General features: G+C 42.6%; 38 protein-coding genes and 1 pseudogene. 21 read left to right on the top strand and 18 right to left on the bottom strand.

The features are described 5' to 3' along the window. The first annotated feature begins 614 nt into the window (after nucleotides 1–614). The 9 genes and pseudogenes from F7D47_RS05430 (at nucleotide 615) to F7D47_RS05390 (ending at nucleotide 14,244) form a co-directional block, all read left to right on the top strand. Nucleotides 615–2,063: an AAA family ATPase gene (locus F7D47_RS05430; protein ID WP_153083577.1), complete on the top strand. Its 1,449-nt coding sequence runs from the start codon at nucleotides 615–617 to the stop codon at nucleotides 2,061–2,063. Between the two features lie 353 nt (nucleotides 2,064–2,416). Next, nucleotides 2,417–2,575: pseudogene (locus tag F7D47_RS05425) on the top strand (aldo/keto reductase); the annotation flags it as partial. A 110-nt stretch (nucleotides 2,576–2,685) separates the two neighbouring features. Continuing rightward, the gene (leuS, locus tag F7D47_RS05420) at nucleotides 2,686–5,544 is read left to right on the top strand and encodes a leucine--tRNA ligase (RefSeq protein WP_153084931.1); all 2,859 of its coding nucleotides are present in this window, start codon (nucleotides 2,686–2,688) and stop codon (nucleotides 5,542–5,544) included. Between the two features lie 78 nt (nucleotides 5,545–5,622). Next, entirely contained in the window at nucleotides 5,623–6,579 is a 957-nt protein-coding gene (locus F7D47_RS05415; protein WP_117695498.1) for a YitT family protein, read from the top strand. A gap of 82 nt (nucleotides 6,580–6,661) precedes the next feature. Then, nucleotides 6,662–7,276, top strand: coding sequence for a non-canonical purine NTP diphosphatase (locus tag F7D47_RS05410; RefSeq protein WP_153084930.1), 615 nt, complete (start codon nucleotides 6,662–6,664; stop codon nucleotides 7,274–7,276). Between the two features lie 55 nt (nucleotides 7,277–7,331). Next, a complete protein-coding gene (locus F7D47_RS05405) occupies nucleotides 7,332–8,396 on the top strand; it encodes an acyltransferase family protein (RefSeq protein ID WP_153084929.1) in 1,065 nt (354 codons plus the stop codon). Nucleotides 8,397–8,423: 27 nt separating this feature from the next. Further along, complete coding sequence (locus F7D47_RS05400; protein WP_022120496.1) at nucleotides 8,424–10,106, top strand: CotH kinase family protein; 1,683 nt, start codon at nucleotides 8,424–8,426, stop codon at nucleotides 10,104–10,106. Nucleotides 10,107–10,155: 49 nt separating this feature from the next. Beyond that, nucleotides 10,156–12,225 (top strand): two-component regulator propeller domain-containing protein, encoded by a 2,070-nt coding sequence (locus F7D47_RS05395; RefSeq protein WP_153084928.1) that lies wholly within the window; start codon nucleotides 10,156–10,158, stop codon nucleotides 12,223–12,225. Nucleotides 12,226–12,234: 9 nt separating this feature from the next. Next, on the top strand, nucleotides 12,235–14,244 hold the full coding sequence (locus F7D47_RS05390) for an acyltransferase family protein (protein ID WP_153084927.1): 2,010 nt from the start codon (nucleotides 12,235–12,237) through the stop codon (nucleotides 14,242–14,244). On the opposite strand, the gene F7D47_RS05385 is transcribed toward F7D47_RS05390, so the two are convergent. Next, the gene (locus F7D47_RS05385; protein WP_153084926.1) at nucleotides 14,234–15,136 is read right to left on the bottom strand and encodes a glycosyltransferase family 2 protein; all 903 of its coding nucleotides are present in this window, start codon (nucleotides 15,134–15,136) and stop codon (nucleotides 14,234–14,236) included. The genes F7D47_RS05390 and F7D47_RS05385 overlap by 11 nt on opposite strands. Nucleotides 15,137–15,280: 144 nt before the next feature. Here F7D47_RS05385 and F7D47_RS05380 point away from each other — a divergent pair, with 144 nt between their 5' ends. Continuing rightward, nucleotides 15,281–16,381 carry a glycosyltransferase family 4 protein gene (locus F7D47_RS05380; RefSeq protein ID WP_153084925.1) on the top strand — a complete coding sequence of 367 codons (1,101 nt, stop codon included), beginning with the start codon at nucleotides 15,281–15,283 and terminating at the stop codon, nucleotides 16,379–16,381. Here the strand turns inward: F7D47_RS05380 and F7D47_RS05375 are convergent. Then, on the bottom strand, nucleotides 16,374–17,489 hold the full coding sequence (locus F7D47_RS05375) for a glycosyltransferase (protein ID WP_153084924.1): 1,116 nt from the start codon (nucleotides 17,487–17,489) through the stop codon (nucleotides 16,374–16,376). The genes F7D47_RS05380 and F7D47_RS05375 overlap by 8 nt on opposite strands. Nucleotides 17,490–17,535: 46 nt before the next feature. Beyond that, the gene (locus F7D47_RS05370; protein ID WP_153084923.1) at nucleotides 17,536–18,558 is read right to left on the bottom strand and encodes a glycosyltransferase family 8 protein; all 1,023 of its coding nucleotides are present in this window, start codon (nucleotides 18,556–18,558) and stop codon (nucleotides 17,536–17,538) included. A gap of 15 nt (nucleotides 18,559–18,573) precedes the next feature. Between F7D47_RS05370 and F7D47_RS05365 the strand changes: the two genes are divergently transcribed. Further along, nucleotides 18,574–19,545 (top strand): glycosyltransferase family 2 protein, encoded by a 972-nt coding sequence (locus F7D47_RS05365; protein ID WP_153084922.1) that lies wholly within the window; start codon nucleotides 18,574–18,576, stop codon nucleotides 19,543–19,545. A 321-nt stretch (nucleotides 19,546–19,866) separates the two neighbouring features. Here the strand turns inward: F7D47_RS05365 and nadA are convergent, their stop codons facing one another. The 3 genes from nadA to F7D47_RS05350 form a co-directional block, all read right to left on the bottom strand. Then, complete coding sequence (gene nadA, locus F7D47_RS05360) at nucleotides 19,867–20,859, bottom strand: quinolinate synthase NadA (RefSeq protein ID WP_153084921.1); 993 nt, start codon at nucleotides 20,857–20,859, stop codon at nucleotides 19,867–19,869. 550 nt (nucleotides 20,860–21,409) lie between these two features. Next, entirely contained in the window at nucleotides 21,410–22,495 is a 1,086-nt protein-coding gene (locus tag F7D47_RS05355) for a glycosyltransferase family 9 protein (protein ID WP_022120505.1), read from the bottom strand. Nucleotides 22,496–22,588: 93 nt separating this feature from the next. Further along, nucleotides 22,589–23,191 (bottom strand): DUF4254 domain-containing protein, encoded by a 603-nt coding sequence (locus F7D47_RS05350; protein WP_006848239.1) that lies wholly within the window; start codon nucleotides 23,189–23,191, stop codon nucleotides 22,589–22,591. Between the two features lie 225 nt (nucleotides 23,192–23,416). Here F7D47_RS05350 and F7D47_RS05345 point away from each other — a divergent pair, with 225 nt between their 5' ends. The 6 genes from F7D47_RS05345 to F7D47_RS05320 all read left to right on the top strand — a co-directional run bounded on the left by F7D47_RS05345 (nucleotide 23,417) and on the right by F7D47_RS05320 (nucleotide 30,578). Further along, nucleotides 23,417–23,653 (top strand): acyl carrier protein, encoded by a 237-nt coding sequence (locus F7D47_RS05345; protein WP_006848240.1) that lies wholly within the window; start codon nucleotides 23,417–23,419, stop codon nucleotides 23,651–23,653. Between the two features lie 22 nt (nucleotides 23,654–23,675). Continuing rightward, nucleotides 23,676–24,938 carry a beta-ketoacyl-ACP synthase II gene (gene fabF / locus F7D47_RS05340; RefSeq protein ID WP_006848241.1) on the top strand — a complete coding sequence of 421 codons (1,263 nt, stop codon included), beginning with the start codon at nucleotides 23,676–23,678 and terminating at the stop codon, nucleotides 24,936–24,938. Beyond that, entirely contained in the window at nucleotides 24,928–26,010 is a 1,083-nt protein-coding gene (gene rnc, locus F7D47_RS05335) for a ribonuclease III (protein ID WP_153084920.1), read from the top strand. The genes fabF and rnc overlap by 11 nt, the downstream gene beginning before the upstream one ends. Before the next feature lie 207 nt (nucleotides 26,011–26,217). Beyond that, nucleotides 26,218–27,726 carry a GH3 auxin-responsive promoter family protein gene (locus F7D47_RS05330; protein WP_153084919.1) on the top strand — a complete coding sequence of 503 codons (1,509 nt, stop codon included), beginning with the start codon at nucleotides 26,218–26,220 and terminating at the stop codon, nucleotides 27,724–27,726. A 65-nt stretch (nucleotides 27,727–27,791) separates the two neighbouring features. Continuing rightward, nucleotides 27,792–29,759: an Ig-like domain-containing domain gene (locus F7D47_RS05325; RefSeq protein WP_118254461.1), complete on the top strand. Its 1,968-nt coding sequence runs from the start codon at nucleotides 27,792–27,794 to the stop codon at nucleotides 29,757–29,759. A gap of 6 nt (nucleotides 29,760–29,765) precedes the next feature. Then, nucleotides 29,766–30,578, top strand: a complete 813-nt coding sequence (locus tag F7D47_RS05320; RefSeq protein ID WP_022120510.1) for a DUF3108 domain-containing protein — start codon at nucleotides 29,766–29,768, stop codon at nucleotides 30,576–30,578. Nucleotides 30,579–30,645: 67 nt separating this feature from the next. Here the strand turns inward: F7D47_RS05320 and F7D47_RS05315 are convergent, their stop codons facing one another. From F7D47_RS05315 to F7D47_RS05270, 10 genes are all read right to left on the bottom strand, one after another. After that, nucleotides 30,646–31,602: a sensor histidine kinase gene (locus tag F7D47_RS05315; RefSeq protein ID WP_153084918.1), complete on the bottom strand. Its 957-nt coding sequence runs from the start codon at nucleotides 31,600–31,602 to the stop codon at nucleotides 30,646–30,648. Nucleotides 31,603–31,614: 12 nt separating this feature from the next. After that, complete coding sequence (locus tag F7D47_RS05310; protein WP_153084917.1) at nucleotides 31,615–32,421, bottom strand: hypothetical protein; 807 nt, start codon at nucleotides 32,419–32,421, stop codon at nucleotides 31,615–31,617. 89 nt (nucleotides 32,422–32,510) lie between these two features. Then, entirely contained in the window at nucleotides 32,511–33,218 is a 708-nt protein-coding gene (locus F7D47_RS05305; protein WP_153084916.1) for a response regulator transcription factor, read from the bottom strand. Between the two features lie 267 nt (nucleotides 33,219–33,485). Further along, entirely contained in the window at nucleotides 33,486–35,354 is a 1,869-nt protein-coding gene (locus tag F7D47_RS05300) for a 4-hydroxy-3-methylbut-2-en-1-yl diphosphate synthase (RefSeq protein WP_118190459.1), read from the bottom strand. Nucleotides 35,355–35,406: 52 nt separating this feature from the next. Further along, the gene (gene purE, locus F7D47_RS05295; RefSeq protein WP_006848250.1) at nucleotides 35,407–35,913 is read right to left on the bottom strand and encodes a 5-(carboxyamino)imidazole ribonucleotide mutase; all 507 of its coding nucleotides are present in this window, start codon (nucleotides 35,911–35,913) and stop codon (nucleotides 35,407–35,409) included. 25 nt (nucleotides 35,914–35,938) lie between these two features. Then, on the bottom strand, nucleotides 35,939–36,547 hold the full coding sequence (locus tag F7D47_RS05290) for a phosphatase PAP2 family protein (protein ID WP_006848251.1): 609 nt from the start codon (nucleotides 36,545–36,547) through the stop codon (nucleotides 35,939–35,941). Nucleotides 36,548–36,629: 82 nt separating this feature from the next. Beyond that, nucleotides 36,630–38,153: an RNA polymerase factor sigma-54 gene (gene rpoN, locus F7D47_RS05285; RefSeq protein WP_006848252.1), complete on the bottom strand. Its 1,524-nt coding sequence runs from the start codon at nucleotides 38,151–38,153 to the stop codon at nucleotides 36,630–36,632. A 2-nt stretch (nucleotides 38,154–38,155) separates the two neighbouring features. Continuing rightward, nucleotides 38,156–38,800: a hypothetical protein gene (locus F7D47_RS05280; protein ID WP_119229500.1), complete on the bottom strand. Its 645-nt coding sequence runs from the start codon at nucleotides 38,798–38,800 to the stop codon at nucleotides 38,156–38,158. Between the two features lie 718 nt (nucleotides 38,801–39,518). Beyond that, nucleotides 39,519–40,601, bottom strand: a complete 1,083-nt coding sequence (locus F7D47_RS05275; RefSeq protein ID WP_153084915.1) for a C1 family peptidase — start codon at nucleotides 40,599–40,601, stop codon at nucleotides 39,519–39,521. A 64-nt stretch (nucleotides 40,602–40,665) separates the two neighbouring features. After that, nucleotides 40,666–41,613 carry a FimB/Mfa2 family fimbrial subunit gene (locus F7D47_RS05270; protein WP_153084914.1) on the bottom strand — a complete coding sequence of 316 codons (948 nt, stop codon included), beginning with the start codon at nucleotides 41,611–41,613 and terminating at the stop codon, nucleotides 40,666–40,668. A gap of 222 nt (nucleotides 41,614–41,835) precedes the next feature. Here F7D47_RS05270 and F7D47_RS05265 point away from each other — a divergent pair, with 222 nt between their 5' ends. The 4 genes from F7D47_RS05265 (at nucleotide 41,836) to F7D47_RS05250 (ending at nucleotide 45,488) form a co-directional block, all read left to right on the top strand. Beyond that, nucleotides 41,836–43,101, top strand: coding sequence for a peptidase U32 family protein (locus tag F7D47_RS05265; protein ID WP_006848256.1), 1,266 nt, complete (start codon nucleotides 41,836–41,838; stop codon nucleotides 43,099–43,101). Further along, nucleotides 43,101–43,532 carry a SufE family protein gene (locus F7D47_RS05260; protein ID WP_006848257.1) on the top strand — a complete coding sequence of 144 codons (432 nt, stop codon included), beginning with the start codon at nucleotides 43,101–43,103 and terminating at the stop codon, nucleotides 43,530–43,532. The genes F7D47_RS05265 and F7D47_RS05260 overlap by 1 nt, the downstream gene beginning before the upstream one ends. 39 nt (nucleotides 43,533–43,571) lie before the next feature. Continuing rightward, nucleotides 43,572–44,111, top strand: a complete 540-nt coding sequence (locus tag F7D47_RS05255; RefSeq protein ID WP_022120523.1) for an RNA methyltransferase — start codon at nucleotides 43,572–43,574, stop codon at nucleotides 44,109–44,111. A gap of 207 nt (nucleotides 44,112–44,318) precedes the next feature. Then, nucleotides 44,319–45,488, top strand: coding sequence for an ATP-binding protein (locus F7D47_RS05250; RefSeq protein WP_153084913.1), 1,170 nt, complete (start codon nucleotides 44,319–44,321; stop codon nucleotides 45,486–45,488). Nucleotides 45,489–45,571: 83 nt separating this feature from the next. On the opposite strand, the gene F7D47_RS05245 is transcribed toward F7D47_RS05250, so the two are convergent. Both F7D47_RS05245 and F7D47_RS05240 read right to left on the bottom strand, forming a co-directional pair. Further along, the gene (locus F7D47_RS05245) at nucleotides 45,572–45,667 is read right to left on the bottom strand and encodes a smalltalk protein (RefSeq protein WP_153083965.1); all 96 of its coding nucleotides are present in this window, start codon (nucleotides 45,665–45,667) and stop codon (nucleotides 45,572–45,574) included. Nucleotides 45,668–45,797: 130 nt separating this feature from the next. After that, nucleotides 45,798–46,361, bottom strand: a complete 564-nt coding sequence (locus F7D47_RS05240; protein WP_118080665.1) for an HU family DNA-binding protein — start codon at nucleotides 46,359–46,361, stop codon at nucleotides 45,798–45,800. Between the last annotated feature and the right edge of the window lie 163 nt (nucleotides 46,362–46,524).

The raw sequence follows: 46,524 nt of genomic DNA, 5'->3' as shown, positions 1-46,524 counted from the left end.
CAACTTTAATCCATTCAAAAGTAGATGTAAAGATTATCGGCTATGGCTACAATAACAAATCAATTTTAATGAAGTAACCTCTTCATAACTATCTGATTATTTGATGTTTCTGAATGCAAAAATACATTTTTTATTTCAAAGAGCACAAAAAGTCGTCCTTAAAAATGTATAAAACCACAAAAAGTCGTCCTTAAAAGTGTAGAAAGTCACAAAAAGTCGTCCTTAAAAATGTATTTGTATCATACATCTAACAAAATCAAAGCGGACAAACTGGAGAATTACTTCTTTCTGATTGAAGCAGAACAAACATAGCGACACCGTACAGAAACAGATTACGATGAACGATTTGTTTAAAAGAAAGTCTCCCGACAGGTGTCAATAGAAAGTCTCCCGACAGGCGTCCCGGCGGATTTGAAATCGCCGAACGCCTAACGAGATAATCTGCGCTAATATGCTTTTTTCATACCATTAGCGCAGATTATCCACGAATAATTTGCGCTAATGGGGATTTTTTTATATCTTTGCGCAGAAAATAAGCTGCACTCGCAATTTGAAAGCAAGCTTTCATTGCGCTCGCTTGCATTATTCTTTGCCAAAAGAAAATAACGAAAGATATGGAACAGAGACTGATAGGAAGAGAAGCAGAACTCAAACTGCTCAATGAATATATAAACTCCGATAAATCAGAGTTTATCGCCGTCTATGGAAGACGACGTGTAGGCAAGACTTTTCTCATCAGAAAAGCCGTAGAGGACCATTTTGCCTTCTTTATGACAGGAATGAACGGAGTTGCCAAAGGCGAACAGCTTGTCAACTTCAGCATTGCCCTGCAAAAATATACCCACTCCACCACTCTGCAGACATTCAAGAGCTGGCTGCTGGCATTCTATGCCCTGTCACAATACATAGAAACACTTCCGGAAGGCAAGAAAGTAATATTCATCGATGAATTGCCATGGATGGATACCGCCAAATCGGGATTCATACCAGCACTGGAAAACTTCTGGAACAGCTGGGCTGTACTGCGCAACGACATCAAACTCATCGTTTGCGGATCCGCCACCTCCTGGATGATCAACAACCTGATTCGCAACCGTGGTGGCTTGCACAACCGACTGACCCATCATCTGATTGTAAAACCATTCACCCTGCACGAATGCGAAGAATACTTCAAGGCTTACCACTTCGGCTACAGCCGAAAACAGATAGCAGAATGCTATATGGTTATGGGAGGAATACCTTATTATCTGTCTATGATGGATAAATCGAAAAGTCTGGCACAGAACATCGACCAGCTGTTTTTCGCAGACAATGCAGAATTGAAAGATGAGTTCAACGACTTATACAGAGCTTTGTTTAAGAAATCAGCCGACCATATCGCCGTGGTTACTGCCCTTGCTACCAAAGGAATGGGTATGACCCGACAGGAACTGGTCAAGGCATCGGGAGGAAAAGATAATGGAGCCTTCTCTACTGTACTGGAAGAATTGGAACAATGCGGATTCATCCGTCTGTATGAACCATTCAGTACAGCCAATAAGATGACTTCCGACATTCGCCAAAAGCGAAACACCTTATTCCAGTTAGTAGATTTCTATACGCTCTTCTACTTCCGGTTCATCAAGCACAACAAGTATCAGGATTCCAGTTTCTGGTCATCCTCCCAGAACAGTCAGCTATACCATACTTGGGCTGGCTTGTCTTTCGAGATGCTTTGTCTAAACCATATAGACAAAATCAAGCACGCCCTGGGAATTTCGGGAGTACAGACCTTGGTTTGCTCATGGCGAAGCAGCAACACAGAAAAGGGAACTCAAATAGACTTGCTGATAGACCGGAAAGATGAAACCATCAATATCTGTGAGATGAAATTCTACAAGAGCGAATTCGAAATCAGCAAGGAATATGAGGAGAAGTTGCTGGAGAAACTGCGTATCTTCACAGAAGAGACTAAGACTTCCAAATCGCTTCTCCTCACATTGATTACTTCTTTCGGATTGAAGCAGAACAAACATAGCGACATCGTACAGAAACAGATTACGATGGATGAATTGTTTATTTAATTGGCAAGCCAATGAATGTTTTTCCATAACCAATCGACCTTTACTACATCCCCACTTATCTATATCGAAAAAAATATAATTTTTATTCAATACAACGATTATATTGAATATTTTTATTACCTTTGCGATGTAGAAAAGGAAGAGCCGGCAGGCTCCTAACCACATACCGATGAAGAGTGGTGAAGAGTGGGTGAAGAGTGAACAAAAACTCTTCACCACGCCAAAAGCCTTGTTTATAGGCATTTACAAAGGAAAGGTGAAGAGTGAAGAGTTTCTGGCTCTTCGCTGTAATAAAAAAATAAGGAATGATGGACATTAAAGGTATTTATCATGCTGACGCCAATCGCTATAGCGATGCAGAAGCAGAAGAACGAGGCGAAACACTCGCTGAAATGGCACTTGCCTGGATATTGCAGCAGAAAGGTGTAACCAGCGTATTGGTAGGAGCCAGCTCTACCGCCCAGTTGGAAAAGAACATGAAGTGTGTGCATGCTAAGACATTAAATTCATAAAAAACTTGCATTTTATTTTGTTATGTGCCAAAATAAATGTAATTTTGCACCTTGAATGGGGTTTTACCTTATTATATTTAAGAAAAGAAACATAATTATTAGATAAAACAATGGAATACAACTTCAGAGAAATCGAGAAGAAATGGCACCAGAAATGGGTCGAGAACAAGACCTACAAGGTGACAGAGGATGAAAACAAGAAGAAATTCTATGTGCTCAACATGTTCCCTTATCCATCAGGAGCTGGTTTGCACGTAGGTCACCCACTTGGTTATATCGCTAGCGATATCTATGCACGCTACAAGCGTTTGAACGGATTTAACGTACTGAACCCTATGGGTTACGATGCTTACGGATTGCCTGCTGAGCAGTATGCTATCCAGACCGGTCAGCACCCAGAGGTTACTACCGTGGCTAACATCAACCGCTACCGCGAGCAGCTCGACAAGATTGGCTTCTGCTTCGATTGGGACCGTGAGGTTCGTACCTGCGACCCTAAGTATTACCATTGGACTCAGTGGGCTTTCCAGAAGATGTTCAACTCATTCTTCTGCAACAGCTGCCAGAAGGCTCAGCCTATCGAGAAGCTCATCAAGCGCTTCGAGGAGAAGGGTTCTGCTGACTTGAACGTGGCTCAGAACGAGCAGATTGACTTCACTGCCGAGGAGTGGAACAGCTACGACGACGTGAAGAAGCAGCAGATTCTGATGAACTACCGCATCGCTTACCTCGGTGAAACAATGGTTAACTGGTGTCCAGGCTTGGGTACTGTGCTTGCCAACGACGAGGTAGTAAACGGCGTAAGTGAGCGTGGCGGTTATCCTGTTATCCAGAAGAAGATGCAGCAGTGGTGCTTGAGAACATCTGCTTACTCTCAGCGTCTGCTCGATGGTTTGGAGACCATCCAGTGGAGCGACAGTATCAAGGAAACCCAGAAGAACTGGATTGGCCGTTCTGAGGGTACAGAGGTTGAATTCTCTGTAAAGGACAGCGACGTGAAGTTTACCATCTTCACCACACGTGCCGATACCATGTTTGGCGTAACCTTCATGGTTCTGGCTCCAGAGAGCGAGTATGTTCAGCAGGTAACTACTGCCGAGCAGAAGGAAGAGGTGGAGAAATATCTCGACTACGTGAAGAAGCGTACCGAGTTGGACCGTATGGCTAACCACAGCGTAACCGGTGTATTCTCAGGAAGTTATGCCATCAATCCATTTACTGGCGAGGCAATCCCAGTATGGATTTCAGAATATGTATTGGCAGGATATGGTACAGGTGCCATCATGGCTGTGCCTGCTCACGATAGCCGTGACTATGCCTTTGCCAAGCACTTCAACCTGCCTATCATTCCTCTTATCGAGGGTGCTGATGTTTCAGAGGAGAGCTTCGATGCCAAGGAAGGTATCGTAACCAACTCACCTGTAGCAGGCAAGAGCAGCATGGATGGTTTCTCTCTGAACGGACTCACCGTGAAGGAGGCTATCGCAGCTACCAAGAAGTTTGTTACTGAGAAGGGCATCGGCCGAGTAAAGGTAAACTATCGTCTCCGCGATGCCATCTTCTCACGCCAGCGCTACTGGGGTGAGCCATTCCCAGTATATTACAAGGACGGAATGCCACAGATGGTTCCTGAGGAGTGCCTGCCACTCGAATTGCCTGAGATTGAGACCTATAAGCCAACAGAAACTGGCGAGCCACCATTGGGCAGAGCCAAGAAGTGGGCTTGGGATGCCGAGAAGAAAGAGGTGGTTGACAAGAGCCTCGTAGATAACAAGACCGTATTCCCACTGGAGCTCAACACCATGCCAGGTTTCGCAGGTTCATCTGCTTACTACCTGCGCTACATGGATCCTCACAACGATGAGGCACTCGTAAGCAAGGAGGCTGATGAGTATTGGCAGAATGTAGACCTCTACGTAGGTGGTTGCGAGCATGCTACCGGTCACTTGATTTACTCTCGTTTCTGGAACAAGTTCCTGTTCGACCTCGGCGTAAGCTGCAAGGAAGAGCCATTCCAGAAGCTGGTGAACCAGGGTATGATTCAGGGCCGCTCTAACTTCGTTTACCGCATCAACAGCGATGACCACGACAAGGCTCCTGTATTCGTAAGTTTGAATCTGAAGAAGGATTACGACGTAACTCCTATCCACGTAGATGTAAACATCGTAAGCAACGATGTATTGGATATTGAGGCATTCAAGGCTTGGCGCCCTGAGTATCAGAACGCTGAGTTCATCCTGGAAGATGGTAAGTACATCTGCGGATGGGCCATCGAGAAGATGTCTAAGAGTATGTTCAACGTGGTGAATCCAGATATGATTGTTGAGAAGTATGGTGCTGATACCCTGCGTCTCTACGAAATGTTCCTGGGTCCTGTAGAGGCCAGCAAGCCTTGGGATACCAACGGTATCGATGGTTGCCACCGCTTCCTGAAGAAGTTCTGGGGTCTGTTCTACGAGAACCGTACCGACAACTTCCTGCCATGCGACGAGGCAGCTAAGCCAGAGAGCCTGAAGAGCGTTCACAAGCTCATCAAGAAGGTAAGCGAGGATATCGAGAAGTTCTCTTACAACACTTCTATCTCAGCCTTCATGATTGCCGTGAACGAACTCGGTCAGCAGAAGTGCCGCAACAAGGAACTCCTGACAGATCTCGTCATCCTCATCACTCCATTCGCTCCACACATCGCAGAAGAGTTGTGGGCAGCACTTGGCGAGCAGGGCAGCGTTTGCGATGCAACATGGCCAAAGTATGATGAGCAGTATCTGAAGGAGAACGATATGCAGCTCACTATTTCCTTCAATGGTAAAGCTCGTTTCCAGATGACTTTCCCTGTGGATACTCCTAACGAGGAAATCCAGAAGCAGGTATTGGAAGACGAGAAGAGCCAGAAGTACTTGGAAGGATTCAACGTATTGAAGGTAATCATCGTACCAAAGAAGATTGTCAACGTAGTGTTGAAAAAGTAATTTATTGATAATATACAGAAGGTCGTCTCATCTAAAAATGGGCGACCTTCTGTGCTTTAAAAATACGAGGAAAATATTATGCAAATAGCAATCAGTCAAACAATTAAGAATGAGTGCAAGGATTATTTCTACATCACCCTTGGACTCTTGCTTTACACATTTGGATGGACCATTTTCCTGCTTCCATACCAGATAGTAACGGGTGGCGTAACGGGTATCGCAGCCGTGATTTACTACGGCACGGGGATACCTATCTATTTGTCTTATTTTCTCATTAATGCCGCCTTGCTGCTTGCCGCGCTGAAGATACTGGGATTCAAGTTCATGGTGAAGACCATCTACGCTATCATCATGCTCTCCGTGTTCCTGGCGCTGGCGCAAGACTGGATGATAGGTGAAGATGGCAAGATGGTACAGATATTGGGAGAGGGACAGGACTTCATGTCGCTCATCATCGGCTGTCTGTTTACGGGTTTATCACTCGCCATCGTCTTTCTGCATAATGGAAGTACAGGTGGAACGGATATCATTGCTGCCATCGTCAACAAATATCACAACATCTCGCTGGGCCGTGTGCTCATCTTCGTGGATCTCCTTATCGTGGGCAGTTCATTCTTCGTCTTCAATGCAAAACCAGAGTTTACCGCGATAGACGCTGTTAGAAAGGTAGTATTCGGTCTCTGTACGATGGTGATAGAAAACCTGGTACTCGACTATGTGATGAATGCCAAGCGAGAAAGTGTGCAGTTTATGATATTCAGCAAGAAATATCAGGAGATAGCCAATGCCATCGGTATGCAGATGGATCATGGCGTAACCATTCTCGATGGGCATGGCTGGTACACGGGCAACGAGATGAAGGTGCTCTGTATTCTGGCAAAGAAGAACGAGAGCGTCACCATCTTCCGTATCGTCAAGATCATCGACCCAAATGCCTTTGTAAGTCAAAGTTCCGTAATCGGTGTGTATGGCGAGGGATTTGATGAGATGAAGGTGAAAATCAAAGATAAAGACATTAAAACAATTAAAAGTTAAAAGTTTATAGCGGTTTCGCCGTATAGCAAGAAGCACTCTTGCAAGAATGCCCTATAAACTATTAACTATAAATTATAAACTTATGAAAAGGATAGTTTTTGCAACAAATAACCAGCATAAGCTCCAGGAGATTCGCGACATCCTGGGCAGCGACTACGAGGTAGTATCGCTGAAGGAGATAGGATGCGATGTGGATATTCCTGAAACAGGCAACACATTGGAAGAGAATGCCTTGCAGAAGGCGCAGTATGTTTATGACCATTACCACGTAAGTTGCTTTGCCGATGATACCGGTCTGGAGGTAGAGGCACTTGATGGTGCCCCTGGCGTTCACAGTGCCCGCTATGCTGAGGGTACCGACCACGACAGTGAGGCTAACATGGCTAAGCTGTTGAGAGAACTGGATGGTAAGGAAAACCGCCAGGCCCGTTTCCGCACCGTCATCTGCTACATCGAAAAGCAGGATGTATGTCCTTGCGGCTGCACCAGCATCAAGAAAATCCACCAGTTCGAGGGTATCGTAAACGGCTCCATCGCCACCGAGAAGCATGGCACCGAAGGCTTCGGCTACGACCCAGTCTTCGTTCCGGAAGGATATGACCAGAGTTTTGCTGAGCTGGGTGAGGAAATCAAGAACGGCATCAGCCACAGAGCCAGAGCCGTGGCTAAATTGGTAGAGTATTTGAAAAAGAAATAAGATTCATTCTTGTTCAATACAGAATAGAATAACATTATAACAAAGAAAAGGCATCATGATCAGGACACTCAATTCCCTGCGATTCATTCTTATCCTAATGATTGTGATTTCGCATTCCACCCTACCCATATCCCAAGATTTAATCAATTACTTGGGCGAGTTTCCTGTTGCCATTTTCTTTGTTATCAGTGGTTTTGTACTCTCTTTAAGCAAAGGAGAAAAACTACAGAAAGAAGTATTGGGAAACAGAAATTTTTTCCTTTCCCGTATCATCAAACTCTATCCTCTTCATATTCTGATTCTCGCCATTCTCATATTAATGGATTGGCGATTAGGGCGTATATTACCATGGTATCAGATTCTATCCCATTCGCTGTTGATACAAACCTGGTATCCGGCACATGACTTTATGGCTCATCTCAATGCAGCTACATGGTTTATTTCTGATCTTATCTTCTTCTATCTTATATTTAAGTATTTATACGCTTGGATTATGCGACATTCCTGGTTATACTTATTAGCAACAATAAGTATATATATGGCAGTTTATATCAGTATCTCGCTCTGTGCACAAGCAGATTATTCAGCCGGCTACATTTATGCCCACCCATTATTCAGAATGATAGATTTCATGATAGGTATCCTTTTATATAAAGTATGCAGATCAGAAAAAGGTAAAAAAATAGCAGATAAGATAACAAACTCAACTTCTTTCTGGCAAGTAAACCTATCGGATATGGGAGTGGTATTGCTGTTTATCGCAATGTATTTCCTATCAATCCATTGCAATCCGAACATTCGCTGTGCCATTATTTATTGGATACCATCAGCCATAACCGTGTTCTATTTTACAGCAAGAGATCAAGGTAAAGGTTGTTTTATTAGGATATTCCATAATAAACTCTTGCTATGGCTAGGCAGCATCAGTTTTGAAATATTTCTCTGTCATAATCTCTGCTTTCGCATCATACAGAGTATATTTCTTAAACGATATGGAGAAGGAAATCCACATCAAGAATTCCAATTCATCCTATCCCTCGCTTTTATTATCCTCACAGCATGGATAGCAAAGAAAGCCATCGTTTTACCCATCCAGCATCAACTTCAAAAATATCTATAAGTATCTGTTTATAAAAACAATAAATATATGAAAAAGATCAATCAATTTAGCATTTTATTAATAGCTTGCTTAACAGCAAGTATGACATCTTATGCACAATTCAAAATCAATGGTAAGTCTGTTGTATATGATAAATTATCCAATAGCTATATGACTAGTATTCCAGAAGAAACGTTTGGAAAGGATTATACTGCCATCATCACACTGGATACAGACTCAGCATGGAATAATCTGAGTATAGAAAATACAAAAATAGAAAACACTTTTGTATTCAAAGAGATAGAAGGTAACAAGGAATATACCCTGAAAGCAAAAAAAGGACAACAAGATATTAATACTAAAATTACCTTTACATTCTTGCCTATTATCGACTTAAAGGGAACATTTGATTATAACTATTCAAATGGAAAACTCTCTTTGTTAGCCCCAGAAGAAACTGAACCTGTAACAACATTTCTCAAGGCCAAATGGAGAGGAGGCTCTACCAATACTGCTGATAAACATAAGAGAAACTATAAAATTAAAACCCTTAATGAAAAGGGGAAAAAACAGGAAATTTCTTTATTAGGAATGCGAGAAGATAACAACTGGATATTAGACGCAGGACAAGTGGATTTGTTTCGCTTAAGAAATCGTATCGCTACTGAAATTTGGAATGAGTTTGCCAGTAAACCATACTATACATCAAAAGAACCAAAAGCCAAGAGTGGAGTAGCAGGAAAAGTTGTAGAAGTAATTCTTAACAACGAATACCGAGGAATTTATTCATTGACAGAAACAATGGATAGAAAGGAACTTAAGTTAAAGAAATATGATGATATCAATCAGGAGTTTCATGGTCAGCTATGGAAGGTAAGCAGTTGGGATAAAGCGCAATTTTGGAATATAGATAAAGACTATGACAATACAAAAGAAACTTGGCATGCTTTCGAAACCAAATATCCAGATTTTGAAGATGTCAATCCTACAGATTATACTCATCTTTATAATGCTATCAACTTTGTAGCAAACAGCAATGACGAAATATTTAAAAAAGAAGTGTCAGAATACTTTGATATTCCAGTACTCATTGATTATCAGATATTTCTTGAGGTTCTTAAGCCTATAGACAATTGTGGAAAAAATATGTACTGGGGGATATATGATGTAGCGAGAGACAAAAAGTTAACACTTGCCATCTGGGACTTAGATGCTAGTGTTGGACAAGATTGGCATTGCTCTACCCCACTCCATCCTGACTATGTTTCACCTGATACTGAACTAGGAATAAAAGAAGCTTTCAACTTATATACAAGGCTTTCCACACTAAATGTGGATAACTATAACCAGAAAGTAGCTGACAGATACCACGAATTAAGAAAAACTTATTTCAGCGAGGAAAATCTTATAGCCAAATATCAGAATCATTATGATATGTTGGCAAAATGTGGTGCTGCCAACAGAGAAGAGAGAAAATGGTCAGAAGATTCAGACATAGGAGGTTATCCGCTTAATTTTAAAAAAGAAATAGAATATATAAAAAATTGGATTATCCAAAGACTCAATTATCTTGATACAACTCAATTTCCGAGTACAAATGGAATTCAAAAAGTCCTATCTTTCAAAAAAACAAAGAGCACAGAAACCTATAATATGCTAGGTTTGAAGGTAAATACTTCGTATAAAGGGATAAAAATTATTAATGGAAAGAAATATTATATTTCACAATAAATAGTTATATTTGCAGTTAATATAGTATTAGGCTTTAAAATAACAGAAAATGAAGACAATAACATTATTAATTACAATACTATTCATGACACTTCCCTTATCGGCCATAGATAAGGGAAGTTGGGAAATATACACCAGTTATAACGATATAACAGAAATCGAACCAGCAGGAAACCAAGTGTTTGCCTTAGCGTCTAACGGACTTTTCTCTTATCATATAAAAAATGGTTCAGTTACTACATACGACAAAGCAAACACTCTTTCTGACTTTGATATTAATCATATTGCTTGGAATAAAAATACAAAAAAGTTGGTAATCACATATACCAATGGAAATATTGACTTATTGGATGCCAATGGAAATGTAGTTAATGTGCCTGATTTGTATCTGAAAAGTATGACAGATAATAAACAGATAAACCATATAAATATAAGTGGGACAAATGCTTATTTATCTCTCCCTTTTGGAATTATTAAATTAGATACAAAAGAAGGAAAAATACTCGATACATACAAGTTGGGCTTTAATGTTAACTATAGTTATATAGAAGACAACTGCCTTTATGCTGCTTCGAAAGAAGCTGGCTTATACAGAGGAGTTTTAAAGAATAACTTGATAGATAAGAATAATTGGGAAAAAACTGGAAATTTCAAAGAACAAACAAAAAATTCAACTACCGTATATGATACAACTAATAAGTATTGGTGGACGGTAAAAGAAGGTAAATTGACTTACTATACCCTGAATACAGATAAGGAAAAAATATATCAAACAGAAGGTATTATTCCTGATGGGCCTGCATCTAACAAATTCTACCGTTTATATATTAATAAAAATAAATTATATGCAGTAGCAGGTGCTTGGTCACAAGAAAAAGACTGTAATAACATGGGAGAAGTACATGTCTGGAATGGAGAAAAATGGGAAGAATTTGAGCAACCTTCAGATGCTTCATTAGGACATCGATACAGAGACCTGCTCTGTCTTGACTTTGATCCATCAAAAGAAGGACATATCATGGTAGGTTCAAAGGCTGGATTATATGAATTTCAAGATGGAAAATTCATTAAGTGTTACAATAAAGACAATACAAGCGTTATTACATCACCTTTGAGTAAAAGTTATACTATTATTTCATCTGTAAAATATGATACAACAGGAAAATTATGGCTTTTAAATAGCTTAGGAGATAATTCAATCCTGTCATTTGATCAATCTACTCAAGAATGGAAAAACTATCCTCATACAGAAATAGGTTCTAATGACAGATATAATTTGACAGGATTAATTATCGATGAGAATAATGGGAATATGTGGTTTGTAAACAATTCTTATGAAAAGAATAGACTATATAAATATAACTATAATACAGATGAATTAACAATGTATGGAGCTACATTTGCCAATGAAGATGGAAAAAATATTACCCCAATTTACGTACATTGTTTGGCAGAAGACAGAAATGGTAATATTTGGATAGGAACAACATCTGGTCCTCTTTATCTTTCACTATCTGATATAAAAAATGGTACTGACATATTTACACAGCATAAAGTACCTCGTAATGATAATACCAATTATGCAGACTATCTATTAGATAATAGTAATATACGTTGTATAGCAGTAGATGGAGCAAACCAGAAATGGTTCGGTACCGATAATGGAGTATATCTGATTAGTGATGATTGCAATACCCAAATTTATCATTTCAATACGGAAAACTCTCCATTGATATCAAACACAATACATAGTATTGCTATTAATAATAATGCAGGAAAGGTGTATTTTGCTACAGATAAAGGACTTTGTTCTTTCAATAATGGAATTGTCAGTCCTAACGCAGAAATGACTAAAGACAATGTCTATGCATATCCAAACCCGGTGAAACCAGATTATACAGGCAAAATAAACATCGTTGGATTATCGTTCAATGCAGATATAAAAATTGTATCAACAAATGGAACTTTAATAAACGAAGGTAGAAGTGCAGGAGGCAGTTATACCTGGGACGGTTGTGACCAAAATGGTAAAAAAGTGGCAAGCGGTATCTACATGGTAGAAACAGCTACTGAAAGTGGCGAAAAAGGAGTGGTTTGCAAAATAGCAATTATTCGATAAATACAAACAATGACAGAAAATAACATATTATCACGTCAAAACACATTATGGATGCAAGGTGTATCAGCATTGTTAATCATGCTGATGCACTTTGTTATGCAGTTAGAGGACTATCCTCGCTTTTTTAATATTTTTGGTAGCGTAGCTGTTGCTGTTTTCCTATTTATTTCAGGATTTGGCATTAATGAAAGCCATAAAATAAATGGCATCAATAACTTTTGGAAAAAGAGATTTCTTCGTGTAATCATCCCATGCTGGACTATTTTTTTATTTCAACTACCATTCGTTGAACATTTTAATTCAGTACAACTTCTAAAGAATTTGACTTTTTACGCTTCAGATCTCTGGTTCGTCGATTATATCATACGATGGTATCTTGTATATTGGATAAGCAGAAGATTTTTTACGAAAAATACGAAATACATTCTTTTTGTCTTTGGAATATATAATGTATTCCAGCAACAACTATATAGTGAACAAGCTTTCTCCTTTTTCTGTGGATACTTAGCATCAGAATATATTGGGAAACTGAATAGACTAAACAAAAAACATGTATTGAAATATACTTGCATAAGTATGATATACGGAATTATATTTCTTTTAATCAAAGAAATATCCACTATTCAACAAATAAAAGGATCGTTACTATTTAATGTTATACTGCTAAACATTAAACTGCCATTAGCTATGTCTATCATTACCGCTCCTTTCCTTTTTCCGCTATTTAAAAAGATTGGTATATTCAATAAATTAGGTAAAATCAGTTACGAATTATATATAGTTCATTACAACTTTATACCAGCCATCACTGGCATAATATCCATATTCATCTATTCTGCATTTTCTATTATCATAAGTGTTATATTCAGAAGAATCAATCAGTTTCTAAGTAAAAAAAGCTATTTCATTTATAGCTTAACAGGCATTCTCTATATAGGGATATGCTATACGCTCATGTGCAAATATAGTATGAGAGTTACAGAACACTATGGATACATCTGTATTGGATACGCTTTAGTTTTGGCTTTAGGAATTCTCTTCTTTGCACCAAAAGAAGAAGAGAAAAAAACAAACAGATATTTACCTTATCTGTTTGGAATAACAACTACAGTTCTTGTGATAGGACTATTGATAGCACAATACCACTTTGACCCATTAACCAACAAAGTTGATCGATGGTCGGCCTTAGCTTATCCTATCCAAAATCTTTTTCATGGACAATTTCCGTATTCCGCCAAGACACATCTAGGCGGAAATGCATCACCATTTCCTATATGGCTGGTATTCCATATACCATTCTATCTATTACAGAACGTAGGATTATCAGAAATATTCACTTGCATGATATTTATCTACAGTATTAAGTTATTATCAGGTTACAAAGCAGCCATCAAGGCTACACTTTTATTGTTCCTTTCTATTAACCTTTGGTATGAAGTAGCTGTAAGAAGCGACCTCATATCAAACTTCTTTCTGCTAGCAGCTTTTATCAATATACTGCAAGTCTATCAAATTAATTTTAAACAGCACCCATGGATTCTGTCTGTGTGTGTAGGTTTATGGTTATCTACCAGACTGAGCGTAGCATTTCCTCTGTTCATTCTATTTTTTCCATACTATATAAAATTAAAAGTAAAGAAGCAGATTCTTATCCCACTTCTTATTGTGGGAGTATTTGCAATGACATTTCTACCATTAATATTATGGGATGCCAAGGAGTTATTTGGAGCTGAAAATAATCCTTTTTCCTTACAGTTTAGACAAGGTAGCCCTATTGCAACAATATTCCTTGTTACAATAGCTCTTACCATGTCACTAACCTGGAAAGGTAGTTACCAATTTCAGGTTCTATATTCTGTTATAATACTACTGCTCATCCCAATAATCTCCTATGGATATTCTATGTATATTTATGGGAATTGGACAGATATATTTAATTCAAACTACGACATAACCTATATAGATGCAGCCATTCCATTTGCAATAACAATTCTATCTCTTCCTAAACTTAAAGGCTGACGTAATAGCCTAGTTTATAGAGTTTAAATATGAAAAGAGAAGGCATATTGCTACAAAGATTCATAAGCTCCCAACCTTTACAGAGAGCATGAAACTTTCGGAAAGCGCCCAGAATATGAAACTTTCTCAAGATATTTCTTGCATGCAATAATGGAGAGTAATCATTCAACTCTCCTTCAAATGCATGCAAAGTACGTAATGCTTCTTCTATTTTTCGAAGATAAACCAGATTTTCCTCAAACTCAGTATAGGCAACGGGATTATCAATATGGGTTACTTTTATCTTCTTTTCACTTAATGCCTTTCCCAGCAAAACATCCTCATAACCATACCCCTTAACCTGTTCATTATAAGGAACTTGTTCCAATACAGACTTATGATAAAAGAAATTGGTTGTACGAAAGGATTTATAAGGTTCAGACTTTCTCACTATATATGAATGTTTAGATTCTTCATGCTTTTCGTATCTAAAACGCAAATTCTCACGATATAATTGAACAGTAAGAGAACCACCATCCACACAAACTCCTCCACAGGCAACTTCTCCAACCCGAACACCACAACTAAGATAACGTATCAAAAAATCATTATTCACTAATATCAACCTAGCATCTATCATTAAATGCCACTCATACTTTGCCTGTCTAACTAATGAATTCCGCATCGCAGCACGACAATCATGATGTTCTGAACATATATAACGACAATTTGGCAAAAGAGTCAATGAATAATTATTTTCAATAGTTTTTTTGTTAGTACTACCATCATCAAAAACAATAATTTCATAACACAAACCAGAAACAGCTTGTGCTTGTTTATGAAGAGATTTTACCAGCGAAGTGGCTTCATCATTATAAACAGGAATAAGTATAGACAGCTCTTGTATAATCATACTATTTAAACGAAAATAATCCTGTTTTATTGCTAATAGCAAGGAGTATATGATAAGAATTATTAAATATAACAAGTATTTTTGGTAGATAAATTGAAATATCGTATTTTTGTGAATAAATAAATCTCATTATTATTATATAAAATGGAAATCGTATATGTTATAGAAGATTTTTCAATAAAAGGTGGAGCAGAACGAATTATTGCTGAAAAGGCTAATTATTTAGCCTCAAGATTTCAACATCATGTTACTATTGTTTCCATATATCATGATGAGCGTCCTATAAGCTACCATCTAGAGGAAAGCGTGGATTTCATCTCTCTTGAAATTCCGTTCACTCCCAAAAATAATTCTATTCTATTAAAAACTCTTTTTAGAATAATAACAATAGGAAAAATTATCTTTAAATTTCAAACTATTATCAATCGTATCCAACCTAAACTCATATTCTATACTATGAGTTTGGGAGCTATCTTATTACCCTTAATCAAAACAAAAGCAAAAAAAGTATACGAGTCGCATTCTGCTCGTTCATTTACTCCTTATCATAAATTATTTTTTCTTATGGAAAAAGCGGCCGATCAAGTAGTTTGCTTAACTAAAGGTGACGCTAAAGAATATAAACATACAAAAAAAATAAGTATTATACCCAATTTTATCAACACACCCCATAAACTAGTGGAAAACTATGACACCAAAAGAGTAATAGCTGTTGGTAGACTAGAATATGCTAAAGGATTTGATGTTCTTATAGAATGCTGGAAAAAAGTTGCAAAAAAATATCCAAACTGGCAACTCCATATCTATGGAGAAGGTAGTTGCTATGAACAATTACAACAACAAATCAATTTTCTCAATCTAAAAGAACAAATTATACTTTGTGGCAGAACCGATAATATATGGGATATCTATCCTAATTATAGTATTCAAGTTATACCATCAAGATATGAAGGTCAACCCATAACTCTTATCGAAGGGCAAGCCTGCGGAATACCAACTGTAGCATTTGACTTTAAATATGGTGCAAAAGATATTATAACCAATGGATATAATGGTTTTTTAATACCACAAGGGGATAAAAATAAGTTTTCTGAAGCAATCATACAAATGATAAGTTCAGAAAACCTGAGACAAAAATTTGGAATCCATGCTATAAAAGTAGGAAAACAATACTATCGTGAACAGATATTTCCTAAATGGGTAAAACTTATAGAACAATTATATAACACTTATGTTTCTACATGAGTGAAATAAATAATAGTTCATATTCTTTTGCCACCTTCCGATAATCATGATATTTCATAACGAAAGCAATGCTTTGACGCGAGAGATATGATAAATGTCCAGAAGTAAAAAAAGCCTGCTCGATGATTGCTACATTCTGAGATTCAGTATACTCAGGACTCACATTGATGATAGGGCGTAATTCTGTTTCGCCAATGAACTCATAATATTCTTCCTCTCCTCCACCGATAACCACAGTACCACGTGCCATGGCTGCCAACGAATTCATAGATGGAGTATAACTGTAAAACTGATCTACCAGAACATCAGCTTCATCCAGCATCCGGCAATATTCATCATAGGCTACTCCTTCTACATATTTGAGTTCTATCTTACCAGGATATTTCTTTGCCAGAATTTCCACAAAATGAGCTATCTTTAAAGCACCTTTCAGATACTCGCGCTTAGGTTGTAAACCTACAAGCACTTTGATAACCTCACCATTCCCTTTCTGCCTGTTTTCATCTATAGCAGGAATTATCATCGGGAGAGGAATATAGTAGAGTTTTTTATGAAATTCAGAAACATCGTAACAGAGATAATACTCATAAAGACAGGCTATCAAAGCATCAGAATGATAAGATACAGTATGCCAGCACTTATCAAACTGAGGCATGAAATGAAAAGCCATACGCTCTTTATTCTCCTCGATATTCTGTAATTTACCATTCCAAAAAGTATCAGAATAGGCAGGAATACCCTTGGTCTGTTGTCTGAACAGATGTGGGTCATCGGCAAAACAGCCTTTAATGATTCGCTTATTGGTAAGCTTAAGAAACCAGAATATCAGCATGTTCCACCAACCCATCAAAGGCACAAACTGATAGTTATGCACCTGAACAATATCATTTCCACATATCTTATGAAGATTGCAGACAATTTTCCACAATACCATAAGCCCGCTCCATCTTCCATAACGCTCCATATTACGGCGCAAGTCGATGTCACGAGGAGAGTTGTGCCAATCATTGCCGTCGGACATCAGCGTTACCTGATGTCCAAGTTCTACTAATCCCTTTTTGAGAGTATTATGTAGCAAACTAGACTCACCTACCAACAGAATCTTCATAACTTTATATGATACTTATTTATAAGATACTTGAATATCAGAAATTTTAAGACAATTCAATATACCTATTTTCTACAATATAATCAGACTTGCGCAGTCCCATGCTTACCACCAGTTTTATGGCCATTTTCTCCAGGCAGAACTTCAATGGCATCCAGCGCTTTTCTTTTTCATCACGCCAAGGACTCATCGCTTTATACTTATCAAATTCTTTTTTCCATGGATGCTGACAGTTCTTATACCATGGTTTAGGAATACCCGTAAAATGGATGATGGCCGGATGAGCCTGAGCTTCCAATATCTGTTCATCAAATTCCCAGGAGATAAGAGAATAACGCAAATCAAACCAATACTCATTCAGTACATTATATCTGATAGGTAATATCAACTTAGAATCCTTGAACAGATAGTTCAGTACATCCTGATCATGACATCTCAACCTTTCCGTATTAGATTTCACATAATCAAAGAATTTGAGAAGGACCTGCTTTTCACGCCAATATTTCAGATTGACAACTAACATACCAGCATTAAAATATCCCAAAGTTTGGGGATAACGCAGGCGATTATAGTGTTCAATATTATTATTATAACTATCTGGAACAGCGGCAATTGCATAGTTTTCAACAGAAGTATTCCACAATTTAACAAGTTTATCCACAACCAGAATATCGCCATCCAGATAGATAACTTTATCAATATCAGCAGGCAGAATTTCCGCAAGATACAAACGATAATAAGTAGCAAACGAAGTTCCTACATGATCTAGTTGGAAATCCAAACCTATAGGAAAATGTTCGAAGATATCATCATTAATTAGATAGAAATGGATATTTTGCTGATAACGGGCAGCTATAGTTCTGATAGGATTCAATAATGCAGCAGAATTCTGATCATGCAAGAGATGTACATTGACAACTTCTCCTCTGTTGCTCTCAAACAAAGAGGTCAACATGATACCGGTCGGCATGATATATTTACTATCAGTAGAACAAACTATTTCCATTTTTATGTTTTTTGTACTACTATTAATACGTAAATTAAATCTTTTTATTATCTTTGCAGTCATAAAAAAGAATAACTTATGCAGAAAGAATTAATATCAGAGATATCTTCACCATTGGTGAGTTTCATCATTACTACAAGCAACCATCAGAAGGAACATCTTGTAGAATGCATCAATAGTATCCTTCAGCTTTCGCTCAATGCCAAAGAGAGGGAAATAATTCTCGTTGATGATGGTAGCGATGAACTGGTAGCCAGCCAGATAAAAGAGTTGCTGGATAACCTGCTCTATTTAAGAATACCCGGCTTAGGCAGCAGTATGGCACGCAACTATGGCATGTACTTAGCCAAAGGGAAATACATCCAGTTTATAGAAGGAGATGATTATCTTCTTCAGCCAACCTATGAACATTGCCTTGACATCGTGAGATTCCATAATCCAGATATCGTTACATTCTGTTTCAGCAAGGATGATACAGGAGAACCGTCTTACGAACTCCCTACCCCAATCAGCGGCACAGAATACCTCAACAACAATACCCTTTTAGGCTCAGCCTGTTCCTATATATTCCGCCGCACCATTGTGGGTAGCCTACTGTTCTCACCTAACATCAGTTTCGGCGAGGACGAGGAATTCACACCACAACTCTTCTTACGGGCAGAACGAATATTCAAGACTCAGACCTCACCTTATTATAATAGAGTGGATAAATACGCGCCTGGCGAATTAGAAAATAAGGATAAGATAGATATCCACATGGACAATAAACTGGAGGTGATTCTACATCTTCAGAAGTTGCTCGATACGGTTCCTGTAGCAGAGCGCCAGGCACTCAACCGCCGTATAGCCCAGCTCTCGATGGATTATCTGGTTAACAATATCCGTTTGAAGCATTCATTGATATCCTTGAATCATGCCATCAGAAAATTAAGGAAACATGGGTTATATCCTCTTCCGAACAAAGAATATACCAAGAAATATATGATGTTCAGAAAGATGATAGGTACATACGTAGGACGAATTGCACTTCTCTTTCTTATCAAGAAATAAATGAATGAAGGCATAAAGATTTCTCCTATCCGGATAAGTATGCAGAGAGATAAGAGAAAATCCTATATAAACAAAAATAGAGCATTCAAATCACTTGAACGCTCTATCTTTATAATTAGATTAAATTTTCTAATATTATTTGTATAAGTAAAAGATGATGAAATGACGTTTCACAACGTCCGTTTGTTTTAACTGATGCAAAGATACGACGATTTTTGTCTATAAAGTCGTAAATTATACATTTTATGGTAGCGAAATATGATTTTTTCACCCATAAAAAACAATTTTTACCACCAATCTTATAATTTTCACCACATTATTCTACGATAGTGACAACATCTTTTCTATTGGTTTGACCGCTTTTTTCGCTATTTCAGAAGCCACTTCAACTGTTGGCCAACCAAATTTCAATGCATTGTATATCTTCTTGAGCGTATTCATCTTCATATACTCACACTCGTTGCAGCTGCAACCTACTCCACCCTCGCTTACCTCTGGAGGTACGGGATAGAAAATTACGTTAGGACAATTACGCTCCAGCTCATGCAGGATACCAGCCTCTGTAGCGATAATATACTCCTTGATTTCAGGATGCTCTTGGGCATAATGCAACATGGTGGCTGTAGAGCCCTTTACATCGGCTACAGCAAGTACTGGTGCCTTACACTCCAGGTGAGCCATCACAACAGCCTCAGGATGCTTCTGCTTCAGTTTAACTATAGCCTCTACAGAGAATTTCTCATGTACATGGCAACCACCGTTCCAAAGCAACATATTGCGGCCTGTAACGCTGTTTATATAGTTACCGAGATTATAGTCTGGACCAAAGATGATTTTTTCGTCCTGTGGGAAACTGTCAATCACCTTCTTGGCATTACCGCTTGTCACTACACAATCAGTCAGCGCCTTCACTGCAGCCGTGGTGTTTACATAACTCACAACCTTATATCCTGGATGCTCTTCCTTGTACTTTTTCAAATCCTCAGCCTTACAGCTGTCAGCAAGCGAGCAACCAGCATTCAAGTCAGGACAGATCACGGTTTTGTCAGGACTCAAGAGTTTGCATGTCTCAGCCATGAAGTGCACGCCACACATAACCATTACCTGGGCATCGGTTTCTGCAGCTTTACGAGCCAAAGCCAGAGAGTCGCCAACAAAGTCGGCGATGTCCTGAATCTCACCTACCGTATAGTAGTGGGCGAGGATAATAGCATCTTTCTCCTTGCAAAGCTTTCTGATTTCAGCTTTCAAGTCCAAGGCTTCGTCAACGGGTTCGTCAACGTATCCTTTCTCAATCCATTCTTTTTTCACCATAACATTCATATTATATTTCTTATTTTTTATTTTTTAAAAAGAGAATATAGAGATGATGATATGCCGTGGATAAGTGGATAACATTCTGCATAAAAACTTGCGTATTTCGTTATCCAAGTCTTATTCCAGTTTATCCGCAGAGGCCTTTGAAATCTTTTTCTTGTCTCTTAATGCATTAACCGGTTTATCAACATTTCCCCAATTCGGTGCAAAGTTAATAAGTTTATATCTTTTTTCGGTCAAAAACTGCGAAAAAGTTTCTAAAAACTTAATAATATCTATGTGGATATCCTCTTTTCGTTGGTTTGAGATAGGTATGTGTGGATATTTACAAACTTATTAAAAAGTTATTATTGGGGTTTTCCGTACACTTATCCACGCTTTTGTAGAAAACAAAAAAGAGCAGAAATCCATCAGGATATTCTGCTCTCTGGTCTGAGTTATTTATATGATTGGTTTTGGTTATAGGATTTTCATCTGTTTCTTTCTATTCTATACCTATTTATATATAGGTTTCTGATATTTTATTATATATAGAAGTTCTGATTCCCTATCTTTTGTTCAAAACAGAATCAATTTTTTCTGTTACCAGTTCAGGAGAGATATTCTTCATACATGCGAAGTCTCCCCTAGCGCAAGGCTTGTTACCATAGATACTGCAAGGGCGGCAAGGTAAGTCAAGCTGTACGGCATTGGCAGGATCCTGATGCCAGCCCATGAAACCTGCGTATGGATGGGTAGCTCCCCAGATGCTTACTACAGGAGTGTTAACAAGCGATGCCAAGTGCATATTGGCACTATCCATACTCACCATAACGTGCAGATGACTCATCAGGATGAGTTCCTGTTTCAATCCGTTAAGATGAGAAGAAGCGTTAATGAGTTGTGGATACTTCTCAGCCCAGTCGTTCATCACTGGTGTTTCGTCTTTGCCTCCACCGAAAAGGAAGATATGAGCGTGTGGATGATTGTGGATAAGTCGCTGGATAACTTTTTCCATCAGTTGTATCGGATATATTTTTCCCTCGTGTGCAGCGAAGGGAGCAATACCAATCCACGGCTCTGTTATGTGCTTGTCTTCTAGTGAGATAGCGTTCTCTCCTACTCCGAATACCTCCTGTGGTAAGATACTTAAATCTCCTTGTTTTCCATCCCCATAGATAGATGTGAAATCCATGTGGATAGGATATCCAAGTTGTGCAAAAACATCAGCATAGTTTTGGAACGATGTAGGTTGCTGCACAAGTTTTTTACCATTAGAAGCTACCAGCTTGCGTTTTCCCTTGCGATGTTTGTCAATATGTGCAACCTTGAAGTTATCCAGGTTGAAGCGCATACGCAGATAATCGGAACGCAGCACGCTATGTAAATCGGCAATTGCTGTAAACTGTTTGGCTATCAATCGGCGATAGAGTGCGTTGAGTCCTTTCACCCCTTTGTATTCCTCCTTGATATCAGCTTCCATAAAGCCAACGTTAGGAGCCAAGTCTTCAAAGAAAGGACGGGCAAAGGGACGACTGAGCACAGTAATTCTAACTTTCGGGTATTGTTTGGCCAAAGATTGAATTACAGGTACGGTCATGGCAACATCGCCCATGGCTGAAAATCTAATTACCAGGATATGCTCAGTTTTCATCGTTTTTTTCTTCTATATATAATATAAGGTGAAAAAAGAGAGCCATATCTCTTATTATATAATAAGGTATATGCGCTCTCCTATTCTGTTTTTTTATTTCTTGTAGAGTACAGGATTGGTTGAAGGATCGTTGTACATCTTCATCTGTCGGTAAACCTTCATGTATTTGCGTCCAGCCTCGATATCTTCCAAGAGTTGGTCGATAGCTGTAGAAAGGTCTACCTGCTGTTCCAGGAGTACATCCAGTTTGGCTTGGCATTTCGCTTTGTGCTCAGCCGAAGCTTCCGGGCGTTCCACCTGCTCCTTCATGTGATAAATCTTGAGGGCAAGAATACTCAAGCGGTCAACAGCCCATGCAGGACTCTCAGTGTTGATGCGTGCATCATCCTGAACCTTCACATCTTTGTATGTTTCGCGGAAGTAAGTATCGATTTGCTCAACGAGGTCTGTTCTGTCCTGGTTGCTCTTGTCGATTCTGCGTTTCAATACGAGTGCTTCAGCCGGGTCTATCTGAGGATCACGGATAATATCCTCGAAATGCCACTGTACTGTGTCAATCCAACACTTCAGATAAAGGCAGTTCTCAATGCTACCTTCCTGGTATGGATTATTGATTGGTGTATCAATGTTGTCTTTGATATGATAATCGGCTATCGCCTGATTAAATATCTTATTGGCTTTTTCTGTAAATGTCATAATGGATTTAAATGTTTAATTAATACCGTACAAAAGTAACAAAATAATCTGAAACGACCAACAAAAAAGGAAAAAAATGCCAAAAATATGCACAATTAGGGGGTGTTTGTGCACAATAATGCACTTTTTTCGCCAAAATATTTGTTTATCTCAAAAAAAAAGTGTTCCTTTGCACCCAGATTTTTAATTAGAAATTGATTTATAAACATTTTAAAAGTTACAATTATGTCAGAAATTGAAAGCAAAGTAAAGGCAATTATCGTTGATAAACTCGGTGTTGATGAGGCTGAAGTTAAGCCAGAGGCAAGCTTCACAAATGATCTTGGTGCAGATTCTTTGGATACTGTAGAGTTGATCATGGAGTTCGAGAAGGAGTTCTCTATCTCTATCCCAGACGATAAGGCTGAGAAGATTGCTACTGTAGGTGACGCTATCTCTTACATTGAGGAGAACGCTAAGTAATTTAGCAGCTAAATTATACTAAATGGAATTAAAGAGAGTTGTTGTAACAGGTCTCGGTGCTGTGACTCCAGTTGGTAATACTCCTGAGGAAACTTGGGAGAGCCTCCTTGCTGGAAAGAGCGGTGCTGCGCCTATTACTCATTTTGATACAACCCTTTTCAAGACCAAGTTCGCTTGCGAGGTTAAAGGCCTGAACATCAATGATTGGATTGATCGTAAGGAAGCTCGCAAGCTTGACCGTTATACCCAGTTGGCTATGATTGCTGCCATGCAGGGTGTAAAGGATGCTAATATCGATCTTGAGAAGGAAGACTTGAACAACGTTGGCGTTGTATTCGGTGTAGGTATCGGTGGTATCAAGACTTTCGAGGATGAGGTGAAGTACTATGGTACTCACGAGGAGAATGGTCCTAAGTTTAACCCATTCTTCATCCCTAAGATGATTGCAGATATCGCTTCAGGTCAGATTTCCATCCATTTTGGATTCCACGGACCAAACTACACTACTACATCTGCATGTGCTTCTTCAAGCAATGCATTGGCTGATGCCTTCAACCTGATTCGTTTGGGTAAGGCAAACATCATCGTTAGCGGTGGTGCAGAGGCTGCTATCTGCGCTTGTGGCGTAGGTGGTTTCAATGCTATGCATGCATTGTCAACACGTAATGATGACCCAGAGCATGCTTCACGTCCGTTCAGCGCAAGCCGTGATGGATTTATCATGGGCGAGGGTGCAGGTTGCTTGATTCTCGAGGAACTTGAGCACGCTAAGGCTCGTGGTGCGAAGATTTATGCTGAGATGGTAGGTGAGGGCGAGAGTGCCGATGCTTATCACATCACAGCATCTCATCCTGAGGGTCTTGGTGCTAAGCTTGTTATGGAGCGTGCACTTGCTGATGCCAATCTGAAACCAGAGGATATTGACTATATCAATGTTCACGGTACATCTACCCACGTAGGTGATATCTCAGAGGCTAAGGCTATCAAGGCTGTCTTCGGTGATGCAGCTTACAAGCTCAACATCAGTTCTACCAAGTCAATGACTGGTCACCTCCTTGGTGCTGCTGGTGCAGTAGAGGCTATGGCTTGTGTTCTTAGTGTGAAGAACGATATCGTTCCTCCTACTATCAACCACGAAGAGGGTGATGATGATCCAGAGCTCGATTACAACTTGAACTTTACCTTCAACAAAGCTCAGAAGCGTGAGGTTCGTGCTGCATTGAGTAATACTTTCGGATTCGGCGGTCACAACTGCTGTGTAGTATTCAAGAAGTATGCTGAATAATTTTATAGATAGGATAAAGCTCTCTTTCCGCAAGGATAAAGAGCTTTATTTGTCTTTATATGAAATCCTCGGTTTTTATCCTCACGACATCAGCTACTACAAGATGGCGCTGTTGCACAAGAGCATCATGCACCGCAATTCTAAGGGAAAACCAGTGAACAACGAGCGGTTGGAGTTCTTGGGTGATGCGGTTTTGGATGCTGTAGTAGGAGATATCGTGTACCAGCATTTCCCTGGCAAGCGTGAGGGATTCCTTACCAATACCCGAAGCAAGTTAGTGCAGCGTGATACGCTGAATAAACTGGCACAGGAAATGGGCATCAACCAGCTGATTCTTTCTAATGGCCACAGTTCTTCTCATAACAGTTATATGGGAGGAAATGCGTTCGAAGCTTTGGTAGGTGCCATTTATCTGGACCGTGGTTACGATGCCTGCATGTATTTTATGCAGAAACGTATTCTGGCACAAATGATAAACATCGATAAGGTGGCTTATAAGGAGGTTAACTTCAAGAGCAAACTCATCGAATGGAGCCAGAAAAACCGCGTGAAGCTGGATTTCGTTATGCTAGACCAGCAAAAAGACAAGAATGGTAGCCCGATTTTCACCTATCAGGTTGTACTCGAAGGTGTTGAAGGTGGAGTAGGAAAGGGCTATTCCAAGAAGGAAAGCCAGCAGGTGGCTTCTAAGACTAGCTTGGAAAAACTGCGCAAAGAACCACAGTATATTGATGCTGTGTTCACAGCTAAGGCTAACCGCACCAAGATGGAAGAGGAACCTGTTGAAAACGTGCCTAACACAGAAGTGAAAGACGATTTCATCATCTCGCAGGATGCTGATGCACAAAACGCACCGGTAGAGGAGAAGCACATCAATGTTTTCAAAGAGGAGGTTTTCACAGAGAAATCTGCCGAAACTGCCCAGGAAACTGAAGTGCAGGTCGAGGTGAAGGAGGAAAAGAAGGAGAGTGATGAGTTCGATTTGAGCGACATCACGGCTCAGCCTAAGGAATTATCAAGAGAAGAGATTATTGCCGCTGCCGAAGCGGCTGCTTTCGGTAACGATGAGTAAACTGTATCTCTTTCCGGATAGGAAATACGATTTAATAGAAGACTCCCATAAGATGGTAAATATCGCCACTTATGGGAGTCTTTTGTGTTGTATATTTCCTTTTTGTATACTTTATCTTACCCTTTTGTATTAAAAAATAGTAAAAACTTTCTCTATATCAAAAGTTTGATTTACTTTTGCATCTACTTAAATGATATATATCTAGATATGAGTTTAACAACGATAGTAAGTAACGTCTTCAAACCTCGGCAGAAGGAGTTGGAGAAGTATGTCTATGATGCAGAACATTTGCAGCATAAAGTGCTTATGCACCTTATAAATAAAGGAAAAAATACTGAATATGGTGTCAAGCATTTATTAAATACCACCAATAGTTATGATAAATTTGCACAGAATATTCCTGTCAATACCTACGAGGAGTTGAAGGGGGATATCGACCGTATGCGTCATGGCGAAAAGGATATTCTATGGCCGGGACTGGTAAAATGGTACGCCAAGTCATCTGGCACCACCAACGATAAGAGTAAGTTTATCCCGGTTTCTCATGATGGCTTGCATGGCATTCATTATGCCGGAGGCTTTGATGCCGTAGCCTATTATCTGCGCAATAATCCGAAGAGCAGACTCTTTGATGGCAAGAGCCTTATCTTAGGTGGAAGCCATTCGCCTAACTATAATGTGTCGGATAGTCTGGTGGGTGACCTGAGCGCTATCCTCATCGAAAATATCAATCCGCTTGCCAATCTGGTGCGTGTTCCTAAGAAGTCAACCGCTCTCCTGAGCGATTTCGAAGTGAAACGCGACCTTATTGCCCGCGAAACGATGAATAAGAACGTAACCAATATCTCGGGTGTTCCTAGCTGGATGCTTAGTGTGCTGGTGCGTGTCATGGAACTTTCCGGCAAGAAGCATCTGGAAGAGGTATGGCCTAATCTGGAGGTATTCTTCCATGGCGGTATTGCCTTTACTCCTTACCGCAAGCAGTATGAACAGCTCATCACTTCGCCGAACATGCATTATATGGAGACTTATAATGCCAGCGAGGGATTCTTCGGACTGCAGGATGATCCGGCAGACCCAGCCATGTCGCTTATGATAGATTATGATGTATTCTACGAGTTTATCCCTATGGACGAATTCGGCAGCGAGAATCCTACCGTTGTGCCTCTCTGGGGTGTTGAGGTAGGCAAGAACTACGCTATGATCATCACCACTTCCTGTGGTTTGTGGCGCTATCTCATCGGCGATACGGTTCAGTTTACCAGCAAGAATCCTTATAAGTTTGTCATTATCGGCCGTACCAAGTACTTTATTAATGCATTTGGCGAGGAACTGATCATGGATAATGCCGAGAAGGGATTGGCTTATGCCTGCGAGAAGACGGGTGCTCAGATTTCTGATTATACCGCTGCGCCGGTTTATATGGACAGTAATGCCAAGTGCCGTCACCAGTGGCTCATAGAGTTCTCTCAGGAGCCAGCCAGCCTCGATGAATTTGCCAGTCTGTTAGACCAGAAGCTGCAGGAAATCAATAGCGATTACGAGGCCAAGCGCTTTCACGACGTTACCCTCCAGCATCTGGAGATAGTGAAGGCCAAGCCGGGACTCTTCAATGAATGGCTGAAGAGCAAGGGCAAGTTAGGTGGACAGCATAAGATTCCACGCTTGAGCAACAGCCGCAAGAACATTGATGAGATGCTCATGATGAACAAATAAAACAAGCTGCATGCTTCTTCCGCCTGAAGTTGAAGTGATGCTGCGATATTAAGAAGATATAAAGAATGATTCAATTGAACGACATAAAGAGCAAGTTGAAGGCAAATTCACTGTTTCTGCCTTTCTACGTCTTAGCTTTCCTCATGTTGGCATCCTGTGCCAAGATGGGACAGCCGGATGGTGGTTGGTTCGACGAAACTCCTCCTAAGGTGATTGGAGCTTCGCCAGCCGATAAGGGCGTAAATGTGAAGCAGAAGAAGGTGAATATCTATTTCGACGAATATATCAAGGTAGATAATCCTACCGAGAAAGTGGTTGTTTCGCCTCCGCAGCTCGAAGTGCCTGAAATCAAGGCTTCGGGCAAGCATATTCAGATTTCTCTGGTAGATTCGCTCAAGCCGAATACTACCTATACCATCGACTTTTCCGATGCCATCAGCGATAATAACGAGGGCAATCCGATGGGAAACTATACCTACAGTTTCTCTACCGGCGAGGTCATCGATACGATGGAGGTGTCGGGATATGTGCTCGAATCAGAGAATCTGGAGCCTATCAAGGGTATTCTGGTAGGTCTTTACGCTGATCATGCCGATTCAGCCTTCAAGACCAAGCCTATGCTGCGTGTAAGCCGTACCGACAGCCGTGGTCGCTTCGTCATAAAAGGTGTGGCTCCGGGCTCTTACCGCATCTATGCCCTGCAGGATATGGATGGCAACTATATGTTCAGCCAGAAAAGCGAAAAACTCGCTTTTTCTCATGATATTATCGTGCCGTCAAGCAAGCCGGATGTACGACAGGATACTACATGGATTGATTCCTTGCATATCAAGTCGATAGATCAGGTTAATTATACTCATTTTCTACCGGATAATGTAGTGCTCCGTGCCTTTACCGAACTGGTTTCCGACCGCTTCTTCCTCAAGGCAGAGCGTCAGAAGGCCAACTGCTTCTCGCTCTATTACAGTTATGGTGATTCTATCCTGCCACAGATCAAGGGCTTGAATTTTAATGAGAAAGATGCCTTTATTCTGGAAAAATCGGAGAAGAACGATACGCTTACCTATTGGCTCAAGGATACGGCGCTGGTCAACCAGGATACGCTGAATATAGAGCTTACTTACCGTATGACAGACAGTACGGGCGTGCTCCGCAACCAGACTGATACGCTCGAAATTCTTTCGAAGGAACCTTACGAAAAGCGTATGAAGGCGCAGGCTAAGGAACTGGAGAAATGGACCAAGAAGCAGGAAAAACTGAAGAAGAAGGGTGAACCTTATGATAGCGTGATGGCTGTAAAACCGCTTGATGTTCAGATGAGTGTCTCTTCTCAGCTCGATCCTGATAAGAATGTTATCTTCACCTTCAATACGCCGCTTGCCAAGGCCGATACGGCAGGCATTCATCTCTATGCCAAGCATGATACGCTATGGTATAGGGCGCCGATGGAGTTTAAGCCGCTGGGCAACCGCAAGTATATTCTGAGAGGCGAGTGGCGTCCGGACATAGAATATAGTCTGGAGGTTGATTCTGCCGCATTCCAGGACATCTACGGACTTGTATCTAAACCTGTGAAACAGGGTTTCAAGGTCAATTCCCTGGATACTTACGGCACGCTGCTCATTAATGTAACTCACGATTTCGACAATCATCCGCTCCTCGTTCAGCTACTCAATGCGCAGGATCAGGTGGTGAAAGAAGTGAAGGCAGTGAACGGTGTAGCCGAATTCTATTATCTCAAGCCGGAGAAGTATTACATGCGTCTGATAGTAGACCGCAACGGCAACGGCAAGTGGGATACAGGCTGCTATGATAAGGATGAACAGGCAGAAGAGGTGTATTACTATCCAGACGTGATAGAATGCAAGGCTAAATGGGATTTAACCGAGAGTTGGGATCCTACGGCCCGTGAACTTTCCCGTCAGAAGCCTGGTGCCATTACCAAGCAGAAGCCTGATAAAGAAAAGAAAGTTAAGAACCAGAATGCGCAACGTGCCAAGAAACTTGGCATCGAGTACATTCCTAAATTATAAAGAGTTATGAAAACGATCAAATCATTCGGGATTGCATTATTGCTACTTCTGGTCAGCACTACGGTGTCTGCCCAGTGTACCTTCCGTAATACAGCCTTCAAGTCGGGTGAGTTCCTTACTTACAATCTGTATTACAATTGGAAGTTTGTTTGGGTAAAAGCTGGTAATGCCAGTATGTCTATCGTTCAAACCACCCGTCATGGTAAGCCTGCTTATCGCGGTTCTCTTGTTACAAGAGGCAATAAGCGTGTAGATGATATCTTTGTGCTTCGCGACACTCTGCTCTGCTACAGCGGCACCGATATGGCGCCTATGTATTTCCGTAAGGGAGCTCACGAGGGCAAGCGCTATACGGTAGATGAGGTATTCTACAGCTATTCTGGCGGTAGGTGTCATCTCAAACAGCACCGTCAGCAGCATGATGGTAAGCATGTATGGAAGAATGCCACCTACGATGATTGTGTTTTTGATATGATGAACATCTTCCTGCGTGCCCGCAGTTTCGATCCTGCCAACTGGAAGAAGGGTTATACCGTAAAATTCCCTATTGCTGATGGAAAGAACCGCACTCCAGCTCAGATAAAGTTTGATGGTAAGGTTACCATCAAGGCAGATAATGGTGTGAAGTACCGTTGCCTGCGCCTTGCCTATATGGAGTATGAGAATCGCAAGTATAAGAGAATCGTAGATTTCTATGTAACCGATGATGAGAATCATATTCCTATCCGTTTGGATATGTTCCTCAAATTTGGTGCTGCCAAGGCATTCCTCGTAGGAATGAAGGGTGTGAGAAATCCGGTTTCTTCAATCGTGAAATAAGATAAAACAAAGCTCTCGGTGCATGATGCATCGGGAGCTTTGTTATTAATATGGTTGTGCAAGCTGATTATTTCGGCAGCGATATGGTGAACTCCGACCATTTGCCTTTTTCGCTCTTTACGCTTACTTTGCCGCCATGGGCATTGATTACCTGCAGCACGTAGTTCAGACCGATACCGAAGCCGCCACGGGTTTTCCGGGCATCCTTTTCGTGCTCTGCAGCACGCTCAAAGCGGTTGAAGATGGTTTTCAGCTCGCTTTTGGCAATGCCGATACCCTCATCGAATACCTTGATATATACGTTCTTATCATTTTCTAGGGTGGAAATCTGGATATTGATTTCTTCCTTCGAGTATTTGGTGGCGTTATCTACTATATTGCTGATAGCCTCCTTCAGATATTCCTCATCTGCCAGTGCCGAAGTGGCTCCGAATAGGGTGGTGATATGAATCGGTTTCGCCGATTTCGCCTTGTATTTATCCACCACATCCTCTATCATCGCCTCCAGATCTATTTCAGCCTTCTGGATACTCAGTTTACCATGTTCCAGTTTTGAGATGGTGAGCAGGCGGTTGATGAGGGCAAGCAGATGCTGTGCTTCGTCTTCTACGATACAGAAATATTTCTCCTTCATTTCCGGCTTCTTCTCCAGTACGCCGCTGTGCAGATATTTGGTTCCCATGATGATGGAGGTAAGGGGCGACTTCATGTCGTGAACCATTGCATAGGAGAAATCCTCGCGCAGCAGGCGAACCCTTTCCTGCTCATCGATATAGTTGATTTGGTCGATAAGGCTCAGAATAATGACCACCATGGTGAGTAGAGAAGTGAGCAGGGTGATGCGACTCTGGTAGAGTGCCGAGAAAAAGGCATGTGCCCTCACATCGGCTGCCAGACTCCAGGGATTATCGTAGCCCATCTGGTGAACGCTCATCTGGAATGAGTTGTATATCCAGAAAAGTTGCATGCATAGTACGGCTACCAGCGCCATCGTACCGAGCATTTTGGTTCTGTTTGCCTTCATAATCAGGTGGTTTTAGTATTCTTCTTCATCCTCTTGTATCAGCAATGGTTCTATATTCTTCTTGAGAAGATAGAATCCATAGCCCATCATGCCCAGTCCCAGGATGCATACTAGGATGGTAACCCAGTTGCTGCCCAGGTTGAACGGAATCATATTGGATATGAGATAAACCGCGAATATAACGATGGAACTTCGGGTTTTGCAGTAAAGCCAGAAACCGTATAAGGTGCACGGGAGGGCTGCCAGGACGTAAAATATCCAGAGTGCCATTCCCTCGCCCGAACCTGCTGTCAGCGTAGTTGGCATAATCATGAGCAAGTATACAAGCAGAACGACCCATTTCTTCTTTCCGCTTTTCAGAAGTTCTTCCAGAATGGCACCATAGAAAACGTAGGCTGAGATAAACGTGCCTACCAGCATCAGTGGGAGCAACTGGAAAAAGCCGAACTGGCTCATTTCTTTAGGCATAAAATGAATGCCTAAGTAGCTCATCAGGGCATAATAGGCGATGATAAAGCCCAGCATCGGCATAGAGCCGTAGAGCATGAGTTGCCATTTGCTCTCTGGCTTTACCTTGCCAAGCGTAAAACTCGAAAACTTGCCTTTATGAAAGGTAAACCAGATGATGAGTGTAGCTATCAGGGCGAAAGCTATGATGAAAGGAAACATTTCTGTTGTAGTCATATCTCCCTTGCTGTTGCCTGGCATGTGGTCACTACCTATATAGGCATAATACAGGCCAAAGCTGAAACCGCTTATCAGGATAGTGATGAAAAATTCAGCTATCAGGAGAAAGAAGTATAGTATCGCTTTTAACATATATGTTTGTCTTTAATAATCTGTTTTCTTTTCTATCATTCCGTATAGAGATGATTCGTTTTACTGATTTTCTGAGGCTTGAGATGCGTCTATTCTGCGATGAGTTTGAATCCCACACCTCTGATGGTTTTCAGTTCTACGCCCGGTTCGTCTTCCAGCGCTGTGCGTATTTTCTTGATGAATACATCCAAACTTCTGGAAGCAAAATAGTCTTTGTCTTCCACTCCCCAGAACCGGCTCAATACGGCTTCGCGGCGCACCACCTCGTTTTTGTTTACTGCCAGCAGTTCCAGAATCTTTGCCTCTCGTGCGGTGAGCATTTTCTGTTTACCATTCTGCGTATCTTTCAGAGTAGCATGGTCGGCATCTAGAATGTATTTACCCAGTTTTATCTGGTTGCTGGCGTTTTCGCTGCGGGCTCCGGCTTTCAGTTGGAGCAGGCTATGTATATGAGCATCAAGCTCTTCCGGAATAAACGGCTTCTTCACATAGTTGTTGGCTCCTGCGGCATAACCTGCCTTCAGGTCTTTCGGCGAGGTGAGTCCGGTGGTAAACAGAATTATGGTTTTTCCGTCAACCTCGCGTATTTTCTTCACCATTTCTATTCCGTCCATGATGGGCATGTCGATATCAGATACGATAACATCGGGCTGAAAGTCTTGCCACACCTTCAGTCCTTCCTTGCCGTTTACGGCGGTTTTCACCTCATATCCTCCGATGATATCTTCGAAGCAACTTTTCTCCATATAGGCGAGGTTTTCATCATCCTCTACCAGGAGCAGTTTAGTATTTGCCATAATCTTTTCAGTTTTTGATGATTACAGTTGCAAAGATACATTTTTTTTGTGAAAGAGCCATATAAAGAGGTGGAGATTAACTTAAAGATAACATTCATTCCTGAACTTTTGAAGGCACTATGGATTAGGAACGGGGAGTGATTAGGGGCGGGTATAAATTAGGCACGGATTACGCGGATTACACGGATTTATGGCGCAACTGCTAATAAACCATATCATAATCTCCAATAAAGAGTCGTGTAATCTGTGTAATCTGTGCCTAAATAATTATTGCTTGTCCGAGTCGATGAGGGCGAGCAGATGCTCTACTGCCACCTCCTGCGGAATATTCTTTTCTACGCAAACCTGCTTGCGGTAGAGGCTTACTCGGTTAGGACCGGCACCTACGTAGCCGTAATCGGCATCCGCCATTTCGCCTGGACCATTCACGATACAGCCCATGATACCTATCTTCAGACCCTTGAGATGCTTGGTTGCCTCCTTGATCTTGGCGATGGTTTCACGAAGATCGTAGAGGGTTCTGCCGCATCCCGGACAACTGATATACTCGGTTTTGCTGGTGCGCAGACGGGCTGCCTGGAGAATACCGAAAGCGGTTTCATCTATTGTCTGGGCAGGGATGTCTCCATTGTTCATCAGCCAGATACCATCGGTCAGACCATCAATCATCAAGGCTCCCATATCAGCAGCAGCCTCCAGCTGGAAGTCGCTCTTCTCCTCCTTGCCGTGCTGGTACATCTCGGCAAAAACCACAGGGTTCTTCAAGCCGGCATTCATCATCTCGTGAACCAATGCACGCTGGTCGCCCAGACGGTTCTGATGATTGCTTACGCAGATAACCACTACCTCAGGATGAGCCTTCAGACAGGCGATATATTCCTCGGCAGGAGTTCCAAACTGCAGGGTGAGGAACTTGACGTCTGCCTTGATGCTGGCGATGAGCGGCATCGCCATGGCAGGGAAGATAGGGTAGAGCTTGGCACCAGTCGTCTCTGGCTTGCTGTTCAGCGTCTCGTAAACGTTGTAATCTACGATGTAGCTCTGGCCAGCCACAAACTGCTTAGGCATCTTGCCACCGATGTAGATATAGTCTGGAGTAGCATCCTTGTTCTCACAAGCGGTGCTCTCGCCGTTGATTCGGTTGCTGATAACCACCGGAACGTTGCTGCCGCCGATATTGCCTACAGCCACGGTTTCGCGGCGGGTAGGGCGCAGCCAGTCGAATGAAGGACAAGCTGTGGCAGGAATCATCAGATGCCCCTTCTTCTTGCCGATGTAATCTACCAGATGGCGTGCCACAGGAATCTCTGCAGCCGGTTCCTCGCTCAGGCTTACACGAACGGTATCGCCGATGCCATCAGCCAGGAGGGCACCGATACCTACGGCACTCTTGATTCTGCCATCTTCGCCTTCGCCGGCTTCGGTTACGCCGAGGTGGAGTGGGTAGTTCATGCCTTCCTTCTCCATTTCTTCTACCAGGAGGCGCATGGAGCGAACCATCACAACGGTGTTGGATGACTTGATGCTGATAACCACATCGTGGAAATTCTCCTTCTTGCAGATGCGCAGGAACTCGAGACAGCTCTCTACGATGCCCTCTGGCGTATCGCCGTAGCGATTACGGATGCGGTCGGAGAGTGAACCGTGGTTCACACCGATGCGGATGGCAGTATGGTTCTCCTTGCAGATGTTGAGGAAAGGTACGAAGCGATCCTCAATCTTCTGAAGTTCGTGGGCATACTCCTCGTCGGTATATTCCTGCTTGATGAACTTGCGGGCAGGATCCACGTAGTTGCCAGGATTGACGCGCACTTTCTCGCAATAGAGAGCAGCCACGTCGGCAACGTTAGGATTGAAGTGAACATCGGCTACGAGCGGAGTCTGATAGCCGTCGGCACGGATGCCGGCATTGATGTTTTTCATGTTCTCTGCCTCGCGGGAACCCTGAGTGGTGAAGCGCACCAGCTCGCCACCAGCCTTGATAATCTCCTCAGCCTGTCGCACGCAAGCCTCGGTATCATTGGTGTTGGTGGTGGTCATCGACTGGATGCGGATAGGATTATCGCCACCCAGGTCGATGGCTCCGATATGTGCCACAGAAGAGGCACGGCGGGTATAATTGAATAAATCTACCATAATATATAAGATAAGATATGCCCCAAAAGAATGGGGCATATCACATATTAGATTAATTACACTTGAAGTCGTATTTCACCTCAGCCAGGTCCTTGTTGGCCTTCTCGATCTTGGCACCGAGACCCGCCTTCCAAGCCTCTACCTTCTGAGCCACTTCCTCGTCGGCAAGGGCAATCATTTCAGCAGCGAGGATGGCAGCGTTCTGAGCCGCATTCACACCAACAGTAGCTACAGGAATGCCAGGAGGCATCTGGATGATGCTGAGCATGGCATCAAGACCATCGAGCATACCCTTGATAGGCACGCCGATTACTGGCAGAGGAGTAGATGCTGCGATAACACCAGGAAGGGCGGCAGCCATACCGGCAGCGGCGATGATAACCTTCACGCCACGCTCCTTGGCTCCCTTGGCGAATGACTCTACTGCATCTGGAGTGCGGTGAGCAGAGAGGGCATTAACCTCGAAAGGAATCTGGTTGTCGTTCAACCACTTACATGCTTTTTCCATAACAGGCAGATCGCTTGTACTGCCCATAATAATGCTTACTAATGGTTTCATTTCTTCTTATATTTTATTATAAACTTTATATTACTAATATAGCACAGGCGGTGCCTATCAGGAATCCTGCAACTACCTGTGACAGCGTATGTTGTCGGAGTATCATGCGGGCACTTCCTACTGCGCCTGCCATCATCAGCACAAGGCAGAGCCACCACAGCGGATTGAAATTGAAGGCTACAGAATAAGACACCAGAGCTCCTGCCACACCTCCGATGGCTGCCGTATGGGTGCTGATCTTCCACCATACATTGATGAAGGCGCAAATCATCTGTATCGCCAGCGCTACCACTACGATGATACTGATGACGCGAGGCGTATTGCGGTATTCCATCCAGAAAAAACAGCCGAAGTAACATACGATAGAGAGGATGTAAGGCACAATACGACGCTCCTTCTTGCCCAGCTCACGCGAGGTCCAGCCTTGAACCATGCGGTAGAGGTGGATGAGTAGCGATGGAGCAACGACGGTCAGGAGATAGACCATGCCCAGCATCACCAGTTTGTATCCTATCGGTAACAGCGACATATAACTGAAGATGAACAGAGCTATCAGTCCTACCATCGGCAGATAGAAGGGCGTGAAGATCATGCTCATGATGCGTGCTGTCAATATGATATTCTTCTCTTTCATAACACTAATAACGTATATATTCTTTTTATCTCTCAAATATTTTGTGGTGGGCCCCGGTTTCTTCCTGACTCATACCACTATCTTATTTCCTGAGTCGTGCCACCGGTATGCCCAGTTGCTCCCTATATTTTGCCACCGTACGTCGTGCGATAGGGAATCCCTTCTCCTTCAGCAGTTTGGCGAGTGCATCATCGCTGATCGGCTTTTTCTTGTCTTCTTTCTCGATGATGTCGTGCAGGGCAATCTTGATTTTGCGGGTAGACATCTCTTCGCCGTCTTCAGTGGTGTAGCTGTCTGTGAAGAAGAACTTCAGCGGGAAGGTGCCCCATTTAGTCTGGGCATACTTCACGTTGCTCACTCTCGAGATGGTACTGATGTCCAGTCCCGTGCGTTCTGCTACATCCTTCAGGATCATCGGTTTCAGGTCAGCCTCGTCTCCATCCAGGAAGAACTGCCGCTGTATGTCGATAATTGCCTTCATGGTGACGATGAGGGTATGTCTTCTCTGCTTGATGGCTTCGATGAATCCCTGTGCCTTGTCCACCTTTTCCTTGGCGTAGAGCAGGGCTTCCTTGTCGCTCCGGCTCATCTTGTCTTTATGCTTTCTGTAGGTGTCAATCATGTCGGTGAATGATGGCGAAACCGTCAGTTGCGGAATGTTGCCACGGTTCAGCGAGAATGTAATCGTTCCGTCGTCATTGGTGTCGATGATGAAGTCGGGGGTAATCTGCTGCATGTTTCTTCCCTCTGTTTCGCCCATCGATGCGCCCGGTTTCGGGTTCAGCTTTCTGATTTCTGCCTGCAGGGTTTCTACCTGTGTATCGTTCAGTTCCAGTCCTGCCTTGATCTTGTCCCAATGTTTCTTGGTAAACTCGTCAAAATAGTCGGTAAACACCTCTTCCATCGTCTTGCGGAGCACACCTCTCGGCAGTCTCTTAACCTGCAGCAGGAGGCATTCCTGCAGACTTCTTCCTCCTACACCGGCTGGGTCGAAGGTCTGTAGAATGTGGAGCACGTGCTCGATGTCTTTTTCCGTAACATCGATGTTGTGATAGATAGCGAGTTCATCACAGATGCTGTCCAGGTCCTTGCGGAGCAGTCCGTCGTCATCCAGTGAACCTATGAGATATTCCATTACTTCCTTCTCCTTGTCACTGAGCGGCTGCATGTCCATCTGTTCCTTCAGCTTATCATAGAAAGAGGTGGTGTCGCCGTAAACCATTTCTTCGTAGTCAGCGCTGTCCTGGTTGTTGTATCTGTCTGTATTGTAGTCAGGCATCTGGTCGTCTTTTCCGATGCTTTCCAGTGCCTGGTCCAGTTCGTCTTTTCTTTCTTCTTTTTCTGATTCTGCCTCGTAGGCATCCTCATCGCTGCTGTTGTCGTACTCATCATCTGCGGGCGAATCATCATTGGCGACATTCTCGTTGAGCATGTCGTCTGGGTTCTCGCTTTCCAGAGCGGGATTATCGTCCAGTTCTGCATTGATACTGTCTTCCAGTTCCGTGAGCGGCATTTCCAACAGTTTCACCTGCAGCATTTGCTGGGCTGAAAGTCTTTGAAGTTGCTGTAACTTCTGTGCCTGTGTCTGTATGAGTTTTTGAGCCATAATTACTTAAAGTATTCTTTTAGTTCGTTGGCAAGCTGGTAAAGCTTGTCTGGATTTCCGTTTCCGTATTGGTGCCAGATGTCGCTGCATGCTTCTAGCAGCGGGTGTATCAGCACGTCTTCGCGGTTGAGATAGGGGTCGCAGTACATGAATACGCCCATCGCCTCGGCAATGACCTTCGGTGATGTCCTGATGAGTTTTCCCAGGTCGATGATTTCCGGTGTTTCCGGCACCATGGTGATTGGTGTGAGCTGGAAGTAGAGATCGAGGATGATGATGAGTTTCACGGGGGTGAGCGATGGTTCACTTTCCAGTGGTTCCCAGTTTTTCTCGAATGTTTCCTTCACTTCCACTCCCTCGAAGAACTGTATGGCGTTTCCGCAGCCGTTCATCTGCCTGATGCGCTGTATATCGCGCTTCAGTTTCTGTGGCTTATCGGCATACTTCTCCCATAGTCGCTTGATTCTCGGAGTCACCATTCTGAGTTTGAACATCTGTTCGTGCAGAAACTCAGGTGGAATATGCAGTTCCAGGCTCAAGTCGACCATCCCTTTCGAATAGAGAGGTTTCACGCCCATGGGCTTCTTCTGGTACAGCTGCAACAGCAGGAGCCAGTATTCTTCGTTCCAAAGAGGATGTCTTGCCATAATTTCCTATCTTTATATATCTTCTGCAAAATTACGACTTTTCGTTGGTAAAACAAAATAATTTGGCGGTTATTTTCAGAAAAAATAAAGAGCGCAACTTCGAATGATTTCGAAATTGCGCTCTTCTAATACGATATTCCCAAATTTCTCATAACTCAAGGGCTTTTTGTTACCCTTTCCATTACGAAGCCCGAAGCAGCAATTCTGCTCAGGCGTCATCTTTGGTTATCCCATACATTTGATCTTTTTACCTTCAACTCACCTGTTGAATTATCCTGTTGTCCTTGAATAAACAATCTTTTCTTTACCTTTAAACTAAAACCTAATAAAAAAACAACTAACAATCTTAAACCTAAAAACCTAATAACCTAAACTTTTTGTCGTCCTTGAATAAACAATCTTTTCTTTACCTTAACTAATACCGTTTCACTGAATAAACAATCTTAAATTTACCTTTAAACTAACTAATAACCTAAAACAACTAACAATCTTAACCTAAAAACCTAATAACCTTTTTGTCTTATTGACGATGCAAAGGTACGACGATTTTCCGAACCCACCAAATGTTTTAAGAGAAAATCACATAAAAAAGCCTCTTTTTTGATATAAATCAACTATGTGTGTGCGCACACACGTGCTATTTAACAGCTATTTGATGTATGTCAACCATTTTAACACATTTCTTATGTCTGAAGCCTGTTTGGGAGCTTATACCTTATTATATATGCATCTTCATTATATATGCCTCTTCGCTCATGAACACGGCGATGGTCTTGAGGCGCAGATAGTCTTCTGATAGGTAGATGAGTCCCTTGTTGCCCCAGTTCTTGCCCCATGAATTGCGGCAGACGTAGAATCTCTGCTTGCCTTTCATGAAGGTACCTATGATTTCCATCACATGATCATCGGTGGTGCGAAGCTGTTCAAACTCCTTCTGTCGCGATGCCTGGGTCACGGGGCGTTCCGTCGGCTGTATGTCTACACAGTTCTTCCTTGGTTCCTTGAAGCCAGGTTCGCTGATGTCACCTTCCCAGCATACCGGGTGTCCTTTTTCTACCGCCTTCCTGATGTGGAGCATCAGCTCGTCGAGCGGAAGGTTCAGATAGGCATCGTGCATCCGGTTATCGGGAATCTCGAGCGCAAAGTATTCTCTGTAAGGATGATGCGAGAAACTGGTGAGCGATACATACTCCTCGGGATAGCATACGCTGTGGGCAAACTCTTGAGGGGTATATTCGGCACCCAGCATGTGTACGGCCTTGGCAGGCATGTAGCCTATTTCTGCGTCAAACAGGTCGTTCAGTTCCTCCTTGAGCTGGCTGATGCCCGCTTTCTGCGAGATGGCGCCATCGCACAGTTTCTGCACCTTGCGGCAGAGCACCTTGTAGTTCACGTGCTTCGGATCTTCATAGCTGTCGTAAGGTTGTGCACCATACTTATCTATATAATGTATCAGCATCGGGGCAGTACCGCGCAGGCTGATGTTCTTCTTTCCCTGTGCAAAGTAATATTCCAGTGCCTGTTCTTCCAGCATCATGCGGGCTATGTAGGCGATGGAGAGATTCACGGAATCCCCCTTCATGATGTGCTCGCTTTCGATGGTGGCAAGCATGCCGTATGCCCAGCAGAGTTCGCTGTTGCCCTGGTCCTTGACGGGCGTAGTACTGATCAGGTGGATATGCTCCGGAAGATAATCCTCGCCTCCACCTGTCTCTGAGATACCGGCTCGCTGCTGTCTGTATCCGCAACCGGCGAATACAAGCAGAGCGAGTCCTATGGTTATAATGTTCTTTCTTTCCATGCCGCAAAAATACAAAAAAGATTTTAATCTGTGGCATTAATCTTTCTTAAAACGCCATGGGTTATTAAAATTTCTTGTCATAGCCTGATGCAGGAATCTCCGGCTGGTCAATCGTGAACGACATATTGTTAGGGTAGGTAAAAATCGGACCGGTATAGGTAGTCTTCTTTCCGATAACCAGGTGTACGTTGTCAAAGCTGACGGTCTTGATAACCTTTTCTTCCTTGTCTTTTGCCGTAGCTGTTATATGGATGTCGGTTACATCTTTGTCGGTCAGAAGGGTGTAGAGTGTAGAGTGAATGCTTCTTTCCTGGTGTGCTTTGGCTTCTATAGAAAAGTTTCGGGTGATGGTAGCCTTTTCTTTGCAGAATCCGGTAGAAGGATTGAACACCGTGCCGCAGCTTCCGCTTATCGTGATTTCCTGAGTCTTGGTAGTCAGGGGCATGATGTCGGTAGCACACAGTTCAAAACAGCTGACGGCACGTTTCAGCGAAACACTCTGTGTTACGGCTTTGCTGCCCGATTCCACCTTGATATCCTGCAGGGTATATGCCATATCGCGTACAATATTGTTGGCAAAAGTCATTTCATGCCTTGATTTTACTTCGATTCGTTCTTCCTTCTGCAAATCAGTTTTTGCTGCTACGGCAACGAGCGTGTATTCTCCTGCCGGCACCTGCAGGCTGACGTTTCCGAATTTGTCATCCCAGTTTTCCTGTCTTACGGTATAGCCGGCAGTAGTTTCATCTCCTTTCGGGATGAGACATACTTGCAAATCTGTGTAGAGTTTTGCATCCTTGAGCGATTTCTCGCTCCCGTCGGCTCTTGTTCTGGCAAGATTGCTCTCTTCATCCTGACCGATAGGCACAATGGACCTTTCGAAGAAGCAGAATCTTACTTCTTGGTTCTTGACTTGTGGTGTTGTTTCAAGCATCACGTTTTCTTGTGTGCAACTAACCGTTGTGGTCATTGCCAGGAACAGAATCATTCCTGAGGTAAAAGCTTTCTTCATACGCTTTCACTTTTTAATTAATAATACCAGCCGTAAGACTGGATAGGATTCATATAAAAAGAAGAATATCCTAGGGATATATTCTTATTTATAGGCAAATATAGACAAATAATCATGATTGATTTGTCAATATAATCGAATTTATGTCATTTTTTCTCCATTTTTCTGTGTTTTGTCTTCATTTTGGTGTAACTTTGTACCCGAAAAAAGATAATTGCATTCATGAATACAAAGATAAACGAATTTGAAGTGATGGCACCAGTGGGCTCACGCGAGTCACTGGCTGCTGCCATACAGGCTGGTGCCGACTCCGTATACTTTGGTATCGGCAAGTTGAACATGCGTTCCCATTCAGCCAACCATTTTACTATCGATGATTTGCGTGAGATTGCTGCTACCTGCAACGAGCATGGTATCAAGACCTATCTCACCGTCAATACTGTTATCTACGATAACGACATCCCAACGATGAAGGAAATCATCGATGCAGCCAAGGAGGCAGGCATCTCTGCCGTCATCGCCAGCGATGTGGCTGTAATGAGCTATTGCAATGAAGTGGGCGAGGAGGTTCATTTATCCACACAGTTAAATATCTCAAACACAGAGGCTTTGAAGTTTTATGCACGCTTTGCTGATGTTTCCGTACTGGCACGTGAATTGAACATGGACCAGGTGAAGCACATCCATGAGCAGATAGAGCAGCAGAACATCTGCGGACCTATGGGCAAGCAGATCCGCATCGAAATGTTCTGTCATGGTGCTCTGTGCATGGCTGTATCGGGCAAGTGCTACATGAGTCTCGCTAATGCCAACCGCTCTGCCAACCGTGGCGAGTGTGTGCAGATTTGCCGCCGCAGCTATACTGTTACAGATAACGAAACTGGCAACCAGCTTGAAATCGACAACAAGTATGTGATGAGTCCGAAGGACCTGAAGACCATTCGCTTCATCGACCGCATGATGGATGCCGGTGTGCGCGTCTTCAAGATTGAAGGCCGTGCCCGTGGTCCTGAATACGTATATACCGTAGTGAAATGTTATAAGGAGGCGATAGCTGCCGTGCTCGATGGAACCTTTACCGAGGAGAAGAAGGATGAGTGGGATGAGAAACTCGCCACCGTCTTCAACCGTGGTTTCTGGGATGGTTATTACCAGGGGCAGACTCTCGGTGAATGGAACAAGCATTACGGTTCCGTAGCTACCGAGAAGAAGGTGCTCGTGGGCAAGGTGATGAAATATTTCTCTAAGTTGGGTGTGGCAGAAGTAGCCGTAGAGGCATCTACCTTCGACAAGGGCGAGAAACTGCTGATTACGGGTAACACCACCGGTGTGATGTATCTCCATGCCGATGAAATCCGCTACGACCTGAAACCGGTAGAAACAGCGCAGCAGGGCTGGAGAGTTTCCATCCCTGTACCGGATAAGGTACGCCCTAACGACAAGCTCTATAAGTTGATTACAGTAAACGAAATTAAAGAAATAAAATAATGGCAACAATTAATGAATTGCAGGATGAAGTAGTAGAGGAATTCCAGGATTTCACAGACTGGATGGACAAGTATCAGATGCTCATTGACTTGGGCAACGAGTTGGCTCCTCTCGATGAGAAATACAAGAACGAGCAGAACCTTATCGACGGCTGTCAGAGCCGCGTATGGTTGCAGTGCGATTATGTAGATGGCAAGCTCGTATTCACTGCCGATAGCGATGCGCTCATCGTAAAGGGTATCATCGCCCTCCTCATCCGTGTATTGAGCGGTCATACCCCAACCGAGATTATGGATGCCGACCTCTATTTCGTAGAGAAGATTGGTCTGAAAGACCATTTGAGTCCAACCCGCAGCAATGGTCTTCTGGCGATGATCAAGCAGATTCGCATGTACGCCCTTGCCTACAAGACCAAAGAGGCAGAGGCTTAACCGCCTCTGATTATATTATATATAATAAGGTATATTATAATGCGCAAATTAAGAACGATAGAGATGAACCGCCTCACCCTGGAGGAATTCAAGGAAGCCGAGAAGCTGCCCCTGATAGTGGTCCTGGATGATGTGCGTTCATTATATAATGTAGGAAGTGTTTTCCGTTCCTGCGATGCCTTCCGTGTAGAGGCGGTGTATCTCTGCGGAATCACCGCCACCCCTCCCAATGTCGAGATTCATAAGACGGCATTGGGTGGCGAAGACAGCGTGGATTGGGAATACTTCAAGACTACCGAAGAGGCGGTAGAGAAGTTGAAGCAGAAAGGCTATTTTGTATATAGCATCGAGCAGGTAGAAGGCTCCACCAAGCTCCAGAACCTGCCTGAGGCTCACCCTTCCCTCTCCAAAGGCTACGCCGTGATTTTCGGTAACGAGGTGAAGGGAGTCAAGCAGAACATCGTGGATATGAGCGATGGCTGTCTGGAGATTCCCCAGTTCGGTACCAAGCATTCCCTGAATGTCAGCGTTACCGCCGGTATTGTAGTCTGGGAGTTTGCCAAACTCCTGAAACTATAAGTTGAGTTCGTGCCAAACTTGCGTTTTTTGCCAAGTTTGGCACGAACTCATTTGGTAATACAATGTGTAAAAATCCCCCAATGAGGGATAAAAATGATTAAATTCATCCCTCATTGAGGGAACTTTTCGAAAGAATTCGTCCCTCATTGAGGGATTATTTGTATCTTTGCTGCAGTTTTAAACGATATTCATCTAAAAGAGCAAGATATGATAGACAATAAACTTTATGAATACATGGCGGAGTTATTGAAACGTACTCCGCTTGATTTCATCAGATATAAATATGATGAAATCAACTGGAATGGACGATTAGTAGGTATCGTTGGTCCGCGAGGTGTTGGAAAATCCACCATGATACTTCAGCGCATCAAGCTGTCTAAGGAAGGCCATCACCTGTATGTGTCTGCCGACAACATCTATTTTTCAAATCATTCCTTGATTGACTTTGCTGACGAGTTTATCAAGGAGGGTGGTACACATCTTTATATAGATGAAATTCACAAGTATGCCGGTTGGAGCAGAGAACTGAAGCAAATTTACGACATGCACCCATCCCTGAACCTTATCTTCACCGGTTCATCGGTATTGGACATCAAAAAGGGCGAAGCTGATCTGAGTCGTCGGGCGCTGATGTATATGATGCAAGGCTTGTCGTTCAGGGAATACCTGCAACTTTTTGAAGGCATCAAGACCAGAGTTTTCAGTCTCGACGAAATACTCAATCACCAGGTAGAGATTCCGGGGTTGGATCATCCATTGCCTGTTTTCAGAGCGTACCTCGACCATGGCTATTACCCATTTGCCATAGAGGGAGATTTTACGCAAAGAATGCTGCAGGTGATAGACCAGACGGTAGAAGTTGACATTCCGCAATATGCTGATATGAAAGCTTCAACAGCACGCAAACTGAAGCGTATGCTCGTCATTCTTTCCGGGTTGGCTCCCTACAAGCCAAGCGTAGAGAACCTCGCCACGGAAATCGGGGTAAGCAAGAACAACGTGCCTGATTATCTCGTCTATCTGGAGCGTGCAGGAATGATAGGTCTGCTCAGAGATGATACTTCGGGAATGCGCAATCTGGGGAAGGTGGAAAAAGTTTATGTCGATAACCCAAGTCTGATGTCAGTACTCACCTCTAATCCCAACATAGGAAACATAAGGGAAACTTTCTTCTACAATCAGATGAGAGAAAAACAGGATGTTACTTCCTCCAGGGTTTCCGACTTTACCATTGGTGATTATACCTTTGAGATTGGCGGAAGGAAGAAAGGTAAAAAGCAGATAGAGGATGTAAAAAACGGACGTATCGTAAAAGACGATATAGAGGCGGGGCATGGAATCATCATCCCTCTCTGGTACTTCGGAATGAATTATTAGTGATGCCTGATGGCAAAATAAAAGCCCTCGGTGCTTCAGCACCGGGGGCTTTAAATAAACTATGGCTTTTTACTTTTTTACCTTTAAAGAGTACAGCTGGTAACTCCGAGCGTAGTAGCGATGGCTGTAAGGACGGAGATTGCAATCTGCAAAATCGTTTTCCAAGTATTTGCTTTCATAATCTTTATTTTAATGTTGAATGTTGAGTGTTGAATGTTGACTTTTTTAATGTTGAATGTTGAGTGTTGAATGTTGACTTGGTGGGGGGATGCGCTGGCTTCTAGCCAGGGCGGCCCTCAGGCGAGGGCTTTATTCAAGCCCATCGCCGCTATCCTGAGAGCCGCCTCCGCCGCCTTCTTGGGTTCCACTACCTGTAGTACCTGAGCCGCCCTGGCTGGTGTCAGAGCCGCCGCCCTGAGTTGTGTCACCACCGCCTGTGGTGCCCTCCTCGTCGGTGCCGATGTAGCCGCCGTACTCCTGAATCTTGCACTTCTTGCGCAGCTCGGCATTGCTCCAGCTCTTCGTGTTTCTCACAATCAGGTGCACGCCTTCTACGCTGGCAGCTGTCACCTTCTCCTTGGTATCCTCCGCCTTGGAGCTCATGCCGATGGAGAACAGTCCGAGGTCAGAGAGACGCACGCTCTTGCCGTCGAGAATCAGCTCCTGCAGATGGTCGAGTGCATCCATCAGCACACCGTGGATGGTACCTCGTGAGTAAGGCGAGCCGTGGTCAGAGATATGCGATACGAATCCCTCGAAGTCCACTTCGCGGTCGGTTACCGAAGTAGCATACCACTTCTTCTTACCTGCGTTTTCACCAGTCTGAGGTGTGCGCTGTACTTTACGATATTTCAATGTTCCTTTTACTTCCATGATCTTAAATTTTTAAAGGGTTAATAAAATATTGATTGTTAACTTTGTGGGATGCGCTTTGTCAAGTGCAGCCTTTCTTCGAACGACAGTGCAAAGATACGCCAATTTCCCGATACCACCAAATTTCAGCGTGTGATAAGGCGCGATTTTCAGCACGCTTTCA

It is taken from the genome of Segatella copri, assembly GCF_009494835.1.
Taxonomy (GTDB): Bacteria; Bacteroidota; Bacteroidia; order Bacteroidales; family Bacteroidaceae; genus Prevotella; species Prevotella copri_F.
Note: the sequence above shows the minus strand (reverse complement) of the source record. Positions and strands in the feature narration are given on the sequence as shown.

Bases quoted from the DNA above. Each gene is read 5' to 3' on its own strand.
- F7D47_RS05265 (WP_006848256.1), top strand. From the start codon at position 41,836: ATGAATACAAAGATAAACGAATTTGAAGTGATGGCACCAGTGGGCTCA.
- F7D47_RS05355 (WP_022120505.1), bottom strand. From the start codon at position 22,495: ATGAAAACTGAGCATATCCTGGTAATTAGATTTTCAGCCATGGGCGAT.
- F7D47_RS05300 (WP_118190459.1), bottom strand. From the start codon at position 35,354: ATGGTAGATTTATTCAATTATACCCGCCGTGCCTCTTCTGTGGCACAT.
- F7D47_RS05250 (WP_153084913.1), top strand. From the start codon at position 44,319: ATGATAGACAATAAACTTTATGAATACATGGCGGAGTTATTGAAACGT.
- F7D47_RS05345 (WP_006848240.1), top strand. From the start codon at position 23,417: ATGTCAGAAATTGAAAGCAAAGTAAAGGCAATTATCGTTGATAAACTC.
- rnc (WP_153084920.1), top strand. From the start codon at position 24,928: ATGCTGAATAATTTTATAGATAGGATAAAGCTCTCTTTCCGCAAGGAT.
- F7D47_RS05405 (WP_153084929.1), top strand. From the start codon at position 7,332: ATGATCAGGACACTCAATTCCCTGCGATTCATTCTTATCCTAATGATT.
- F7D47_RS05350 (WP_006848239.1), bottom strand. From the start codon at position 23,191: ATGACATTTACAGAAAAAGCCAATAAGATATTTAATCAGGCGATAGCC.
- leuS (WP_153084931.1), top strand. From the start codon at position 2,686: ATGGAATACAACTTCAGAGAAATCGAGAAGAAATGGCACCAGAAATGG.
- F7D47_RS05330 (WP_153084919.1), top strand. From the start codon at position 26,218: ATGAGTTTAACAACGATAGTAAGTAACGTCTTCAAACCTCGGCAGAAG.
- F7D47_RS05385 (WP_153084926.1), bottom strand. From the start codon at position 15,136: ATGATTATACAAGAGCTGTCTATACTTATTCCTGTTTATAATGATGAA.
- nadA (WP_153084921.1), bottom strand. From the start codon at position 20,859: ATGGTGAAAAAAGAATGGATTGAGAAAGGATACGTTGACGAACCCGTT.
- F7D47_RS05410 (WP_153084930.1), top strand. From the start codon at position 6,662: ATGAAAAGGATAGTTTTTGCAACAAATAACCAGCATAAGCTCCAGGAG.
- rpoN (WP_006848252.1), bottom strand. From the start codon at position 38,153: ATGGCTCAAAAACTCATACAGACACAGGCACAGAAGTTACAGCAACTT.
- F7D47_RS05365 (WP_153084922.1), top strand. From the start codon at position 18,574: ATGCAGAAAGAATTAATATCAGAGATATCTTCACCATTGGTGAGTTTC.
- F7D47_RS05245 (WP_153083965.1), bottom strand. From the start codon at position 45,667: ATGAAAGCAAATACTTGGAAAACGATTTTGCAGATTGCAATCTCCGTC.
- F7D47_RS05280 (WP_119229500.1), bottom strand. From the start codon at position 38,800: ATGGCAAGACATCCTCTTTGGAACGAAGAATACTGGCTCCTGCTGTTG.
- F7D47_RS05275 (WP_153084915.1), bottom strand. From the start codon at position 40,601: ATGGAAAGAAAGAACATTATAACCATAGGACTCGCTCTGCTTGTATTC.
- F7D47_RS05270 (WP_153084914.1), bottom strand. From the start codon at position 41,613: ATGAAGAAAGCTTTTACCTCAGGAATGATTCTGTTCCTGGCAATGACC.
- F7D47_RS05375 (WP_153084924.1), bottom strand. From the start codon at position 17,489: ATGAAGATTCTGTTGGTAGGTGAGTCTAGTTTGCTACATAATACTCTC.
- F7D47_RS05390 (WP_153084927.1), top strand. From the start codon at position 12,235: ATGACAGAAAATAACATATTATCACGTCAAAACACATTATGGATGCAA.
- F7D47_RS05260 (WP_006848257.1), top strand. From the start codon at position 43,101: ATGGCAACAATTAATGAATTGCAGGATGAAGTAGTAGAGGAATTCCAG.
- F7D47_RS05380 (WP_153084925.1), top strand. From the start codon at position 15,281: ATGGAAATCGTATATGTTATAGAAGATTTTTCAATAAAAGGTGGAGCA.
- F7D47_RS05305 (WP_153084916.1), bottom strand. From the start codon at position 33,218: ATGGCAAATACTAAACTGCTCCTGGTAGAGGATGATGAAAACCTCGCC.
- fabF (WP_006848241.1), top strand. From the start codon at position 23,676: ATGGAATTAAAGAGAGTTGTTGTAACAGGTCTCGGTGCTGTGACTCCA.
- F7D47_RS05370 (WP_153084923.1), bottom strand. From the start codon at position 18,558: ATGACTGCAAAGATAATAAAAAGATTTAATTTACGTATTAATAGTAGT.
- F7D47_RS05310 (WP_153084917.1), bottom strand. From the start codon at position 32,421: ATGTTAAAAGCGATACTATACTTCTTTCTCCTGATAGCTGAATTTTTC.
- F7D47_RS05290 (WP_006848251.1), bottom strand. From the start codon at position 36,547: ATGAAAGAGAAGAATATCATATTGACAGCACGCATCATGAGCATGATC.
- F7D47_RS05430 (WP_153083577.1), top strand. From the start codon at position 615: ATGGAACAGAGACTGATAGGAAGAGAAGCAGAACTCAAACTGCTCAAT.
- F7D47_RS05315 (WP_153084918.1), bottom strand. From the start codon at position 31,602: ATGAAGGCAAACAGAACCAAAATGCTCGGTACGATGGCGCTGGTAGCC.
- F7D47_RS05240 (WP_118080665.1), bottom strand. From the start codon at position 46,361: ATGGAAGTAAAAGGAACATTGAAATATCGTAAAGTACAGCGCACACCT.
- F7D47_RS05400 (WP_022120496.1), top strand. From the start codon at position 8,424: ATGAAAAAGATCAATCAATTTAGCATTTTATTAATAGCTTGCTTAACA.
- F7D47_RS05325 (WP_118254461.1), top strand. From the start codon at position 27,792: ATGATTCAATTGAACGACATAAAGAGCAAGTTGAAGGCAAATTCACTG.
- F7D47_RS05320 (WP_022120510.1), top strand. From the start codon at position 29,766: ATGAAAACGATCAAATCATTCGGGATTGCATTATTGCTACTTCTGGTC.
- purE (WP_006848250.1), bottom strand. From the start codon at position 35,913: ATGAAACCATTAGTAAGCATTATTATGGGCAGTACAAGCGATCTGCCT.
- F7D47_RS05255 (WP_022120523.1), top strand. From the start codon at position 43,572: ATGCGCAAATTAAGAACGATAGAGATGAACCGCCTCACCCTGGAGGAA.
- F7D47_RS05395 (WP_153084928.1), top strand. From the start codon at position 10,156: ATGAAGACAATAACATTATTAATTACAATACTATTCATGACACTTCCC.
- F7D47_RS05415 (WP_117695498.1), top strand. From the start codon at position 5,623: ATGCAAATAGCAATCAGTCAAACAATTAAGAATGAGTGCAAGGATTAT.